A 57406-nucleotide genomic window follows, 5' to 3' on the forward strand; every position below is an offset into this window, starting at 1 on the left:
GAAGTCGCAAACGCCATCGTTGTCGCTGTCGGAGCAGACTTCAGCTGCTGCTGGAACTGGAGCAGCAGCAGCCTTGGAGCCGCCACCGAAGATCACACCGATACCGACGCTTGGAGCCCACTCGGTGTCGCCCTGGTCGATGTTGTACTGAGCTTCAACGCCGGCACGGGCGTAGAAGTTCTCGGTGAAGTACAGCTTGGCACCGCCGCCAACGTTGGCGAAGGTGGAGCGGTTACGACCGGATTCGTTCTGACCGATGCTCTGATCGGAGAAACCAGCCGAAACGTACGGACGCAGCATGTCGCCCGGGTTGTTGAAGTGGTACAGAGCGTCCAGAGCGGTGTTGGCGCCCTTGATGTTACGGCCGTTGTCTGCACGTACGTTGTGCACTTCGTCGTAGCCCAGACGCAGTTCAACGTCGTCGGTCAGGAAGTAACCAACCGAACCACCGAACAGGTTGCCGTTGTTCTTGAAGTTACGAGCGCTGTCGAATTGTTCTTTCTTAGCGAAGCCTTCGATTTCAACTGCGCCTTGGCCTTGTGCCAGAGCGCCGAACGAAGTGGCAGCAATAAGAGAACCAATGGCAAAGCCCAAGGTGTTTTTCAGTTTCATCCGTTAAATCCCCATCTGGTGATTGTGAAGCAGTCCCGCAAACCGGGGGACAACTCGGCGGCAAGTCTATCAGAACTTGCCTACACGTAAGAGATATTTGCTCTGAACTAAGTTTCAGCAACGCCTGCAAATTTCTCACGCAATTTGTCTAGAGCACGTTTGTAACGCATTTTTGTTGCACTCAAACCCATGTGCATGATGTCTGCGATCTCCTGAAACTCCAGCTCTGCGACAAATCGTAGCACCAGAATTTCACGGTCAATCGGGTTCACATACACCAACCAGCGATCAAGTCCACCCTTATCCTCGGGTTTCGGCGTCTTTTCTTCTGACGCTTCCTCGAGGGGGTCCAGACTCAAAGCGTCCATCAAGCGACGCTTTCGCCGTTCTTTTCGATACTGCGTGATGCACTCGTTGTACGTGATGCTGTAGAGCCATGTCTTGAACTTCGATTTCCCCTCGAAGTTCTTCAACCCGTACAACACCTTCAACATCACTTCCTGACAGACATCGTCTGCGTCGCGATCGTTCCCAAGATATCGCGCACAAACGTTAAATAATGTTCGTTGGTAACGCCGCATCAGTTCTTCATAGGCGCGTGTTACGTGAAACAGCTCGGTATGCGAGCGCGCGACCAACTCCTCATCAGAGAGCTCGCGGGGGTCGTAGCGCGTGGAGAGCGATTGAGCTTTATTCAAAACAAGTCGGGCCGACAGTCAGGTCAATGTCCGCCGCAGTCCCTTCAGGGCAGTTTGCGGCGGCATACATTAGCAGGGTTTGCCGGATTAGCGGCTACTCACATGCTGCTCCAGGAGGATCCGATTGGAGAGAGAGACTAGCTCACCCTCGTCGGTCAGCAATGTGGTTTTAACCGTGCCGATCTCTTCGATCTGACCTTCGACCTCGCCAACACGCACTTGTTGCCCAACCTGATACAACTCACGCACATAGATTCCCGCAAGAATCTGACCGGCAATTTCCCGGCTTCCCAACCCCATGGCCAGCGCAACTGCCAGACCAACGGTAATCAATACGATCACAATCACATGGTTAAGCAGGTCAGTTTTGACCTCCAACTGGCTGATCGCGACCGACAAACTGATAATAATCACCAAGCCTTGGGCTATCCGCCCCAGGCCAGAGGCGTAATCCAGCCCTACGCCTTCTGCCGCCCCGCGCACCAGCCCATTGGCCAATTGCGCCAGCAACACACCTACCAACAACACCAGCGCGGCGCCAAATACTTTCGGCAAATACAGCGCAAGCATATCAAGCGTAGCTGAAACTCTTTCAAGTCCAAGGGATTCTGCTGCCGACACGAGAAAAATCAGCAAAACAAACCAGTAGACGATCTTGCCGATCAAGGTCGAGATAGGCACCTGAAGGCCGGCACGGGACAACAATTTGGTCAGGCCGGTGCCGCCCATCAGGCGATCAAGGCCCAATTTGGCGAGCAGCTTGGACAACAAGGTGTCCAGAAGCTTGGCTACGACAAATCCCAGGAGTAGGACAACCAACGCACCGAAGAGGTTCGGAATAAAATTCGCAACCTTGGTCCACAACGCAGTCATTGCAGTGACGAGGCTCTGAGTCCAGAGATCAAGTTCCATATTCAATCAGCCTTATCAGCAGTGCGAACGGTAGGTTTACGGTGACGGGAAACCGGCGCGACGTGGGCCGATCCATTGTTCAACGCGATCATCAGCGCGGGCAGCCAACGGCCCAGCAGGCTGAACAGATCGCCAGCGCCGACCTGGCGGTTAGCGGTTTTCAGGACACGGCCAAGGCACGCATCGTCGTCCCGGGTGGACGGAGATGCCTTGAGCATGTCACGCAAAGACTGTTCAAACGGATCGTGCATACGCACCTCTCGTAATGTCAGTGAAAGACGCGATCAAATTTGCCCGGGTCACATGGCTCATCATCACACCCAGCGCAAACGTCGGAATAACCACCACTGCCCGAGGGCCACCGACACCATCATCATGCAGGCGATCAGGAAGCCATACGGGCTCGCCGAGAACGGAATGCCGCCGACATTAATGCCCAGCAGACCGGTCAGAAAACTCATCGGCAAAAAGATCCCGGTGATGATCCCGAAGCGGTACATCGTGCGGTTCATGCGCACGCTCAAACGCCGGTCTTCGGCCTCAAGGACCAGCCCCACCCGCTCCCGGGTCAATTCCAGCTCCTCAAGATAACGGGTCAGGCTGTTGTTCAATTCGTTCCAGTAATCGCCATCATCTTCGACAAACCAAGGCAGTTTTATCCGCGTCAGTTGTCCGAAAATATCTCGCTGCGGAGCCAGGAAACGTTTCAGCCCGGCCGCCCTGCGACGGATCTGCAAAATGGAGCCATGCTCGGGCGTATACCGTTCGTCGGCATCCAGTTTTTCTTCTTCCTCATCGACCACTTCCGAGAGGCAAGTAACCAGATCCTGCACCTTGTTGGTGAGGTACTGAGCCATATAAAGGATGAGTTCGGAGGCGGTTTTCGGCCCTTTGCCTTCGGCGAGCTGCACCAGCAACTCATCGGTGGCGCGCAACGGACGCAAACGCAGGGAAATCACCCGCGGGGCCGAAGCGAAGATACGCACGGAAACCATGTCCTCTGGCTCGGCGCCAGGGTTCAGGTTTACCCCACGCAAAAATAGCAGCAGTTCGCTGTCGGAAAGCTGTAAAAGCCGCGGACGGGTGTTTTCTTCGAGCAGCAAATCGCAGCTGAACTCACTCAGACCGCTGGATTTACGCAGCCAGGTCTGGGTTTGCGGGTGACTGCGATCCCAATGCAGCCACAGACTTTCATGGTCCTGCAGCTGCAAGTCATCGAGATCAGTCCGGGCTATCGAACGCGCACCGCCTTTACCGTCCAGCACCAGGGCATGCACAAGCCCCCACTGCGCGTTTTCTTCCTCGAACATCCTCACCCCATGGCTACTGCGAAAATTTGCATCGACGCTTTATTCAGGCATCGTCAGCGGGCTTGGCGAGATGATCACGCCATTGTTGTCCGCATAAATGTAATGGCCTGGATGGAACGTCACGCCGGCGAAGGTCACCGGAACGTTAATGTCGCCAAGCCCGCGCCTGTCGGACTTTCTCGGGTGGCTCGCGAGGGCCTGCACGCCCAGATCGGTCTGCGCGAGGATATCCACGTCGCGGATGCACCCGTAGATCACCAGCCCTGCCCAACCGTTTTTCGAGGCTTTCTCGGCCAGCATGTCACCCAGCAACGCATGACGCAGGGAACCGCCGCCGTCGACCACCAGCACCTTGCCGTCACCCTGGAGTTCAACTTGCTCTTTAACCCGCGAGTTGTCTTCGAAACACTTGATGGTCACGATTTCGCCGCCGAAGGAATCACGGCCGCCGAAATTGCTGAACATCGGCTCCAGCACCTGCACCAGCTCCGGGTAGGCGTCGCACAGGTCAGGCGTAACGTAATGGTTCATCGAGAAACTCCTGTAAAGAGGAAGACAATCGAGGATGTCGCAAAGTGACCAGAAAAGCTCAATGCGTCATATCTTAGCCGCAAGCCGACGGGAGCGAAATGCCCTTGTTAGAGCAGCGCGCTCAGACGGCTGTGGCCAAATCCGGCTTTTCCCCCAGCAACGGCGTCTGTTGATCGACCAGCCAGCGCGCCACCAACGGCCAGACTTCGACCTGAGCGGCTTTGCTCACCAGCATTTCAACATGACCGAAATTGTCAGCGAAACCCTGCTCGCGCCCCAGGTTGATGAACTGCTTGTGCTCCGAGCCGAGTTGATCGAACAACTTGCGACAGGCCCACGCCGGATCCTGATGGTCACCCGCCGCGCTCACCGCCAGCACGGGCAGTTGAACCTCGGCCAAACCGGCCCACCAGTCCTTGTCCGCATCGCCAAAGCGCCCGAACAGGCCATACCAGCGCATGCTTTCCAGGGCCAGGCCAATCGGCTCGTCCTCTGGGCCGCGCTTGAGCCGTGAACCGGACAACTGGGCAAAACGCTTGAGAATGAAGCGACCGCTCCACTCCACCGGCGGAATCTTCAGCGGCCAGTAGGTGCGGCTGACCTGCGTACCGAAAAATGCCGCCGACGCCACCACTGGCTCACCGATGTACTGACCGCCCAACGCGGCCGCCAAGGTAATACCGCCCAGCGAATGACCGATCCAGTGCGGGACCTGGCCACTTTGCTCGCGCACGAACGCACCGATGGCCGGCAAATCGTAACGGGCGTAGTCGGAGACACGGTTCTTGCGATAGTTCTGGTTGCGCTGGGACAGACCGTGACCGCGCATTTCCGGGATCCACACATCGAAGCCCAGGCGCGTCAGGTAGGCGCCCAACCCCAGGCCCTTTGGGGAAAACCAGAACCGGCGATTGGAAAAACTGCCGTGCAGCAAAATCACCGGAACGCCACGGGCATCCGAGCCGTCCGCCATACCCAGGCGCGTTACCGCCAGCTCGACGGTGCCGTCGGGGCTGTTTCCGGGTTTCAATCGATACACGTCTTCGCTCAGATCGCCGCGCCGCTCGGCGCTGATCAGGGCGACAGGAAATAGGTTGCTGCTGCTTTGCATAATGCTCTTGCACAAAAAAGGGCGGCGTCCAGAGGAGCCCGCCCTACTTGAATCTCAAAAAACGGCTACCCCCTGTAGGAGCACAGCTTGCTGGCGATGGCGATTTTGAAGACGCCATCGCGGGCAAGCCTTGCTCCTACAGTGAGCGGTCGTTCTCACACCATCAGACCGCTGCCTGACCTTCAGCCAGGAAGAACCAGGTTTCCAGTACGGAATCGGGGTTCAGCGAAACGCTTTCAATGCCCTGCTCCATCAGCCATTTGGCCAGGTCCGGGTGATCCGAAGGACCCTGACCGCAGATGCCGATGTACTTGCCCGCCTTGTTGCAAGCCTGGATGGCATTGGCCAGCAGCTTCTTGACCGCCGGATTACGCTCGTCGAACAGGTGAGCGATGATCCCGGAGTCACGGTCCAGGCCCAGGGTCAACTGGGTCAGGTCGTTGGAGCCGATGGAGAAGCCGTCGAAGAACTCGAGGAACTCTTCAGCCAGGATCGCATTGGACGGCAGTTCGCACATCATGATGATGCGCAGACCGTTCTCGCCACGAGCCAGGCCATTTTCGGCCAGCAGGTCGATAACCTGGCTGGCTTCGCCCAGGGTACGGACGAACGGCACCATGATCTCAACGTTGGTCAGGCCCATCTCGTTACGCACACGCTTGAGGGCGCGGCATTCGAGTTCGAAGCAATCGCGGAACGATTCGCTGATGTAACGCGAAGCACCACGAAAGCCCAGCATCGGGTTTTCTTCTTCCGGCTCGTAGAGCTTGCCGCCGATCAGGTTCGCGTATTCGTTGGACTTGAAGTCCGACAGACGCACGATGACTTTTTTCGGGGTGAACGCTGCAGCCAGGGTGCTGATGCCTTCGACCAGTTTGTCGACGTAGAAGCCGACCGGATCGTCGTAACCGGCGATGCGCTTGTCGACGCTGTCCTTGATGTCCTGCGGCAGACCGTCGTAGTTCAACAGCGCTTTGGGGTGGACACCGATCATGCGGTTGATGATGAATTCCAGGCGGGCCAGGCCCACACCGGCGTTCGGCAGTTGCGCGAAGTCGAAGGCGCGGTCCGGGTTGCCGACGTTCATCATGATCTTGAACGGCAGATCAGGCATGGCGTCCACGGAGTTCTTCTTGATGTCGAAGCCCAGTTCGCCTTCGAAGATGTAACCGGTGTCGCCTTCAGCGCAGGAAACGGTCACGCCCTGGCCGTCTTTCAACAGCTGGGTGGCGTTGCCGCAACCGACCACGGCCGGGATGCCCAGCTCGCGAGCGATGATCGCCGCGTGGCAGGTACGGCCGCCACGGTTGGTGACGATGGCGCTGGCGCGCTTCATGACCGGTTCCCAGTCCGGGTCAGTCATGTCGGACACCAGTACGTCGCCTGGCTGGACTTTGTCCATCTCGGACACGTCCTTGATGATGCGGACCTTGCCGGCGCCGATGCGCTGGCCGATGGCGCGACCTTCAACCAGCACGGTGCCGGTTTCTTTCAGCAGGTAGCGTTCCATGACGTTGGCCTGGGTGCGGCTCTTCACGGTTTCAGGACGGGCCTGCACGATGTAGAGCTTGCCGTCGTCGCCGTCTTTGGCCCATTCGATGTCCATCGGGCACTTGTAGTGCTTCTCGATGATCATCGCTTGCTTGGCCAGCTCGCTGACTTCGGCGTCGGTCAGGCAGAAACGTGCGCGATCGGCCTTGTCCACGTCGATGGTCTTGACCGACTTGCCGGCCGTGGCCACTTCGCCGTAGATCATCTTGATGGCTTTGCTGCCCAGGTTACGGCGCAGGATCGCCGGCCGACCGGCTTCAAGCGTTTGTTTGTGGACGTAGAATTCGTCCGGGTTCACCGCGCCTTGTACGACGGTCTCGCCGAGGCCGTAAGCGCCGGTGATGAACACCACGTCACGGAAGCCCGATTCGGTATCGAGGGTGAACATCACGCCGGCAGTGCCGGTTTCGGAGCGGACCATGCGCTGCACACCGGCCGACAGAGCCACCAACTTGTGGTCGAAGCCCTGGTGGACGCGGTAGGAAATGGCGCGGTCGTTGAACAGTGAAGCGAACACCTCTTTGGCGGCGCGAATGACGTTTTCGACACCACGGATGTTCAGGAAGGTTTCCTGCTGACCGGCGAAGGAAGCGTCCGGCAAGTCTTCGGCGGTAGCGGAAGAGCGCACGGCCACGGCCATGTCAGGGTTGCCGGCCGACAGCGTGGCGAACGCGGTGCGGATCTCGGCGTTGAGCTTCTCAGGGAATTCGGCTTCCATGATCCACTTGCGGATCTGGGCGCCGGTCTTGGCCAGGGCGTTGACGTCGTCGACGTCCAGGGCGTCGAGGGCCGCATGGATCTGATCGTTCAGGCCGCTCAGTTCCAGAAAATCACGATAAGCCTGAGCTGTCGTGGCGAAGCCACCGGGCACCGATACACCGGCACCTGCAAGGTTACTGATCATCTCGCCCAGGGATGCGTTCTTGCCCCCTACGTGCTCTACATCATGGACGCCGAGCTTATCGAGGGAAACTACGTACTCTACCAAGGTGATCTCTCCACTAACTGTGTTGGAAAAGCTCAGAAGCCGGCGGCTCGGGGGAGCCTTTGCCGACTGTATGGCCTGGACCTGGAAAATAAGTGAGAATGCGGGCCAACTGGCGGCCTACAAATCGCGTCTATCATATCCAGAAATCTTCACTAGCTTAAGGCCCAAGGTGCAAATGAAACGATCTGCTTTCTTCATCTCCGATGGCACGGGTATTACCGCCGAGACCCTCGGGCAAAGCCTGTTGGCGCAGTTCGAAAACATTACCTTCAGCAAATTCACGCGGCCCTACATCGACAACGTCGATAAAGCGCGGGCCATGGTACAACAAATCAACAAGGCCGCCGAAACCGACGGCTTCCGGCCGATCATCTTCGACACCATCGTCAATCAGGACATTCGTGAGATCCTCGCTACGTCCAATGGTTTCATGATCGACATTTTCTCGACCTTCCTGGCACCGCTTGAACAGGAACTGACCGAGCATTCTTCCTACACCGTCGGCAAGTCCCACTCCATCGGCACCAACTCCAATTACATGGAGCGGATCGAGGCGGTGAACTTCGCCCTGGACAACGACGACGGTGCCCGCACGCATTATTACGACAAGGCCGACCTGATCCTAGTGGGCGTGTCGCGGTGTGGTAAGACGCCGACGTGCCTGTACATGGCCATGCAATTCGGCATCCGCGCCGCCAACTATCCGCTGACCGAAGACGACATGGAGCGCCTGACCCTGCCGGCCGCCCTGCGCGCCCACCAGCACAAGCTGTTCGGCCTGACCATCGACCCGGACCGCCTCACCGCGATCCGCAACGAGCGCAAGCCTAACAGCCGCTATTCGAGCTACGCCCAGTGCGAATTCGAAGTGCGTGAGGTGGAGAATCTGTTTCGCCGGGAGAACATTGCGCACATCAACTCCACGCATTTTTCCGTGGAAGAGATTTCGGCGAAGATTCTGGTGGAGAAAGGGGTTGAGCGGCGGTTCAAGTAGATCGTTGTTGCCTGACACAACGCCTTCGCGAGCAAGCCCGCTCCCACATTGGATATGCGGCGTGCACAAATCCCCTGTGGGAGCGGGCTTGCTCGCGAAGAACGATCACACGGTCTCTGCCAATGCCCCCACCAGCGCTTCAAAGCCCTGCAATAACAACCGATCATCCCCCACCGAATTACACACACTCGCCCGAATAAACTGCGGCACCGCCCCATGCCCCACCGCAAACGCCTCGGCGGTCGCCACCCAATAATTTTTCTCCTTGAGCTCCGCCGCAATCTGCGAAGCGCGCCACGGCTCGGGTACTTCGATCCAGAAGTGTGGGCTATGGGGATGCGTCTTGTAGCCGACTTCTTCTAACACGGCGCTGACCAACCGCTTGCGGCGGCTGATTTCGGCGATCTGCTGCCCCAGCAACTGTTCGGCAATACCGTTTTCGATCCACGCAGTCGCCAGCGCCATGGAGAGCGGACTGGCCATCCAGCAAGTCCCGCGCACTGCCGCGCTCAAGCGTCCGATCAACGGTAGCGGCGCATGCAGATAACCCACGCGCAAACCCGCCGACACCGCTTTGCTCAGGCTGCCGATCAACACCGAGCGCTCCGGGGCAAAGTGGCTCAAGGGCAACGGACGCTGCTGCGCCAGCACGGCATGGGCTTCGTCTTCGATGATCAGCAGGTTGTGTTGACGACAGACCTCGGCGATTGCTTCACGACGTGGGACAGACATCACCGCCGCCGTAGGATTCTGGATCGTCGGCGTGCAGTACAACGCCGATACCCGATGCTGCTGGCAAACGTCCGATAGCGCATCGGGCAGCAATCCTTCGTCATCCATCCCGACGCCGATCAGTTTTATCCCGAGCATGCGTGCGACGCTGATCAAACCGGGGTAGGTCAAATGCTCGGTCACCAGCGTGTCGCCCGGTTTAAGCAGCGCCATCAAGACGCAAAGCAAGCCGTGCTGGCCGCCGTTGACGCAAATCACTTGCTCGGCGTTCGGCACAAATGTCTGGTGTCGCAGCCAATGGGCGCCCGCCGCACGGTGGCGCGGCAACCCACCATCGGCCGTGTAGCCGCTGAGCAACTGCAAGGTCTGCGGATCATTGGCCAAGGCTTGCAGACTTTGGCCGAGGAAGGCTGCTTCCTGCCCCGGAATCGGCTGATTCCGACTCATGTCGAAGAATGCCCGGGGCTCGTCGCTGACATTGCGAAAGCCAACGTCCCGCGTACGTTCCATCCCCCTCTGACGCACATAAGTGCCATCTCCTACACGGGCCACCACCAACCCGACCCGCTCCAGTTCGCCGTAAGCGCGGCTAATAGTCCCGATGGTCACGCCGAGGCTGTCTGCCAACAGTCGATGGGGCGGTAATTTGCTGCCGGGTTCGATCAAGCCTTCGCCGATACTTTTTTCCAGGGCCTCGGCCAGGCGTTTGTACTTCACGCCGCGCCCATTGGCCAAGCCTTCGCGCAGAATTGACACCGTGGCAATACTTACTTTGACAGTCATTTCCATCCCGAATAGCGTGCTGAAAACAGGTTCAATCAGGGATAGACCCTTTCCGTTATCAGGTCAATTCCGACGACGTATACAGGAGCTCGAACATGTCGATTGCCATCAGCACGCCGTCCATCACGGGAAAACCCTGGCTGGCTGGATTGATCACCAGCACCTTGTTCCTGATCGTTTGCCTGAGTTGGGGCACCACATGGCTGGGGATCAAGATCGCCGTCGAAAGCGTGCCGCCCCTGACCGCCGCCGGCCTGCGCTTTCTGATCGCCTTTCCGCTGTTCTTGAGCTTCGCCCTGCTGCGTCGCGAGCCGCTGCTGTTTCCACGGCAAAGTCGCTGGTTTTTCGTGTTCGTCACGCTGTCGTACTTCAGCCTGCCGTATTACTTGCTCAACTACGGCGAGATGCACGTCTCGTCTGGCCTGACCGCGTTGCTGTTCAGCTGCATGCCGGTGTTTATCCTGATTTTTTCTGCGGTGTTTTTGCGGGAGAAAATCTATCCCTCCCAGGTGATTGGCATCGCCATCGGATTTGGCAGTTTGTTCATGATTATCCGCGGCCAGGGCCTGCACCTGGACCACGCCGAGTTCTTCGGTGTACTGGCGATTCTGGCGGCGGCGCTGATGCATGCGCTGTGTTACGTGATCACCAAGAAACAAGGCAGTGCGATCAGCGTGATTACCTACAACACGTTGCCCATTGGCTTGGCGGGGTTGATGCTGTTTGTCGCGGGATTGAGTTTTGAGGCGCCGGTGTTCGATGAAATCAGCGTGCGGTCGTGGGGCGCCCTGCTCTACCTGGGGCTGGTGGCGTCGGTGGGCGGGTTTATCGTTTACTTTTTGCTGCTCAAACGGCTGAGCCCGATCATTTTGTCGTTCGTGTTTATTATTTTTCCGGTGTTTGCGGTGGTGATTGGGGCCTGGTACGAGGGAAAGAATCTGAGCCGGGAGTTGATGATTTACTCGGCGGTGTTGCTGGCGGGGTTTGCCATCACCAAATTGCCGGTCGAGAAATGGCTCAAGACCTGAACACGCCCCCTGTAGGAGCCAGGCTTGCCGGCGAAGGCGCCCTCACGTACGCCTTCGCCGGCAAGCCTGGCTCCTACAGGATCGGGGTCAGATCACGAACAGGTCGACAAACCGGTTAACCGGCGTCGCTTCCAACGCAGCCTGATCCTTACACAACGCAAAAATCTCGGCGCTGCGCTGACCGGTGAAGCGCGTCGCCAGGTTGGCCTTGAACTTGTCTTCCAGCAGCGGAATGCCATCGGCACGGCGACGGCGATGGCCGATCGGGTACTCGACCACTACGTTTTCGGTGCTGGAGCCATCCTTGAAAAACACCTGGATCGCGTTGGCGATAGAACGCTTGTCGGCTTCCAGATACTCGCGGGTGAAGCGCGGCTCCTCGACGATGACCATTTTCTCCCGCAGCACATCGATGATCGGATGCGCGGCGTGGAAGTCATCTTCGTATTGCTCGGCCACCAGATTGCCGAAGGCCAGCGGCACGGCGGTCATGTACTGAATGCAGTGGTCGCGGTCGGCGGCATTCGCCAAGGGTCCGACTTTGGAAATGATGCGGATCGCCGATTCGTGGGTGGTGATGACGATTTTGTCGATTTCGTGCAGGCGATTGCGGACCTGTGGATGCAGGGTCACGGCGGCTTCGCACGCGGTCTGCGCGTGGAACTCGGCGGGGAAGCTGATTTTGAACAGCACGTTTTCCATCACGTAGCTGCCGTACTGGCGAGAGAAGCTGAACGCGCGCTTGTCGTCGGGCTTGAGCGCCAGATCGTTATTGGTGTGGCTGAACAACACGTCGTAGAAGCCCCACTGCTTGGCGGTCAGGACGCCGGGGATGCCCATCTCGCCGCGCATGGCAATGTCCGCCAGACGCACGCCTCGGCTGGAAGCATCGCCGGCAGCCCAGGATTTGCGCGACCCGGCGTTCGGCGCATGACGATAAGTACGCAGCGCCTGGCCATCGGCAAAGGCATGGGACAGCGCCGACAGCAACTGCTCGCGATTGGCGCCCATGAGTTTGGCAGTGACGGCGGTCGAGGCGACTTTCACCAGCAGCACGTGATCGAGCCCTACACGGTTGAAGGAGTTTTCCAGCGCGATCACGCCCTGAATCTCGTGGGCCATGATCATCGCTTCGAGCACCGCACGGATCGTCAGCGGCGCATCGCCATTGGCCAGGTGTTTTTGCGACAGGTGATCCGCTACCGCGAGAATCCCGCCGAGGTTATCCGACGGATGGCCCCACTCGGCGGCGAGCCAGGTGTCGTTGTAATCGAGCCAGCGCACGATGCAGCCGATGTCCCACGCGGCTTTGACCGGGTCGAGACGAAAAGAGGTGCCGGGCACCCGGGCGCCGAACGGGACGACGGTGCCTTCGACAATCGGGCCCAGGTGTTTGGTGCATTCGGGAAAGCGCAGGGCCAGCAGGCCACAGCCGAGGGTGTCCATCAGGCAGTTGCGGGCGGTGTCGAGTGCTTCGGTGGACTCGATTTTGAAGTTGAGGACGTAGTCAGCGATGTCCTGCAGGACCGTGTCGTAGTCGGGGCGGTTGTTCAGGTCGACGTTGGCGCTCATGTTCGATTCACTCGGTTAGTGCTTCGTTGATGGGACCTCGGTTCAGGGCAATCTCATTCGGTTACAGCGATCTTGTTTTGGTAATGCGGTCCTGTAGGAGCCAGGCTTGCCGGCGAAGGCGATCTTAAGCACGCCTTCGCCGGCAAGCCTGGCTCCTACAGGGAATAGGTGTTGGTTAGAACGAATCACCCGGCACGCGAACGACCCCTTCCATCAACACCCGCGCACTGCGGCTCATGATGGCCTTGTTCACAGTCCATTCACCGTTCACCTGACTGGCCTCGGCACCCACACGCAACGTGCCGGACGGATGCCCGAAACGCACCGCATTACGCTCGATACCGCCCGCCGCAAGATTCACCAACGTGCCGGAAATCGCCGCCGCCGTGCCAATCGCCACTGCCGCCGTGCCCATCATCGCGTGGTGCAATTTGCCCATCGACAGGGCACGCACCAGCAGGTCGACATCCCCCACCGCTATCGGCTTGCCGCTGGACGCCACGTAATCCGCGGGCTTGGCCACGAACGCCACTTTCGGCGTGTGCTGCCGCTTGGCCGCTTCGTCCAGGTCTTTGATCAAACCCATGCGCAACGCGCCGTAGGCACGGATGGTTTCGAACATCGCCAGGGCTTTCGGGTCGCTGTTGATCGCGCCCTGCAACTCGGTGCCTGTGTAGCCGATGTCTTCAGCGTTGATAAAAATCGTCGGGATGCCGGCATTGATCATGGTCGCCTTGAAGGTCCCGACGCCGGGCACTTCCAGATCATCCACCAAGTTGCCGGTGGGAAACATCGAGCCACCGCCGCCCTCTTCTTCCGCCGCCGGGTCCATGAATTCGACCTGCACTTCGGCGGCCGGAAAGGTCACGCCGTCGAGTTCGAAATCACCGGTTTCCTGCACTTCACCATTGGTGATCGGCACGTGGGCGATGATGGTCTTGCCGATGTTCGCTTGCCACACGCGCACCACGGCAACGCCGTTGTGCGGAATACGGCTGGCGTCCACCAAACCATTGCTGATGGCGAACGAACCGACCGCTGCCGACAGGTTGCCGCAGTTGCCGCTCCAATCGACGAAAGGCTTGTCGATGGACACCTGACCAAACAGGTAATCCACATCGTGATCAGCTTTGATGCTTTTCGACAGGATCACGGTTTTGCTGGTGCTGGAGGTGGCGCCGCCCATGCCGTCGATTTGTTTGTCGTACGGGTCGGGGCTGCCGATGACGCGCAGCAACAAGGCATCGCGCGCCGGGCCGGGAATCTGTGCTGCTTCGGGCAAGTCTTTCAGGCTGAAGAACACGCCTTTGCTGGTGCCGCCGCGCATGTAGGTGGCGGGGATTTTGATTTGAGGTACGTGAGCCATGTCATTCCTCTATTGGCCGACAGGGGACGTGAAATCCCCTGCGGCCCTGGATGTTTAAACGGCGACGGCCGATTCAAGGAAGTCTTGGGCAAAGCGCTGCAACACGCCGCCCGCTTCGTAAATCGAGACTTCTTCAGCGGTGTCGAGACGGCAAGTCACCGGCACTTCAATGCGCTCGCCATTCAGACGATTGATCACCAACGTCAACTGCGCACGCGGTGTACGGTCGCCGATCACGTCATAAGTTTCGCTGCCATCGATGCCCAACGTGTGACGGTCGGTGCCCGGCAAAAACTCCAGTGGCAACACGCCCATGCCCACCAGGTTGGTGCGGTGAATGCGCTCGAAACCTTCGGCGGCAATCGCTTCCACACCGGCCAGGCGCACGCCTTTCGCTGCCCAGTCACGCGACGAACCTTGACCGTAGTCGGCGCCGGCGATGATGATCAGCGGCTGCTTGCGTTCCATGTAGGTTTCGATGGCCTCCCACATGCGCATGACCTGGCCTTCCGGCTCGACGCGGGCCAAAGAACCCTGCTTGACCTTGCCGTTTTCCCGGACCATTTCGTTGAACAGTTTCGGGTTGGCAAAGGTCGCGCGCTGCGCGGTCAAGTGGTCGCCACGGTGCGTTGCGTAAGAGTTGAAGTCCTCTTCCGGCAAGCCCATTTTCGCCAGGTATTCACCTGCCGCGCTGTCGAGCATGATCGCGTTCGACGGCGACAGGTGATCGGTGGTGATGTTGTCCGGCAGCACCGCCAGCGGGCGCATGCCCTTGAGCGGACGTGCGCCGGCCAGCGCGCCTTCCCAGTACGGCGGACGGCGGATGTAGGTGCTCATTTCGCGCCAGTCATACAGCGGCGTGACTTTCGGGCCGGTGTCTTCGTGGATGGCGAACATCGGAATGTAGACCTGACGGAACTGCTCCGGCTTCACCGAGGCTTTCACCACGGCGTCGATTTCTTCGTCGCTCGGCCAGATGTCTTTCAGGCGAATTTCCTTGCCGTCGACCACGCCCAGCACATCTTTTTCGATGTCGAAACGGATGGTCCCGGCGATGGCGTAAGCGACCACCAGCGGCGGCGAAGCAAGGAACGCGTTCTTGGCGTACGGGTGAATCCGTCCGTCGAAGTTGCGGTTGCCGGAGAGCACAGCGGTCGCATACAAATCGCGGTCGATGATCTCTTGCTGGATCACCGGATCGAGTGCGCCGGACATCCCGTTACAGGTGGTGCAGGCGAACGCGACGATGCCGAAACCGAGTTGCTCCAGCTCACTGGTCAGCCCGGCTTCGTCGAGGTACAGCGCGACGGTTTTCGAGCCCGGTGCCAGGGACGATTTGACCCACGGCTTGCGGGTCAGACCGAGCTTGTTGGCATTGCGCGCCAGCAGGCCGGCGGCGATGACGTTGCGCGGGTTGCTGGTGTTGGTGCAACTGGTGATGGCCGCGATGATCACTGCGCCGTCCGGCATCTGGCCGGGCACTTCGGTCCACTGGCCGGAGATGCCTTGGGCCGCAAGGTCCGACGTCGCAACGCGAGCGTGCGGGTTGCTCGGGCCGGCCATGTTGCGCACCACCGAGGACAGGTCGAAGCTCAAGCCGCGCTCGTATTGCGCGCCCTTCAGGCTGTCAGCCCACAGGCCGGTGGTCTTGGCGTAGTTCTCGACAAGCGCTACCTGCTCGTCTTCACGGCCGGTGAGTTTGAGGTAGTCGATGGTCTGCTGATCGATGTAGAACATCGCGGCAGTGGCGCCGTATTCCGGGGCCATGTTGGAAATGGTTGCGCGGTCGCCGAGGGTCAGCGCCGAAGCACCTTCGCCGAAGAATTCCAGCCACGCGCCAACGACTTTTTGTTTGCGCAGGAACTCGGTCAGCGCCAGCACCATATCGGTGGCGGTGATGCCTGGTTGCAGCTTGCCGGTCAGTTCAACACCGACGCTTTCTGGCAGGCGCATCCACGACGCGCGACCGAGCATCACGCTCTCGGCTTCCAGACCACCGACGCCGATGGCGATCACGCCCAACGCATCAACGTGCGGGGTGTGGCTGTCGGTGCCGACGCAGGTGTCGGGGAACGCAACGCCGTCACGCACCTGGATCACCGGAGACATTTTCTCCAGGTTGATCTGGTGCATGATCCCGTTGCCCGGCGGAATCACATCAACGTTCTTGAAGGCTTTTTTGGTCCAGTTGATGAAGTGGAAACGGTCTTCGTTGCGACGGTCTTCGATGGCGCGGTTCTTCTCGAACGCCTCTGGATCAAAGCCACCGCGCTCGACGGCCAGGGAGTGATCGACGATCAATTGCGTCGGCACCACCGGGTTCACTTGCGCAGGGTCGCCACCTTGCAGGGCGATGGCGTCGCGCAGGCCGGCGAGGTCGACCAGGGCGGTCTGGCCGAGGATGTCGTGGCAGACCACACGGGCCGGGAACCACGGAAAGTCGAGGTCGCGCTTGCGTTCGATGAACTGCTTCAGGGAATCGGTGAGCGTGGCCGGGTCGCAGCGGCGCACCAGGTTTTCCGCGAGCACGCGGGAGGTGTACGGCAGGGTGTCATAGGCGCCAGGCTGGATGGCTTCGACCGCCGCACGGACGTCGAAATAATCCAGATGGCTGCCGGGCAGCGGTTTGCGGAATTCTGTGTTCATCGGTCAGGACTCGGTCACGGTAATTGCAAAAGGGTGGGGCCGAACCGAATCCGATCCTGTAGGAGCGAAGCTTGCTCGCGAAAGCGGTCTATCTGTCGACACCAATGTTGGATGTCAGTCCGTCTTCGCGAGCAAGCTTCGCTCCTACAGGGGGCTCGATTTCAGTTCAGGCCCTCCCCCAATCAGCGTTGTTCGATTGGCACGAACTTGCGCTGTTCGACGCCGACGTATTCGGCGCTAGGGCGGATGATGCGGTTGTTGGCACGTTGTTCGAACACATGCGCCGCCCAGCCGGTCAGGCGCGAGCAGACGAAGATCGGGGTGAACAATTTGGTCGGGATGCCCATGAAGTGGTACGTCGACGCATGGTAGAAGTCAGCGTTCGGGAACAGCTTCTTCTGTTCCCACATGGTCTTGTCGATGGCTTCCGAAACCGGGAACAACACAGTGTCGCCCACTTCGTCCGCGAGTTTTTTCGACCAGCCCTTGATCACCTCGTTGCGCGGATCGTTGTCCTTATAGATCGCGTGACCGAAGCCCATGATCTTGTCCTTGCGCTCGAGCATGCCGAGGGTGCCTTTGATCGCCTCTTCCGGCGACTTGAAGCGCTCGATCATTTCCATCGCCGCTTCGTTGGCGCCGCCGTGCAGCGGGCCGCGCAGGGAGCCGATGGCGGCGGTGATGCAGGAGAACATGTCCGACAAGGTCGACGCGCAGACACGGGCGGTGAAGGTCGAAGCGTTGAACTCGTGTTCCGCATAAAGGATCAGCGACACGTTCATCACTTTGACGTGCAGGTCGCTCGGCTTCTTGTCGTGCAGCAAGTGCAGGAAGTGGCCGCCAATCGTCTGTTCGTCGGTCACGCAATTGATGCGTTTGCCGTCGTGACTGAAGCGATACCAGTAGCACATGATCGCCGGGAATGCGGCCAACAGGCGGTCGGTGACGTCGTGCTGTGCGCCGAAGTCTTTCTCCGGCTCGATGTTGCCCAGGAACGAGCAACCGGTGCGCATCACGTCCATCGGGTGGGCGTCGGCGGGGATGCGTTCCAGCACTTCTTTCAACGCTTGCGGCAGGTCGCGCAGCTTGCTCAGTTTGTCGATGTAACCTGCCAGTTGCGCTTTGGTCGGCAGTTCGCCGTACAGCAGCAGGTAGGCGACTTCTTCAAACTGCGCATCAGCCGCCAGTTCGCGAACGTCATAGCCACGATAGGTCAGGCCTGCGCCGGACTGGCCCACGGTGGACAGTGCGGTTTGCCCGGCAACCTGGCCACGGAGCCCGGCGCCACTGAGTACTTTTGCTTCGGCCATTGCTGTCTCCAATCTTGAAATTTTTAGGGAATCTGCAATTTCTTTCGGTTTACATCGCCCTCTGTAGCAGCTGTCGAGCACCGCGAGGCAGCGTCCGGCGGCGCAGCCGTCGTAAACACGGCATACGCGGTATAACCGGAAAAACTCAATCGCCTGGTTCGGCGAGTCCTTCGGCCTCGTACGCAGCCTCGCAGGCTCGGCAGCTGCTACAAAAGCGCGCGCTTCGTCATTTTTTCGCGGCAAACAACGCATCGAGCTTCTGCTCGAAGGTGTGATAGTCGATGCGATCGTAAAGCTCCATGCGGGTTTGCATGGTGTCGATCACGTTCTGTTGCGTGCCGTCGCGGCGGATCGCGGTGTAGACGTTTTCCGCCGCCTTGTTCATCGCGCGGAACGCCGACAATGGGTATAGCACCAGCGACACGTCGGCCGCGGCGAGCTGCTCGGTGGTGAACAGCGGCGTCGCACCGAATTCGGTGATGTTGGCCAGGATCGGCGCTTTCACGCGGTTGGCGAACAGCTTGTACATGTCCAGTTCGGTGATGGCTTCCGGGAAGACCATGTCGGCGCCGGCCTCGATGCACGCCGCAGCGCGATCCAGGGCAGATTCCAGACCTTCAACGGCCAGCGCATCGGTGCGTGCCATGATCACGAAGCTGTCATCGGTGCGTGCATCGACGGCGGCTTTAATGCGGTCGACCATCTCCTGCAGCGACACGATCTCTTTATTAGGACGGTGGCCGCAGCGCTTGGCGCCGACCTGGTCTTCGATGTGAATCGCCGCCGCGCCGAACTTGCTCATCGACTTGACGGTACGCGCGACGTTGAACGCCGAGGAACCGAAACCGGTGTCCACGTCCACCAGCAGCGGCAGGTCGCAGACGTCGGTGATGCGGCGCACGTCGGTCAGCACGTCATCCAGGCCGGTGATGCCCAGGTCCGGCACACCGAGGGAGCCGGCAGCCACCCCGCCACCCGACAGGTAGATCGCCTTGAAACCGGCGCGCTTGGCCAGCAGCGCATGGTTGGCGTTGATCGCGCCGACCACTTGCAAAGGATGCTCGCTGGCGACCGCATCGCGGAAACGCTGGCCTGGAGTGCTCTTGTTGGAACTCATGACTCACCTCGTTCAGTGGCTGTCTTAGTGGCGCCGTCCTGGTAGTGACGGGCGATATTGCGTTTGGAGGCGCCGATGTGACGGCGCATCAACAACTCGGCCAGCTCACCGTCACGGTCAGCGATGGCGTCGAGAATCCGGTGGTGCTCGGCAAAGGCCTGGCGCGGGCGATTAGGCGTGGTGGAAAACTGGATGCGGTACATGCGCACCAGTTGATAGAGCTCGCCGCAGAGCATCTGGGTCAGGGTGCGGTTACCACTGCCCTGGATGATCCGGTAGTGAAAGTCGAAATCGCCTTCCTGCTGGTAATAGCCGACGCCGGCCTGGAACGCCGCATCGCGCTCATGGGTTTCGAGGACCCGGCGCAGTTCGTCGATTTCTTCGAGGGTCATGCGCTCGGCAGCCAGGCGGCAAGCCATGCCTTCCAGGGATTCGCGGATTTCGTAGAGTTCCAGCAACTCGGCGTGGCTCAGGGAAACGACGCGTGCCCCGACGTGCGGTATGCGCACCAGCAGGCGCTGGCCTTCGAGACGGTGGATCGCTTCGCGCAACGGTCCGCGGCTGATGCCATAGGTGCGGGCCAGCTCCGGCTCGGAGATCTTGCTGCCCGGGGCGATCTCGCCCTTGACGATGGCCGCCTGGATGCGCCGGAAGACGTTCTCGGAAAGTGTTTCAGAATCGTCCTGCGCAATGACCGGGGGATCGAGTTGATCCAGCATATTGTCGACACCTTGTTAGCCAATGCGGCAAAAACTAGCGAATACAGGCCGTAGAGTCAAAGGATAAATAGGTATTGTCGACAATCGTCTAATAACCACCTGCACCATAACGACGCAGCAAAATGGTTTATAGCCCCCTGCCAGCGGTGGCGCCATAAAACCACCGTGCTAGAATGCCGCCCGCATTTGTTTGTCATTTGCATCTGCACGGCTTGTCATAAATAGCTGATAGGCATACGAGGGAGCTTGCGCAGCGATGCCAGGGCCTTGAATCGAAGTACGGACCGCTGCGCACCCAGGATTTATGAGACTCAAGCCCTTCCCCACCTTTCTTTATTTCTTGTTCCTGCCCGGTGTCGCCGCCGCGGGGGAAAAAACCGTGTACGGCCTCAACGAGTACGCCTCGCTGAACGGAATCGACCTGGAAGTTGCCGCAAAACTCGACACCGGGGCAAAAACCGCGTCCTTGAGTGCTCGCGACATCAAACGCTTCAAACGCAATGGCGAATCCTGGGTGCGCTTTTATCTGGCGATCGATGCCGCGCACTCGCACCCGATCGAACGGCCACTGGCCCGGGTCAGCAAAATCAAGCGCCGGGCCGGTGACTACGACCCGGAAGAAGGCAAAAAGTACACGGCCCGCCCGGTGATCGAGCTGGATATCTGCATGGGTTCGGCGTTGCGCAGCATCGAAGTGAACCTGACCGACCGCAGCGCCTTCCAATACCCGCTCCTGATCGGCTCCGAAGCCCTCAAACGCTTCGATGCGCTGGTCGACCCCAGTCTTAAATACGCTGCTGGCAAACCCGCCTGCGCCACCGACGCTCATACCGCAGAGTAATTCCAATGCGCTCTATTAACCTCCACCTGAAAATCCTGATCGCCATTCTGGTGGTGCTGGGCATTTCAGTTACGGCCTACCAGATCTTCGTGCTCGGGATTCCCGTCACCGAAGACGCCACGGACGACTTGTGGAACATCGACGCCAAGGTCGAGTTCGTCGCCAGTGCCAAGGACCCGGTCAAGATCCAGATGTTCGTGCCGCCCCTGAGCCGCGACTATGTGAGCCTGAACGAAAGCTTCATCTCCAATAACTACGGCGTGGCCGTGAACCGGGTCGATGGCAACCGCAAGGTCACCTGGTCGGCGCGTCGGGCCAAAGGTAACCAGACGCTTTATTACCGTTTGGTGCTGACCAAGCGTTACAGCGGCGAAAAATCCAAGATCAAAGGCCCGACGTTCCGCGACAGCATCGCCGTCGAAGGCGCGGAAAAAGTGGCTGCCGAAGCCCTGCTCGCGCCGATCCGCCAACACTCGGCCGACGTCGAAACCTTCGTCGGCGAAGCGATCAAGCGTGTCAACAATCTCAACGACGACAATGTGAAGCTGTTGCTCGGCGGCGATCCCTCCACCGCGAACAAAGCCCGGATCGTCGAGCTGGTCCTGTCCATCGCCCACGTGCCGGTGGAGAAGGTCCACACCGTGCGTCTGGTGGCCGACCAACCGCAGACCCCTGAACTGTGGCTGCGCAGTTTCAATGGCACCGACTGGCTGTACTTCAACCCGGAAACCGGCGAACAGGGCATGCCGACCGACCGCCTGCTGTGGTGGACCGGCGACGAAAACCTGATCACCGTCGATGGCGGCAAGAAAGCCAACGTCACCTTCAGCCTGAACAACAGCGAAATGAACGCCATTCGCCTGGCCAAGCTGACCGACGAAAACACCGACGCCAACTTCCTCGAATACTCGCTGTACGGCCTGCCGCTGCAAACCCAGCAGACCTTCATGATCATGGTGATGATCCCGATTGGCGTGCTGGTGATCCTGATCCTGCGCAACCTGATCGGCCTGCAGACCCTCGGCACCTTCACCCCGGTGCTGATCGCCCTGGCCTTCCGCGAGACGCAACTGGGCTTCGGGATTGTGCTGTTTACCATCATCACCGCGTTGGGGCTGTCGCTGCGCTCCTACCTTGAGCACCTGAAGCTGCAAATGCTGCCTAGGCTGTCGGTGGTGCTGACCTTTGTCGTGGTGCTGATCGCGGCGATCAGCCTGTTCAGCCACAAACTCGGCCTGGAGCGCGGGTTGTCGGTGGCGCTGTTCCCGATGGTGATTCTGACAATGACCATCGAACGTCTGTCGATCACCTGGGAAGAACGCGGTGCCGGGCATGCCCTGAAAGTGGCGATCGGTACGCTGTTCGCCGCCTCCCTGGCGCACCTGATCATGAGCGTGCCGGAACTGGTCTACTTCGTGTTCACCTTCCCGGCGATCCTGTTGATCCTGGTGGGTTTCATGCTGGCCATGGGTCGCTATCGCGGCTACCGCCTGACCGAGCTGGTCCGCTTCAAAGCGTTCCTCAAGGCTGACTCGTAATGTTCGGTTTCTGGAAGACCTGGAAGGCCCTGGAAGCCCGGGGCATCATGGGGATCAATCGGCGCAACGCGGACTACGTGCTCAAGTACAACAAGCGCAGCCTGTACCCGATTGTCGATGACAAGATCATCACCAAGGAACGCGCGATTGCCGCCGGCATCAACGTGCCGGAGTTGTACGGAATCATTTCCACCGAGAAAGAAATCGACAACCTCGACAAGATCATTGGCGGGCGCAGCGACTTCGTGATCAAACCGGCCCAGGGCGCGGGCGGCGACGGCATTATTGTGGTGGCCGACCGTTTCGAGGGGCGTTATCGCACGGTGTCCGGCAAGATCATCAGCCATGAGGAAATCGAGCACCATGTCTCCAGTATCCTCACGGGCCTGTATTCCCTGGGCGGCCACCGGGATCGCGCGCTGATCGAATACCGCGTGACGCCGGACCAGATCTTCAAGAGCATCAGCTACGAAGGCGTGCCGGACATCCGCATCATCGTGTTGATGGGTTATCCGGTGATGGCCATGTTGCGCCTGCCGACCCGCCAGTCCGGCGGCAAGGCCAACCTGCACCAGGGCGCGATTGGCGTCGGTGTGGACCTGGCGACTGGTTTGACCCTGCGCGGCACCTGGCTGAACAACATCATCACCAAACACCCGGACACCACCAACGCGGTGGATGGCGTGCAACTGCCCTATTGGGACGGTTTCATGAAACTCGCCGCCGGTTGCTATGAGCTGTGCGGGTTGGGTTACATCGGCGTGGACATGGTGCTCGACCAGGAAAAGGGCCCGCTGATTCTTGAGCTGAACGCCCGGCCTGGGTTGAACATCCAGATTGCCAATGATTGTGGGCTGACGTTGCGTACCCATGCGGTCGAGGCGCGGCTGGAAGAGTTGAAGGCTCGCGGGATTGTCGAGACCGTGCAGGAGCGGGTGGAGTTTGTTCAGGAGATGTTTGGGCATATTCCGCCGGTTGAGGGTTGATCCGGGATTGAGGCGCGGCCTTCGCTTGTAGGAGCGAGGCTTGCCCGCGAAGACTGACTAACATTCAGCAAATCGCTCAACCCTGCCCCCAATCTGCCAATCCCCGACATCCCCTCTAGGAGCAATTCCTGCAGAGGACTACAATCGCCACCCCGCCTCGATGGCTGATCCGCAACGCTCATGTTGACCTGTTCTGTACACCCGCTCCCCTATCGCACCAACCCTGCCGACTACTTCGCGGCGATTCGTCATGCCCCCGGTGCCGTGCTGCTCGACAGTGGCCGGCCAAGTGCCGATCGCGGGCGCTTTGACTTGCTCAGCGCTTGGCCGCTGGCGCAGTTGGCCGTGCTCGCGGAGGAAAGCGGTGCCGATTTCCTGCAACGCCTTCGGGATAATCTGACACAGCTGGGCGAAGCGTCCGTCCCCGATGAGTTGCCCTTTGCCGGTGGCCTGATCGGTTACCTGAGCTACGACTTCGGCCGTCATCTGGAAAACCTGCCGAGCCAGGCCCGGGACGACCTGCACTTGCCGGATGCGCGTTTCGGTTTGTATGGCTGGGCGTTGATCAGCGATCACCAGCGGATGAGCAGTCAGTTGGTGTTCCACCCGACGCTGGCCGATGACGAACGGCAACGCTTGATCACGCTGTTCTCTCAGATTGAGGTTGACCCGGTGCCGCCGTTCAAACTGAACAGCCCAATGCATGCCGACCTCAGCGCCGACCAATATCGCCAGGCCCTTGAGCGGATCCAGCAGTACATCCAGGCTGGTGACTGCTATCAGGTCAACTTCGCCCAACGCTTTCGCGCGCCATGCGAGGGTGATCCATGGGCCGCCTATTGCGCGCTGCGTGCGGCTTGCCCGACGCCATTTTCCGGGTTCCAGAGCCTGCCCGATGGTGGCGCGGTGCTGAGCCTGTCGCCGGAACGCTTCGTCAAAGTCAGCCAGCGTCAGGTGGAAACCCGCCCGATCAAAGGCACGCGCCCTCGTGGCCTGACCCCGGCCGAAGACGCTGCGAATGCCGCCGAACTGCTGGCCAGTCCCAAGGATCGCGCGGAAAACCTGATGATCGTCGACCTGCTGCGCAACGACCTCGGTCGTACCTGCCGCATCGGTTCGGTGCGGGTGCCGGAGTTGTTCAGCCTGGAAAGTTATCCGAACGTGCATCACCTGGTGAGCAGCGTCACCGGGGAATTGGCGGACGATAAGGACGCGCTGGACCTGATCGCCGGCAGCTTCCCGGGCGGCTCGATTACCGGTGCGCCGAAGATCCGCGCGATGCAGATCATTGATGAACTGGAACCGACCCGTCGTGGCTTGTACTGCGGCTCGTTGGTGTACCTGGACGTGCGCGGCGAGATGGACAGCTCCATCGCGATTCGCAGTCTGCTGGTCAAGGATGGGCAGGTGTGTTGCTGGGGCGGCGGTGGGATTGTCGCGGACTCGGAATGGCAGGCCGAGTATCAGGAGTCTATTACCAAGGTGAAGGTGTTGCTGGATACGTTGCAAGGCCTTTAAGAGCTTCGCGGGCAAGCCTCGCTCCTACAGGGTTATGTTTATCGCGCCATCATGGTTCGACACAAAACCTGTAGGAGCGAGGCTTGCCCGCGAAGGCGCCTTCGAAAACGCCTACAAACTCAAAGCCCGATTCGAAGCCTTGATAAATTCCTGCTTCAAATCCGCAAAGCTGTGCACCGCCGGGAACTGCGGGAATTCGCGAATCACATTGTCCGGCGCATGGAACAGAATCCCCGCGTCCGCCTCGCCCAGCATCGTCGTGTCGTTGTAGGAATCCCCCGCCGCAATCACCCGGTAGTAGAGGCTCTTGAAGGCCAAAACCGACTGACGTTTGGGATCTTTCTGACGCAATTGATAGCTGGTCACCCGCCCGGCATCGTCGGTAATCAGGCGATGGCACAGCAAGGTCGGGAAGCCGAGTTGACGCATCAGCGGCTGGGAAAACTCATAGAACGTGTCCGACAGGATCACCACCTGGAAGCGCTCGCGCAGCCAGTTGACGAACTCGATGGCGCCGTCCAGCGGTTGCAGCGTGGCGATCACTTCCTGAATGTCCGAGAGCTTCAAGCCATGCTCATCAAGGATCCGCAGGCGCTGCTTCATCAGCACGTCGTAGTCGGGAATGTCCCGGGTGGTGGCCCTGAGGGATTCGATCCCGGTTTTTTCGGCGAAGGCGATCCAGATTTCCGGGACCAGCACACCTTCAAGATCCAGACAGGCAATTTCCACAAGACACTCCCATTTGTATTGATTATTGAGTCGAGCGAGCAAAAGGACTGCCGAACTCTAGCGACTCGGGCGAGCCTGCGCAACGCAGAGGGCGCGCCAGCAGCCGTGGGATTTTGTTACCATCGGCCCCATATAGAGCGCCCAGCGCCACCGACCTGTAGGAAGCCGCCCTGATGAGCCCATCGTTCGATGTCGTGGAACTCGCCACGACCTATGCCAACAAATCCGCCCAGGACATCCTGAAACTCGCGTTCGCCGAGTTTGGCGATGACCTGTGGATATCTTTCAGCGGCGCCGAGGACGTGGTGCTGGTGGACATGGCCTGGAAGCTGAACAAGAACGTCAAGGTGTTCAGCCTCGACACCGGCCGCTTGCACCCTGAGACCTACCGTTTCATCGATCAGGTTCGCGAGCACTACAAGATCGACATCGAACTGGTGTCGCCGGACTACACGAAACTTGAACCGTTCGTGAAGGAAAAAGGCCTGTTCAGTTTCTACAAGGACGGCCATGGCGAATGCTGTGGCATCCGCAAGATCGAGCCACTGCGGCGCAAACTGTCCGGCGTCACCGCCTGGGCCACCGGCCAGCGCCGGGACCAGAGCCCGGGCACCCGCAGCGCCGTCGCCGTGCTGGAAATCGACACCGCGTTCTCGACCCCGGAGCGCACGCTGTACAAGTTCAACCCGCTGGCGCAGATGACCAGCGAAGAGATCTGGGGTTACATCCGCATGCTGGAGCTGCCTTATAACAGCCTGCATGAACGTGGCTTCATCAGCATCGGCTGCGAGCCGTGCACCCGTCCTGTGCTGCCGAACCAACATGAGCGTGAAGGCCGCTGGTGGTGGGAAGAAGCGACGCAGAAAGAATGCGGGCTGCATGCGGGCAATATCATCAGCAAATCCAAGGCATAACCTCCCTCCTTGTGAAAATCCCTTGTGGGAGCGAGCTTGCTCGCGATTGCGGACTGACATCCAGTATCCATGTCGACTGATACACCGCTATCGCGAGCGAGCTCGCTCCCACAGGAGCACATCGCCAACTTCATAAATGTGTACACACGAATGTCACCATAAGTGCCATTTATGTGTGCACTTTTTGTTTCATCGCCCCAAAAAGTTACATCCCCCTTTCCTGACTTCCTCAGTCGACGTTTCCCACATACACCACTGAAAAATAAATACCTGTTCAATCGGTCAATTTATAGCGTTTTATTTTCAGTTACTTAACGCTCACCAATAACAAAACGAAATTAATGCCGAATTACATAGATCCAGAGATGGCATAGATCTGGCTTAAGTGCATATATGTTTTGTATACAATCCTATTCAAAACATACACACACTTTCGATCCGCAAGCCTGAAGCGCCCTATCCCGTACAGGCTGCAGATGCCCCGTAACCAGTGATTCTCGCCACCCCGCGACGAAGATTTGTCGAGCCAATGCTCATGCACAGTCATCGCGCCGTCCGAGGATCAGGAGCCTGCCGGAATGCGTACTAGCCTATCCAATAACAACATCGCGCTGGATCTGCCCTCCTCTCAACCTGCCCTCAATGTTCACGATCAGCCCCTTCAAACGCCGGTGGTACTCAGCTCGCGCCTGCACAACAAAGACCTGGCGCCGACCAAGGCTGAAGGCCGACGCTGGGGGCGCTACAGCATCTTTGCCCTGTGGACCAACGACGTTCACAACATCGCCAACTACTCGTTCGCCATCGGCCTGTATGCCTTGGGCCTCGGTGGTTGGCAGATTTTGTTGTCGCTGGGAATCGGCGCGGCGCTGGTGTATTGCTTCATGAACCTCTCCGGCTACATGGGTCAGAAAACCGGGGTGCCGTTCCCGGTGATCAGCCGGATCAGTTTCGGCATTCACGGGGCGCAAATTCCTGCACTGATCCGCGCGGTTATCGCCATCGCCTGGTTCGGAATTCAGACATATCTGGCTTCGGTGGTCTTTCGCGTACTGCTGACGGCGGTGCACCCCGGCTTCGCCGATTACGACCACAACTCGATCCTCGGCCTGTCGACCTTGGGCTGGATCTGTTTCGTGGTGATCTGGTTCGTGCAGCTGGCGATCCTCGCGTATGGCATGGAGATGGTGCGGCGCTACGAGGCATTTGCCGGGCCGGTGATCCTGCTGACCGTCGCCTCCCTCGCCGGATGGATGTACTTCCAGGCCGATGCGACCATCGCCTGGTCGATCCGCGAACCGCTGACCGGTGGTGAGATGTGGCGCAATATCTTTGCCGGCGGCGCGCTGTGGCTGTCGATCTACGGCACGCTGATCCTCAACTTCTGCGACTTCGCCCGTTCCTCGCCGTGCCGCAAGACCATCAAGGTCGGCAATTTCTGGGGCCTGCCGGTGAATATTCTGGTGTTCGCCAGCATCACCGTCCTGCTTTGCGGTGCGCAATTTCAGATCAATGGCCGGATCATCGAAAGCCCGACCGAAATCATCGCCTCGATCCCCAACACCTTCTTCCTGGTGCTCGGTTGCCTGGCCTTCCTGATCGTCACCGTCGCGGTGAACATCATGGCCAACTTCGTCGCCCCGGCCTTCGTGCTCAGCAACCTGGCGCCGAAATATCTGACCTTCCGCCGCGCCGGATTGATCAGCGCGGCCATCGCCGTACTGATCCTGCCGTGGAACCTCTACAACAGCCCGTTGGTGATCGTGTATTTCCTGTCCGGCCTCGGCGCCCTGCTCGGCCCGTTGTACGGAGTGATCATGGTCGACTATTGGCTTGTACGAAAAGGTCAGATCAACGTGCCGCAGTTGTACAGCGAAGACCCCAACGGCGCTTATTACTACAGCCGTGGCGTCAATCTCCGCGCCGTGGCGGCGTTCATTCCTGCAGCCTTGATCGCCATCGTCCTGGCGCTGATGCCGGGTTTCCATCTTGTATCGCCGTTCTCCTGGCTGATTGGCGCCGGGATTGCAGGGATGCTCTACCTGATCATCGCCAAACGGCAGCCGCATTACGACGATGTCAGCGGCGAATGCATCGCGGTCGATAACGTCAGCCATTAATCCCCTGGCGGCCCGGCAGCGTCGGGCCGCAGAACCACCCCGCTATAAGGACTTCCCATGCGAATTCTCGTGGTCAACGTCAACACCACCGAATCCATCACCCAGGCCATCGCCCGCCAGGCCCAGTCCGTGGCTGCGCCCGGCACTGAAATCGTCGGCCTGACGCCGTATTTTGGTGCCGATTCCATCGAAGGCAATTTCGAAAGTTACTTGGCGGCCATCGCGGTGATGGACCGGGTCATGTCCTACGACCAGCCATTCGACGCGGTGATCCAGGCCGGTTATGGCGAACACGGTCGCGAAGGTTTGCAGGAATTGCTCAACGTGCCCGTGGTGGATATCACCGATGCCGGCGCCAGCACCGCGATGTTCCTCGGCCATGCCTACTCGGTCGTCACCACTCTGGACCGCACCGTGCCGCTGATCGAGGATCGCCTCAAGTTGTCGGGGTTGTGGGATCGTTGTGCGTCAGTGCGCGCCAGTGGTTTAGCGGTGCTGGAGTTGGAGTCCGATCCGCAGCGCGCGCTGGAGGCGATTGTTCGCCAGGCGGAATTGGCAGTGCTGGAAGATAAAGCCGAGGTGATTTGCCTGGGTTGCGGCGGCATGGCCGGGCTCGATGAGCAGATCCGCCAACGCACCGGTGTGCCAGTGGTGGATGGCGTGACGGCGGCGGTGACCATTGCTGAATCGCTGGTGCGGTTGGGGTTGTCGACGTCGAAGGTGCGGACTTATGCGACACCGCGGCCGAAGACGATTATTGGGTGGCCGGGGCGGTTTGGCCGGTAGACCGCGTCATCGTTCTTCGCGGGCAAGCCTCGCTCCTACAGGGATTTGCGCAGGTCCTGTAGGAGCGAGGCTCGCCCGCGAAGGCCTCACCTCGGTCCCAAACCGAACTCAAATCGCACTAAACCGCTCCCCCAACCCCCGCTCCGCAAACTGCTCAATAATGAAATCCACAAATGCCCGGGTCTTGCCCGGCAACAATTTGTGCTCCGCGTAATAGATCGAAATGTTGCCATCGTCGACGTACCAGTCCGGCAACACCCGTAGCAACGTCCCGGCCTCCAGATAACCCACAGCAAACGGCATGCTCACCAGCGCGATCCCCAAACCCTGAGCCGCCGTGGCACACGCCGCCTCCGAATCACTCATGGTCATCCGCGCCTTGAGCACCAACGGGCTGTGTTGCTGAGTGCGACTGGTCAGTTGCCAGGAGCGCACGCGACCGGTCTGCGGTGAGCGGATCAGAATCCCGTCGCACGATTTGAGGTCGTCAGGTTCGACGATCGCCTCTCTCCCTGCCAGATAGTCGGCCGACGCCACCAGCACCCGATGCGCTGGCGTCAACTTGCGCGCCACCACGCCCTGAGGCAGTTCGAATCCGCCGCCAATCGCCGCATCAAAACCCTGTGCAATCAGATCGACCTGGCGATTATCGAAATGCCAGTCCGGGTTGATCGCCGGAAAGCGTTTTAGAAACTCCCCCAGTAACGGCACGACATATAACCGCCCGAACACCGTGCCCATGCTGACTTTCAGCGTGCCTGCCGGGCGCCCTTCGGCACTTGCGAGGTTGGCCACGGCGTTTTGAATGGTGTGCAGGCTGGCGCTGACTTCGCTCAAAAACAACTGACCGGCTTCGGTTAACGTCAGGCTGCGGGTGCTGCGTTGAAACAACCGCACACCCAGTCTTGCTTCCAGTTTGGCGACGCTCTTGCCCACGGCGGCTGGGGTCAGGCTCAGGCGCCGCGCGGCTTCGGCGAAGCTGCCAACTTCGGCGCTGCGCACGAAGCATTCGATACTGCTGAAGGTTTCCATGATCGCCACTATAAACTTTTGGTTTACACAGACTATCGCAATTACCCTCTACACAGCAGGTAATCCGGAATCGATACTAGGCTCCATCAACCGAGACATCTCGCCTCGGGACTTTGGAGATCGATATGACTACTCAGAACCTCAGCGGCAAAGTGGCTTTGATTCAAGGCGGGTCCCGCGGTATCGGCGCAGCCATTGTCAAACGTCTGGCTGCTGAAGGCGCCGCGGTTGCCTTCACCTACGTCAGCTCCACCGCCAAAGCTGAAGAATTGCAGAACAGCATCACCGGCAACGGCGGCAAAGCCCTCGCCATCAAGGCCGACAGCGCCGATGCAGACGCCATTCGCAACGCGGTGACCGCCACCGTAGAAGCCTTCGGTCGCCTGGATATCCTCGTCAACAACGCCGGCGTACTGGCCGTCGCGCCACTGGAAGATTTCAAACTCGAAGACTTCGACCAGACCCTGGCTATCAACGTGCGCAGCGTGTTCATCGCCACCCAGGCCGCGGCCAAACACATGACCGAAGGCGGTCGCATCATCAACATCGGCAGCACCAACGCCGACCGCATGCCCTTCGCCGGTGGCGGCCCATACGCCATGAGCAAAGCGGCGCTGGTCGGCCTGACCAAAGGCCTGTCCCGCGACCTCGGTCCGCGCGGCATCACCATCAACAACGTGCAACCGGGCCCGGTCGACACTGACATGAACCCGGCCAGCGGTGACTTCGCCGAGAGCCTGATCCCGTTGATGGCGGTAGGTCGTTATGGCAAAGCAGAAGAAATCGCCAGCTTCGTCGCTTACCTGGTCGGCCCGGAAGCGGGTTACATCACCGGTGCGAGCCTGACGATCGATGGTGGTTTCGGCGCCTGATACAGGTCTGCCAACGCCAATCAAATGTGGGAGCGGGCTTGCTCGCGAAAGCGGACTAACAGTCAACATTGTTGTTGAATGTTAAGCCCTCTTCGCGAGCAGGCTCGCTCCCACATTTTCTACATTACGCCCATTCAAGTGCCGGCAAGCCGCATTCACTCGGCGTGAACGCCTTCAACGTACGAAGAATCCCATCCGCGTGAGCGTATTTTTCGTCCGCCATCGCTACATCCGGAATCGCAATCGCGGTCATCCCCGCCGCTTTCGCTGCCGTGACGCCAAACGGCGAATCTTCGAATACCAGGCAATCCTCAGGCGCGACACCCAGGCGCCGCGCAGCGGTCAGGAAGATATCCGGCGCCGGTTTGGCTGCGCCCACTTCCGGATCATCCGCAGTAACAACAAAATCAAACAGCGCAAACCAGTCACGGTGCAACGTGGTTTTCTGGCCGAACGATTGGCGGGAGGAGCTGGTGCCCACCGCAATCGGAATGTTGTTGGCCTTCAAGTGCCGAACCAGCTCCTCGGCCCCCGGCATCGCCAGTGCCTTGGGAAAACGCTCGCGCATCAGCGGCTCGCGGATCACCAGGAACTCTTCGGCGGTGATCGGTAATTCCAGCGCCTCGACCACATAACGCGCCAGGTCGCCCGCGCCACGGCCGATGATGTTCTGTTTGATGCTCCAGTCGAAGGTCCGGCCATAACGTTCGACAATCATCGACGTGACCTCGGTGTAAATGCCTTCGGTGTCCAACAGCAAGCCATCCATGTCGAAAATCACGGCCTTGATCGGGCCGAACGCTTTCAGTGGTGCATTCATCGCATCTGATCCGTTCTTAAAGACATCCCAGGCGGCTCAGGTACGGCCAGTACTCGGATCGATTAAAGGGTTCAGCAGCATAACGAGCGCGGCTGGCTGAGGGCAACGTGCAATGACCGACGGGTGAAAAAACCTGTATTCCTGTGCTGTCGCTGATTTAGCGACTATCCCTACAGCAAACACCTCCTTTCCTGACTTCTTTCCTCGACGATCCCCCGCAAAGTCTCGCGTCCTTTATTGAAGCGCGCGAGTGACTGCGAATGTTCGACCCCAATGGACTCCTGGCCCTGAACAACACCATCGGCCTGATGGTGGTCGCCGCCATGAACCCGGAGCAACCCGATGTCGAAGCGGTACTCGGTGAGTTTCGCCTCTGTCTGAACGACTACGAGCGTTGGGCAGAAAACTTCTGGAGCGGTTGGGCACTGGATGTCGAGCAGGTGTTCAAGGTCGGCAACGATGTTCGCCTTCGCGCTCCGCTGAATACCAGCACGCCAGTCAGCTCCGTGATAACCCAATGCCCCGCCGAAGGCCCGTTGACCCTGGTGCATATGTTCGAGGCGGCGCGTTTCGTGCCGATCGGCAACACACCGGTGACACTCGAACCGGTGATCGCGGATCACAACGGTGAGCTGACATTCGGTGAACCCGTCCACAAGACCATCGGCCCCAGCGGCATTCTCGAAGTTTCCGACTGCAGTCGGGGCCAGCGTTATCGCATCACCTTCTTTCCCGATGTTTCAGCCGAGCACGTCAAGGTGCTCTACGCCTCGTATCAAGGCCTGATCGGCGAACTCGAGGGCTGGCTGCGCGCGGAATGGACCAACGAGTTCGAGCCGCTGTGGACAGAATTCGCCAGCGCCGGCTTTCGTGAGCGCTACGGCCTGCTGCAAGAAGCGGACTGGCTGGGTGTCAGAAATTCGTTGCAGGGTGTTTGGGATGACGTGAAACAGGTCTACGCCCTGCTCGCCGACCTGCAAGCCAATAGCGAAAAGTTGCTGGAGTACCTGACCCAGGCCGAGCTGGAAGCGCTGCTCGCGGCCTCCGCTGATGCCATCGCCAATGGCTTGTTGCTGCTGAGTGATGAGCCGCTGCTATTTATTCACCTCGCCGCGTTTACCAGTTGGCTGAGGATGCTGCCGCCGCAATTCGTCGCCGAGGTGGTGGCGGAAATTCGTACAGAACTGCTGATCGCTTTCCTACTGATGGCGGTGACCCGCGGACAAGGCGTGAAGATCGCTTTAAGTGCCAAGGTGCTGGGTAAAGTCAAATCACCACGGGCACGGCAATGGCTGGCGGCCGCCACATTACGCCTGAGCGAGTTGACCGCCGAATCCAGGCTGACTACCCACGCAGATGCGTTCAAACCGCTGGCGGTCAATGCGCGCCATGCGCCGGTGAGGCCAGCGCCAACAGTGCCATTGGAGATTCGTAACGGCGAGTCACCGGTTCTGGTGGTGAAGAACCCGGTGCCCATCGCTCGGGACAAAACCGACGCACAAACGCGATTGGTCCCACACGAACCTCAGCATGACGCACCGGACCAGGCGACAAATCCTAACGGCGACAGCGCTGATTGCGGGCCATTGACCTGCACCAATGGCTGCCCGGTATCGATGGTCACTGGCGAAGAGCTGTTGACCCTGACCGACGGTTCACTGGACGGAATCCTGCCGTTCGAGTTCACCCGGCTGTATCGCACCAGCGCCGTGGAACTCGACTGTGGCTTGGGCTGGGGCTGGACTCATTCCCTCGCCCACCGTCTGGAGCGGGATGGTCAGCGTGTCATCTGGATCGACCATGAAAACCGCCGTACGACGTTTCCGCTGCCTAGCGTCGAGCGCCCGGCGATTCATAACAGCCTGTCGCGGTCGGCGATTTACTTAGGGGATGAGCCGCAGGAACTGATTGTTGCGTTGGCGGGCGAGACGCCGAGGTTCTACCACTTCCGCAACGGGAAGTTGACGGCGATCAGCGATGCCTATGGCAACCGGCTACATATCACCCGCGATCGCGAGGATCGCATTCAGCGCCTCGACAACGGGGCCGGGCGTTCGCTGCTGTTGTGTTACGAGCGCCGACACCTCATCGCTATCGAGTATCAGACGTTTCATCCTGCCGACTCCCTGAGTGACGCCTGGCGTACAGAACAGACGCTGGTTTCCTACCGCTACGACGCCCGTCATCACCTGATCGAAGCGACCAATGCCGCGGGCGAAAGCGAACGGTACGACTACGACGATCAGCACGTGATCCTGCAGCGGCAACTGGCCGGTGGGGCAAGTTTCTTCTGGGAGTGGGAAAAGTCCGGCAAGGCTGCGCGATGCATCCGCCACCGGGCGAGTTTTTCGCAGATGGACACCGCTTACACCTGGGATGACCAGGGCGGGGTTGTGGTTAAGAACGTCGATGGCAGCGAAGAAGCTTACGTCCATGACGATAAGGCGCGCTTGGTACGCCGGGTTGAACCGAATGGCGGTGAGCATCGCAAGGGCTATGACAACAAGGGCCGATTGATTGCCGAGCAGGACCCGCTCGGGGCGGTGACGGAATACCGCTATGACGAAGTCGGACGTCTCGTGGCGCAAATTCCACCAGAAGGCGAGCCGACTTCCTACGAGTATCGCAACGGTTTCCTGCATGCCCGGCGTCGCGGCAAAGCGGTCTGGATGTATCGGCGTGACGCTCGGGGGGATGTCACCGAATCTATCGACCCGGAAGGACAGGTCACTCATTACCACTACGGCGCGCAGGGGCAGTTGCTGTCGATCCGTTATCCCGACACCAGTCGGCACATGTTCGTCAGGAACGGTCTGGGGCAATTGGTCGAAGAGACGTTGCCAGACGGCGGGCAACGGCGGTTTTCCTACGATGCACTGGGGCGACGGATCACCCGCCAGGACGAACACGGTGCCGTCACCCATTACCAATGGGATGCCGTCGGCCGACTGGTCCAGACGACTTTACCGACAGGCGCCACCCGCGCTTTCAGCTACAACGCCTACGGCAAGATCACCGCCGAGCAGGACGAACTGGGCCGCGTCACTCGCTACGAATATGCCGACGACCTGCATCTGGCCAGTCGCCGCATCAACCCTGACGGCACTCAGCTGAAGTATCGCTACGACAATGCGCAGCTGCTTCTGACCGAGATCGAAAACGAATCCGGCGAAAAATATCAGCTGGACTACACGCCCAATGGATTGATCCGACAGGAAACCGGATTCGACGGGCAGCGCACGGCGTATGCCTACGACCTCAATGGGCAACTGCTGGAGAAAACCGAGTTCGGCGATGACGGTTCGACGCTCATCACCGGTTACCAGCGGGACTCGGCCGGGCGCTTGCTGGTCAAGACGCTGCCCGACGGCATCAAGGTCGAATATCGCTATGACAGCCTCGGGCGCCTGGTCAGCGTTGATGATGGTCACGACCATCCATTGGAATTTGCCTACGACCTGCAAGACCGTCTCATCACCGAACACCAAGGCTGGGGCACCTTGCGTTATAGCTACAACGCCTGCGGCCAGCTCAATCACATTCGCCTGCCGGACAACAGCAAACTCGATTACCACCATGCCAAAGGCGGCGCACTGACGGCCATCGACCTTAATGGCGCGCGACTGACGTCCCACACTTTCGCCACGGGTCGCGAACAGCACCGCCAGCAAGGCTTGTTGCTCAGCGATTACCAGTACGACGACCAAGGTCGCCTGAAAGCCCACTCCGTCAGCCAACAGCGACGACCTCTGTACCGCCGCGATTATGCCTATAGCGCCAACGGCAATCTCGACAGCATCGCCGACACCCGACACGGTCAGCGCAGCTATGTTTACGACGCTCTGAATCGCCTGATCCGCGCCCGCCATTCCCGCGATCACCTGCCGGAAAGCTTCGCCCACGACCCGGCGGGCAATTTGCTGATGCAGGATCGTCCCGGTTTGGCGAGCGTTGAGGGCAATCGCCTGTTGATGCAGGGTGATCGTCATTACGACTACGACGCCTTCGGCAACCTCATCCGCGAACGCCGCGGCACGGCGCAAAAACTCGTCACCGAATATCGCTACGACTGCCAGCACCGGTTAATTAGCGTCACGTTACCGAATGGAAGTTGTGCGAATTATCGCTACGACGCCTTCGGCCGCCGCATCGCCAAAACCGTCGATAACAAGACCACCGAGTTCTTCTGGCAAGGCGATCAAGTTGTCGCCGAAAGCAGCTCCGAGCATTACCGCAGCTACATCTACGAACCCGGCACCTTCCGCCCACTGGCGATGCTCGACGGCAAAGGCCCGCTACAGGCCTGCCCGTTCTACTACCAACTCGACCACCTAGGCACACCGCAGGAACTGACCGACTACAGCGGCGAAATTGTCTGGGCCGCGCAATACACCGCCTACGGCCGACTGACCCGCCTGAACCGCGATACACATCAAGTATTGGACCAGCCGTTGCGGTTTCAAGGGCAGTACTTCGATGCGGAGACGGGACTGCACTACAACCGGCACCGGTATTACAACCCGGATGTTGGACGGTACCTGACGCCGGATCCGGTTAAGTTGGCGGGTGGGTTGAACCCGTACCAGTACACGCCAAATCCGACGGGGTGGGTTGATCCGTTGGGGTTGAACGCCAACTGCCCGCCGAAGGTTCAGGAGTCAGCCGGTTGTTTAAATCCAAGTGAGCCAGAAGTACCAGATGTTTCACGACGAGGAGCTTTCAGACAAGCTAAGAGCGACGCCGGAATTCCTAGAAGCCAGCAACCTGACGCGCTACACGACGAAGCGAGTGGAAGATCCACTCAGTTCATTTATGTCAAAATGACTGACATAAACGAGAAAAATATACTTAACATTTCTGGGTTACCGATAAGGACTAGGCAGTACCAGTTCACTCGAGAAGACGGCTCTATAATTCTTCTTCAAGATCACTCTGCGGGCCATAAATTCGGCGAAGTGAAAACCAAGGGTGATCAGGGAGCTCATTTTAATATCAGACCTCTTGACGACCCTAGAAATGGAAAAGTCGAAAACACCAAAGAACACTACCCTTTTAAGAGATAACATATGAAACATTGGAACGATCTTGACGGCAGCATTTTTTTTAACATGGTATTCAGCAAGCCCATATCAATCAAAAGTATAAAATTATTCACACTTAAAATAGACAACAACCAACCGTCATTAACCATGGGCTTCGACATACAGGATATCCCGGACAAACCACCAAAAAAATGGGCAAACTCAACGTTCAACGCGTGTCGTATCGGATTAGATTGCAGCGAATTGAGCGATTTGATTATAAAAAACATTCCAACTCGTGAAATATTAAATATCACAATAACTAGACACGATGACGTATTTAAAATATGTGCGCGATCAGAGAATTCCCTAATAGAGTTCTCGACTAAATTCCCCCGTCTTTGCGGTCCTTCTGTCTATCTTACTGAAACCGCTATGTGATTTATTTTATTGAAGCTACAGATCACTTAAATCGAAAAACCCAACAACTTTGCTGGGTTTTAATCTCAAAACTTCTCAACTCGGCTCCCCCGACCCATCCTCACCGGCAATATCCGGATCATCGGGACTCGCCTCCACATCCCCTCGCTTCACATCACCCTCCGGAACATGCTCCACACCTGCGTCATCCTCATCATCAGGCGGACGCTGGTCACGGCTCAGTGAATCTGTGGGTGAAGGCAGCGGATATTCAGGGGTTTCGTCGACGTCAGCGACTTTCGGATCAGCGTTCATAAGCACCTCTCGAAGGACCTGAAGGGCAGGCCCTGACATTTCGAGGATGGGGCTATGCAGGCGTTCGATCCGAGGGACGATCGGTCAGTCCTCGTCCGAGTCTTCCTCTTCATACTCGGTGTTGCCCACATCCCCTGCATCATCAGAGTCGTTGAGCGGGACGGTTGCATCGTCCATTAACGAACCTGGATCTTCATTTCCAGGATCGTTCAAATACGGCACGCCGCTGGAGTCCTCTTGCTTATCTTTGTCTTCGGTTTCAAGGGTCATGGCGCGCCTCACAGTTTCAGCGAGTTGATGAAGTTCGGGGCGTCTTACAACCAAGCATTGCAGAGCCCTACTCACAGAAGTGCTGTCGCTAGACAGTCAAACTAGCGATGTTTGTTTCTGTGTTTGTTCTTGTGCTTGTGGCCGCCACCAGAATGGGAGCTGCCGCTGTCGCTACCCAGGTTGTTGCCGACAGCGCCACCCGCCGCGCCACCCAAGCCTGCGCCAATGGTCGAACCGGTGGAGCCGCCCAGACTATGGCCGACCACCGAGCCGCCCGCCGCCCCGATACCGCCGCCGACGGCCGCTTCTGTGCGGCTGCCTTTGCGCGCGCCGACCGCGCTGCCTGCGGCGCCGCCCACACCCGCGCCGATCGCTGCGCCGGTGCTGCCGCCCATTTGCTGGCCGACCACATTACCCAGCGCACCGCCAAGACCACCGCCAACCGCTGCGGTACCATCGCCGGCCGCCATGGCGCCCTGAGCGACCAAAAGACCAAGAACCAACGTGGACAATGTCAAACGCATGATATGAACCTCAATTCCGTATTGGAGGAGCGCAAGTGTCTCAACCTGCTCCCACAGTACTCTGCTAGTCGAGAGGGTTGTAAGAGTTTGGAGGCTCGCTGGAAAAAAACGTTCAGAAACGAAAAAGCCCGGCATTACGCCGGGCTTCTTGAGCTGACCTTCAGGATCAGTGGCGCTTGTGGCCTTTCGACAGGTTGGTACCTACCGCGCCGCCAGCAGCACCGCCCAGGCCGGCGCCGATGGTTGCACCGGTCTTGCCGCCCAGGCTGTGGCCAATCACCGAACCGCCCGCCGCGCCGACACCGCCGCCGATAGCCGCTTTGGTACGACTGCCTTTCGGAGCGGCAATCGCACTGCCTGCCGCGCCCGCTACGCCAGCACCGATCGCTGCGCCGGTGCTGCCGCCCATGTTCTGGCCGACGACATTACCCAGCGCGCCACCCAGACCACCACCGAGCGCGGCAGTGCCTTGACCGGCAGCCATCGCACCTTGAGTAACCAAAAGGCCCAGAACCAGAGCAGGCAGTGTTAAACGCATGACGAAAACCTCAAAAAAGGGGGAAACGAAAAGGCGGAGATTGAATGCTTTAGTGACGGCAAAGTCCAGACACAAACCGGCTCAACCTCGCTATAGGCGACGGTTGGACAGCGTTTATGGAAAAGGTTTTATGACAGGCAAAAAAAAGCCCGCTGGGGAGACGGGCTGGAGTACTGCTTTCTAACGGATGAGCTGAGACTACGTAGGTCCTTGTGAAAAGTTTGTGAAAGAAAACCAGCAAATGTCTGCTGGGAAACTCTCGAGTACTCCGCACACCACAAATGAAAAACCCCGCTCAATGGCGGGGTCGTTTTTGCTGACGATTATTTCCTGGAAGGTGCTGCAACCTTGGGCAGAAATTTTGACTTCGGCCCTCGAGGCGCCATCGATTTGATCTTGCCAGTCTTGACCTGATCCTCGCCAAAGCCAGCCACATATTCAGTCTGGCCGCACTGCACGCAATTGTTGATTGGAAACTCAGCCCCGTCGTCTTCGATATACGGATCAGCCATCTCTTCGCCCCTTTCAAAAATGGGCCGATACCGGCAAGCCTGTTTTGCCTGAAAAATATCGACCACCAAGGCTTTTGAGACTAGCCGGTCATTACTGGACTTGTGATTCAGATCACCCTGTGCCCGACGAATGGCCGATGCCCGCGTCCTACAAATCGATCACGTAACAAACAGAAACATGTCGTACGTCCGTTCCGCCCTCAAGATTTCCAGCGACAAGCCGTTGCCCTTATTCCTACGCAAAAAACTCAGGGAGAGAACATGGAAATCAAGGGAATGCCGTCACTGATCAACACCACGCCTATCACGCTCACCCCCGAGCAGATCGCGGCGGGTAAAGCAGGTGGCGAAAAAATAAAGGAGATGATCGACTCCGGCGCGATCGACATGAAAAACCCGACGGGCACGCAGCTGACCCCGGGCGTCATCTATCACCCGAGCAATCCGTCGCCCTCCCAGCCGTCCGACCCGGGAACGCCCATGGTCGCCATCGATGTCTACGTTGGCCGCACCGAGCCCACCAAAGATTTTCCCGCCGCTCATGACCGCTTGATGGCAGCCCATGAATACCTCAAGACTTCGTACATGCAGTTTCTGGACGATTTGAAAAACATCGACCCGACACTTGAGGAAAAAGACTTCGGCTTTACCGTCGATCCGCAAGGGCAACTCAAGGCCACATCCCCTACCGGCTCGGTCAGCGCCGAAGACCTCGCTCGTCTTACCGAGTACATGAATCAATCCGACGCCTTGAAAGACGCCGCCAACGAATATGCGAGCAGCTCGTTCGAGTATGTGAAGGAAGATCGGGAATACCTGGGCACCGGCGGTTTTATTCTGAACAAGGACAACTTCGAAAAAACCATCGACCTTGGCCAATTGTTTACGTATCAAAAGTCGGGCAACACCAAAATGAGCAACTATTTTTTCATGCAGGTCTTCACCAAGGGCGAACGCGCTACGCTCACCGCCTGATCAACCTGACGACGCCCGTGCGCTGACCGCCACGGGCCGCCTCATCTCAACTTGACCGCCGTCCCGGTCACAAACACCACCACCATTCCGCCCTTGCCGGCCGGCATGCTGATCTCGAAATCAAGTCCCACCACCGCATCCGCCTGCAACGCCCGCGCCCGCTCCTTGATCTCGTCCGTCGCCTGAATGCGCGCCTCCTTCAGCGCTCGCTCGAGCGTCTGCGAACGCCCACCAAAAAAATCCCGCATCCCTGCAAACATGTCGCGAATCACGTTAACGCCCTGCACCGACTCGGCGCTGACAATGTCCAGGTAGGCTGTGATTTGCCGGCCTTCGATGGTGTGGGTTGTGGTGGTGATCATGGGGGTTCCGTGTTTGTCCTGGCGCACGTTAGCGTCAGGTAACTGGTAAATAAAAAAACAGTACGTGGCTGGGCTTGGGGATTGAAGAGACGCCCCAGCCTTCGATACTAAACCTTCATACACTCCTCGACGGGCTGGTGGTTTCCAGACTATTGAGGAAGCGCGAAGCGCCGTAGAGGCTGGTACCGGAAGGACCAAGGTTGAGGATTAGAGAAACTTGATCAAAACCGCCGTAACCGTCGCCACCGACCCTATGAGCCCCGTCGCAACCGCCACCGGATACCAAAAAGTCTCACGGGTCATCTTCCCCGCTTCAGCATTCAGCTTGCGCTGCTCCGCCATCAGCTTGACGATTTCCACGTGAATCTTTTCCAGTTCGGCTTGTTCCATGGTGAGTTCCTGCATAGCGCGCGTCTTTCCATCCGTCCGGGTAGAGGGGCAATCCGTGTGCGTTGCCGCTTCATTCATTCTGTACCCGATCGGTGCAAAACGAACAGCCTCACCCGCAGACAGCTAATTTAAGGTGCCGACCTCATCAAAGCCCCGCAGCAGCTGGCTTTCGAATACCACGTCCTACGCCACCTACGTTTTTCCTACACCAGTTTCAGAAGCGTCTTTAAGCGCCCTACCCAAAACCCAGACGCCAGAAACCACAAAACCCCTGATTTCTCTCGAAATCAGGGGTTCTGGTTACATCGAATTTGGCGGTGAAGGAGAGATTCGAACTCTCGATACAATTTCTTGTATACACACTTTCCAGGCGTGCTCCTTAAGCCACTCGGACACTTCACCGTATCTCTTCAAACATGTTCTGTCTGTCGAGGCGCGCTAATGTAGTCGAAAGCTTTTCCGATGGCAAATATTTTTTTCAGAATTTTCATGCGCTTAGCGATTCAGGCGCTGCGGCGGGTTCGCGACCATGGCAAACCGGCCAATCTCCGGCTTCGTCCCCTCTTCTATATAGAGGGGAATGCACGGCTGGTGCGGCCGGCTACGCTTGCCGGACCGGTAAAGCATGACCGGCGGGTCAGTCACGGCGCTTTACCTGGCCTGCGGCGGTGGGTAACGTCTGCCCCAACTTTCATACAAGGAATAGCGTCATGAGTGAGTTGATTTCCTACCACCTCGAAGACGGTATCGCGACCCTGACGTTGAGCAATGGCAAGGTCAACGCCATTTCGCCGGATGTGATTGCGGCGTTTAATGCTGCGCTGGATCAGGCGGTGACTGATCGTGCGGTGGTGATCATTACCGGTCAGCCGGGGATTCTGTCCGGTGGTTATGACTTGAAGGTGATGACGGCCGGTCCAAAGGAAGCAGTTGCGCTGGTGACCGCGGGTTCGACGCTGGCTCGCCGTCTGTTGTCGCACCCGTTCCCGGTGATCGTTGCGTGCCCTGGGCATGCCGTGGCCAAGGGGGCGTTCCTGTTGTTGTCGGCGGATTACCGCATTGGTGTCGATGGCCCGTTCAGCATTGGCCTGAATGAAGTGCAGATCGGCATGACCATGCACCACGCCGGGATCGAGCTGGCCCGGGATCGCCTGAGCAACTCGGCGCTGCACCGTTCGGTGATCAATGGTGAGATGTTCAACCCGCAAAGCGCAATCGCGGCCGGCTTCCTGGATGTGGTGGTGTCGGCCGAGGAGCTGCAAGGTGCAGCGCTGGCAGCGGCGCGTCAGTTGAAGAAGATCAACATGACCGCGCACAAGGCGACCAAGCTGAAAGTGCGCAAGGCGCTGCTGGAGACGCTGGACAACGCGATCATCCAGGATCAGGAGCACTTGGGTTAAGCCCACGCCTGCTGCAACGAAAAGCCCGACCGTCGTGTCGGGCTTTTTCGTACGTGCCCTGTTGAAAATCCTGCAACCGCTCTAGGCCGCGTCTGACCCACAAGTCGGAAACATGCGCTTAAACATCGTCTATCTCCCACCTCTATAGCGGCAATTGCCGAAAACAGTGCACATCCGTACACTGCGCCACCTTTTGTCCCGGTGGGGCCTGTAAATGCTCTTCGTGTTTCGTATGTTATTGATGGGCCTGCACTTTATTCTGGCCGGTGTGCTGGGGGTGATGCTGGGTCTGTGCCGGCCGTTCAACCCGGACAACAGCCGTTTATGCGCCCGCCTGTATGCCTGGCCGGCGATGTGTATTTTGCGTTTGCGGGTGAAGACCGAGGTCGGTCCATTGATGGACAAACCAGAGAGCTGCGTGATCATTGCCAACCATCAGTCCAACTACGATCTGTTTGTGTTTGGCAACGTGGTGCCGCGCCGCACCGTGTGCATTGGCAAGAAGAGCCTGAAGTGGGTGCCGCTGTTCGGCCAGTTGTTCTGGCTGGCCGGCAATGTGTTGATCGATCGGGGCAACGCGCACAAGGCGCGCCAGTCGATGCTCACCACCACCCACACCTTGCAGCATGAAGACACGTCGATCTGGGTGTTCCCGGAAGGCACGCGCAACCTCGGCGAAGACCTGCTGCCGTTCAAGAAAGGCGCGTTCCAGATGGCCATCGCTGCCGGTGTGCCGATCGTCCCGGTGTGTGTCAGCAGTTACGTCAAACACATGCGATTGAACCGCTGGCGCAGTGGGAAAATTCTGATTCGTTCGCTGCCGGCAATTCCTACCGCCGGATTGAGCATGGACGACATGCCCCTGCTGATCGCCCAGTGCCGCGAGCAGATGCGCGAGTGCATCGCTTCGATGGATCGGCAACTGCAAGCCGCCTGAACCAATTTACGCAAACACGCTCCCTGTAGCAGCTGCCGAGCCTGCGAGGCTGCGTTCGGCTGCGAAGCAGTCGTAAAAACAGCCAGCGCGGTGTTACAGGAAGACCGAATGCTCAGGTTTGACGACTGCTTCGCAGCCGAACGCAGCCTCGCAGGCTCGGCAGCTGCTACAGGGACTGACACAATTGCGCCCTGTCGGTGAACTCTGCAGATTTCACTGAATCTCTACAAGCAGAAGGCTAAGCTGGTCACTGCCTTGCCACTGCCAATAAGAAGCGAACCACCATCATGGGTAGAGTTGTTGCTGCTGCGGTTTACAGCGCCGGTAAAAAAATCACCAATATCACCCTCGATGAAGGCGCAGCCTGGGCGGCCAAGACCGGCCACTTTGTGTGGATCGGCCTCGAAGAGCCCAACGCCCAGGAGCTGACCAACCTGCAACGCCAGTTCAACCTGCACGAACTGGCCATCGAAGACGCCCTGGAAAAACACAGCCGACCGAAGCTGGAAACCTTCGGCGATGCGCTGTTTATCGTCACGTACTCGCCAATCCGCCACGAAGGCAAACTGGAGTTCATCGAGACTCACATTTTTGCCGGCAAGGGCTACATCATCACCGCGCGCAACGGTCACTCGGCGTCCTACGCCCATGTCCGCCAACGCTGTGAGGCGCGTCCGTTGTTATTGGAGCACGGGGAAGATTTCGTACTCTATGCCATCCTCGATTTCGTGATCGAAAACTACCAGCCAGTGGGCGAAGCGATCCACGCCGAGATCGATGAACTGGAACGCAACGTGCTGTGCAGCGCGTTGAATGAACGCGACATTCAGAACCTCCACAGCCTGCGCCGAGACGTGCTGCGCTTGCGTCGCTACGCCGCGCCGATGGTGGAGATCGGTGAAGAACTGCAGAAGCTGAGCTTCCCGTTTATCGACAAGAACATGCGCCCGTACTTCCGTGATGTGCAGATCCACGTGACGCGGCAGATGGAAGACCTGACGACCCTGGCGGACATTGCCAGCCAGACCATCGAGGTCGGGGTGTTGCTGGAGGCTTCACGCCAAAGCGTGGTGCAGCGCAAGTTTGCTGCGTGGGCGGCGATTCTGGCGTTCCCGACGGCGGTGGCCGGGATTTACGGGATGAACTTCCAGAACATGCCGGAGTTGAGTTGGCACTACGGGTATTTCGCGGTGCTGGGGTTTATAGCGGTGGGGTGTGTGGGGTTGTGGGCGAGTTTCAAGCGGTCTGGGTGGTTGTAGAAAATCATTGTGGCGAGGGGGCTTGCCCCCGTTGGGTTGCGTAGCGGCCCCCGACATTTTCGGCGGACCACATCGACGACTGCTGCGCAGCCGAACGGGGGCAAGCTCCCTCGCCACAGGTTTGTGTCAGACCGCCGCTGGCTTATGCGCCACAAACCGCATCATCCACTCCGCAACCGTAGCGCCGTGATGCTCATGCTCAAGGCTGGCCACGCCTTTTGAATAAACCTGTTCGCCCAACGCTTCCTGACGAATGTCCAGCAGCGCCCGTGAGTAGTCGTGAATGAATTCCGGGTGCCCCTGGAAGCACAGCACCTGGTCGTTGATGTGGTACGCGGCGAACGGGCAGAAATCGCTCGAAGCGATCACAGTGGCGTTTTCCGGCAGTGCGGTCACTTGGTCCTGGTGACTGATCAACAACGTCAGCTCTTCCCGCACCGGGCTCATCCACGGCGCTTTGGCGGCGAGTTTGTAGTTGTGGATGCCCACGCCCCAGCCCTGGGTCGCCCGCTCGCTCTTGCCGCCCAGCAGCAGCGCCAGCAGTTGGTGACCGAAGCACACGCCCAACAGCTTATCGCCGCGTTCGTAGCGGTTCAGCAGGTAGGCTCTGAGGGTTTCGATCCAGGGGTCGGTGCCGAAGGAATCGGCTTTGCTGCCGGTGATCAGGTAAGCGTCGAACGTCAGCTCATCGCTGGGATATTCGCCCTGCATCACGTTGTAGACGGTGAACTCGGCAGCGATGGGTTGCTGCGAAAACAGACGCTGGAACATCTGCCCGTAACCCTGATATTGATCGACCAGTTCCGGACGCAGGATGTCGGTTTCCAGAATGCAGATGCGTAACGACATAAAAAATACCTGACACGTGATGGGAATAATGCACACCCCAGAGCCTGCCTTGAAACACGGTGGCAAGGCAAGCCCCGAAATGCGTCATCGGTCCCTTAGAACGCCTGCCCTTTTGCGGCTTTTTCCAACAGCAACGCAGGCGGAGTGAAGCGCTCGCCGTACTGCTCGGCCAGGTACTGGGCGCGGGCGACAAAGTCTTTCACGCCATATTGGTTGATGAATTGAAGCGCGCCGCCGGTCCAGGCCGCGAAGCCGATGCCGAAGATCGAGCCGACGTTGGCGTCCGCTGTCGAGGTCAGCACACCCTCCTCCACGCAGCGTACAGTTTCGATGGCTTGCACGAACAACAGGCGATCACGCACGTCCTTCGGCGAAATCTGCCCGTCAGCCTTTTCGAAACGGGTTTTCAGCTTTGGCCATAGATGTTTCTGCCCTCCGGCCGGGTAATCGTAAAAACCACCGCCAGCAGCCTTGCCCGGACGCTTGTATTCGTTGAGCAGCAAGTCAATCACGGCGAACGCCGGGTGTTCTATCAGCGGTTTCCCTTCCGCTTGCAGGTCTTTGGCCGTTTGTTGACGGATATGGCTCATCAGGCTGAGGGAAACTTCGTCGGAGATCGCCAGAGGCCCGACGGGCATGCCGGCCTTACGCGCTTCGGTCTCAATCATCGGCGCGCTCACGCCTTCGCCGAGCATGGCGATGCCTTCATTGGTGAAGGTGCCGAACACGCGCGAGGTAAAGAAGCCGCGACTGTCGTTGACCACAATCGGGGTTTTCTTGATTTGCAGGACGAAATCGAAACCACGGGCCAGGGTTTCGTCGCTGGTGTTCGTGCCTTTGATGATTTCCACCAACGGCATTTTCTCCACTGGACTGAAGAAATGCAGGCCGATGAACTTGCTCTGGTCCGGCACGGCAGTCGCCAGGCCGCTGATCGGCAGGGTCGAAGTGTTGGAAGCGATCACCGCGTCCGCGCCGACGACTTTCTGCGCCGCCGCCGAGACTTTGGCTTTCAGATCGCGATCTTCGAACACCGCTTCAATGATCAGATCGCAACCGGCCAGGTCCGCATCGTTTTCGGTGGTGTGAATCCGCGCCAGCACGGCATCGCGCTGCTCGACGCTCAATTGCCCACGGGAGACTTTCTTGTCCAGCAGCGCCGCCGAATGCGCCTTGCCCTTCTCAGCCGCAGCTATATTGATGTCCTTGAGCACGACATCGATGCCCGCCGAGGCGCTGACGAAAGCGATCCCGGCGCCCATCATCCCCGCTCCCAACACACCGACTTTTTTCGTGACGTAAGGCGCAAAACCCTGCGGTCGCGAACCGCCAGCATTGATTTCGTTGAGCTGGAACCAGAACGTACCGATCAGGTTTTTCGAGACCTGGCCGGTGGTCAATTCAGTGAAGTATCGGGTCTCGATCAGGTGCGCCGTGTCGAAATCCACCTGGGCGCCTTCCACCGCCGCGCAGAGGATTTTCTCTGGCGCCGGCAGCGTGCCCTGGGTTTTTGTGCGCAGGATCGATGGCGCGATAGCCAACATCTGCGCGACTTTCGGGTTCGATGGCGTGCCGCCCGGGATCTGATAACCCTTCACGTCCCAACGCTGCACAGCCGCAGGATTGGCGAGAATCCACGCCCGCGACTTGGCCAACAGTTCATCGTGATCCGCCGCCAGTTCATCGATCAAACCAGCCTGCAACGCCTGTTGCGGCCGGACCTTCTTGCCTTCGAGCAAGTATGGCAAGGCTTTCTCAATCCCCAACATGCGCACCATGCGCACCACTCCACCGCCGCCCGGCAACAGGCCGAGGGTCACTTCCGGCAGGCCGAGTTGCACCGACGAACTGTCCAGCGCCACGCGGTGATGGCAGGCCAGACAGATTTCCCAACCGCCGCCCAATGCCGCGCCGTTGATTGCGGCGACCACCGGTTTGCCGAGAGTTTCCAGGGTGCGCAGTTGCGCCTTCAGCGTCAGTACCATGTCGTAGAAGACTTTGGCTTCAGGCTTGCCGACCTTGATCAGTTCATTGAGGTCACCGCCGGCAAAAAAGGTCTTCTTGGCCGAGGTGATGATGACGCCGGCGATGCTGTCCTTTTCCGCGACCAATTGAGTGACGCGGGCGGCCATGGCCTCGCGGTACACCGCGTTCATGGTGTTGGCGCTCTGGCCCGGCATGTCGATGGTCAGGACGACGATCTGGTCCTGGCCCTTTTCGTAACGAATCGCTTCAGTCATGTCACAGTTCCTTGAAATCGGGGCTCAGAGGCGTTCGATGATGGTGGCAATGCCCATGCCGCCGCCGACACACAGGGTCGCGAGGCCATAGCGCAGGCGCCGGGTTTCCAATTCATCGAGCAAGGTGCCGAGGATCGCGCAACCGGTGGCGCCCAGCGGGTGGCCCATGGCGATCGAGCCGCCGTTGACGTTGACCTTGTCCGGGTCGATGGCCATGTCCTTGATGAATTTCAACACCACCGAGGCGAACGCTTCGTTGACCTCGAACAGATCGATGTCTTCAACCCGCAACCCGGCCTTGGCCAAAGCCTTGCGGGTAGCCGGCGCGGGGCCGGTGAGCATGATGGTCGGGTCGGTGCTGGTGACCGCCGTCGCCACGATGCGCGCCCGCGGCTGCAAGCCCAGCGCCCGGCCCTTGGCTTCGGAGCCGATCAGCATCAGTGCCGCGCCATCGACGATCCCGGAACTGTTGCCCGGCGTGTGTACGTGATTGATCCGCTCGATGTGGCTGTAGACCCGCAACGCTGTGGCGTCGAAACCCATTTGCCCCATCATTTCGAAACTCGGCTTGAGCTTGCCCAAGCCTTCCAGGGTCGATTCGGCGCGGATGAATTCATCGTGATCGAGCAGGATGATGCCGTTCTGGTCCTGCACCGGCACCAGGGATTTGTTGAACGAACCGTCCGCCCGAGCCCGCGCAGCCTTTTGCTGGGAATGCAGCGCGTAGGCATCGACGTCCTGGCGGCTGAAGCCTTCAATCGTGGCGATCAGGTCAGCGCCCACGCCTTGTGGGGTGAAGTGGCTGTGCAGGTTGGTTTCCGGGTCCAGTGCCCAGGCGCCACCGTCGCTGCCCATGGGTACGCGAGACATGGACTCGACGCCGCCCACAACGACGAGGTCTTCGAAACCGGAACGGACTTTCATCGCGCCAAGGTTTACCGCCTCCAGCCCCGAGGCGCAGAAGCGGTTGATCTGCAGGCCGGCCACGCTGACATCCCAATCCGCGACCTGCGCCGCCGTCTTGGCGATGTCGGAGCCTTGATCGCCGATGGGCGTGACGCAACCGAGCACCACATCATCGACCTGGCTGGTGTCCAGGGACGTGCGTTGTTGCAACGCCGTCAGCAACCCGGCCACCAGGTTCACCGGTTTGACGCTGTGCAGCGCGCCATCGGCCTTGCCTTTGCCGCGTGGCGTGCGCAGCGCGTCGAAAATCAGAGCTTCGGTCATGTGGTCCTCGAACCTGTGCGGGGAATAAATGCTGAGTTCTCACCTTAAGCCGAGCAGCGCCGGATTCAATGACCGCAATGCTCACGGACGTTGACGGTCACGCTCAGACGGACGGTAGTCAGCTATCGGATTAACCGATTCAGGTGACGAAGCTGTCTAGCAAACGGGCGCCCAAGAAGCTGGCAATAGGCCTCATGCCTTTTTAAGAGCTTTTAACGTCAGGACCATACTAAATGGATCTAAACCAAGTGTGACGCGGGCTCTAAGGTGAAGATGTACGAAGTTGTCGTCGGGTTTTGCCGAGGCACTCGTCCTACAGGAAGTGCAGCGCTTTGCCGTCATGGAGATATGCAGGCAGGCATCAGGAAATAACAAAAAAGGCGGTCAGCCATGTTCAAACATTCGAAAGTACGTCAAGCCGGACTCATCCTATTCGCCACTACGCTGTTGTTGATTTTGCCGAACCTGACCAAGGTGATCGGCTAGTCGCTGGTAAAAAAACAGCGTCAGGATTTGCTATCGCCTCATAAAAATGTGATTGGCTCGCTACCCGGGCCAGCGTGGCTGTGCCAACCTTCACGGCACTTCCACGACATGGACGGCGATCACTTGAAAGCACTTTTTCTATTGGGGGCCATGCTGGTCGGCTCGCCCCTGTATGCCGCACAGCTGAACCTGGAGCTGGGCGCGAGCAGTCGCACCTGGCAGACCGAGGAATTGCTCAAGCATCCTCAGGCCCAGACCATCAGCATCAGCAACGACGTTTCCTACAAGCGCGACATGAGTTATCGCGCCGTGCCGTTGGCCGCGTTGTTGACCGGCATCAAGCCTGACGACCACTTGCAAGCCGTGGCGCTGGACGGTTTTGCCGCTGAACTGGCGGCGGCGCCGTTGCTCAATACGAAAGGCGCGCAGGCCTGGCTGGCGATTGAAGACCCGGCCAGGCCGTGGCCGCCACTCTCCGAAGGCAAACACAGCGCCGGACCGTTTTATCTGGTCTGGACCAATCCGCAGGCCGGCAATATCAGCCCGGAGCAATGGCCGTTTGAAGTCGCCAGCATCAAGCGCATAGCGCCAGTGGCCCAACGCTTTCCTGCCCTGCTGCCTGATCCTGCGTTGAAGGCGGACGATCCGGTGAATCAAGGCTTTGCCTTGTTCCAGAAGAATTGCCTGGCCTGCCATCGACTCAACGGTGCGGGCGATGCGCAATTCGGGCCGGACTTGAATATTCCGTTCAACCCCACCGAGTACTTCGGCGCGGATTTCCTCAAGCGCTACATTCGTGATCCGCAGAGTTTGAGGCAGTGGCCGCAAGCAAAGATGCCGGCGTTTTCAGAGCAGGTATTGCCGGCGGGGGATCTGGATTTGTTGGTGGGGTATTTGAAGCATATGGCGGGGCGTAAGGTTAAGCCTTAGCTTTTCGTTGCTCGGGCTGGCCTCTTCGCGGGCAAGCCTCGCTCCTACAGGGGATTTGTGCGGTTCACAGATCCCCTGTAGGAGCGAAGCTTGCTCGCGAAGCGGTATCCCCGATTACTGCTGCTGGACGGAGATCACCGGCGCGAAAACCGGCGTCGGCGACACAAACACTTTCGCATGCATCTGCTCGCAGCCACCGCCCCGGCGCATCCCGCGTACCGGGCAGGCATCCAGGTAATCCAGGCCCACCGCCAGTTTCAGATGGCGCTCCGGTCGGGCCAACTGGTTAGTCACGTCGAAGCTGTACCACGCGTCATCCAGCCAGGCTTCGGCCCAGGCGTGACTGGCCAGGTGTTCGCTGTTTTCGCTGTACAAATACCCCGACACATAACGCGCCGGAATCCCCAGGCTGCGGGCACAGGCGAGGAACGCATGGGTGTGGTCCTGGCAAACACCGGAACGCCCGGCGAAGGCCTGGGCAGCACTGGTGTCGACTTCGGTGGAGCCCGGCGTGTAGGTCATGTGCTGGTTCAGGCCCTGCATCAAGTCGATCAGCGCGGTGCGATCCCGACGCTTCTTGCATTCCTTTTCCGCGAACGCCCGCAAGGCTTCGTCGGCTTCGGTCAATCGAGTGAAACGCAAGAACGGCAGCGCCGATTGGCTCTCGTGTTCGGCTTCGCGCAGTTCATCGATATCGACCTGGCCGCGAGCGCCAATGATGATCGCCTCGTGGGGCTCGTCCATGGTCAGCACGTGCAGGATGTTGCCGAACGGATCGAGCTGCGCGCGCACCGGGCGTGGCAGGTCGAGTTGCCAGCTGAGTACGTGCTGGCGCTCGCTGTCGTGGGGTGTCAGCCGCAGGTACTGGATGCTCGCCCGCACCTGATCTTCGTAGTGATAGGTGGTTTCGTGGCTAATGGAAAGTCTCATGCAGCCTCCAGGTAGGAACTGTGAATGGCGTTGCCCAACTGGCGCACCAGCGGGATGAACTCGGTCAGCCAGGCGTGCAGGCCTTCGTCGAGAATTTCGGAGATGCCGGTGTAGCGCAGCCGCGCGTCCATTTCCGCCGCCAGACGTTGCGCGGGACGGCCGTTGGCCCCCGGCAACTGGGCGAGGATCTGGTCGATTTCTTCGGTGCAGGCGCGCAAGGAACGCGGGACGTCGGCGCGCAGCAACAGCAATTCGGCGACATGCCGGGCGCCCGGTGCATCGCGGTAGATCTCGGTGTAGGCCTCGAACGAGGACAGCGCCCGCAGCAACGCACTCCACTGGTAATAGGCGTGTGCCGTGCCGTCGCTGACCGCTTCGGCCTGATCACCGGCCATTTCGTAACGCGCGTCGAGCAGACGCAGCGTGTTGTCGGCCCTTTCGATAAACGTGCCCAGACGAATAAAGCGAAATGCATCGTTACGCATGATCGTGCCGTAGGACGCGCCGCGAAACAGGTGCGAACGTTCCTTGATCCACTCGCAGAAACGGCTCATGCCGTAGCGACTCAAGCCCTGCTCCGCGATCCCGCGAATTTCCAGCCAGGTGGCGTTGATGTTTTCCCACATGTCGGCGGTGATTCGCCCACGCACCGCATGGGCACTGGCCCGCGCCGAACCGAGGCAGCTATAGATGCTCGCTGGGTTGGCCGCGTCCAGGGCGAAGAAATGCAGCAGCCGTTCGGCATGCAGCTCGCCGTGGCGCTCCAGGTAATCGTCCAGCGTGCCGGTGATCAGCAGCGGCATGGCGAGTTCGTGCAGACCGTCACCGCGGCCGTCCTGCGGCATCAGCGACAGCGAATAACTGATGTCGAGCATCCGTGCGAGGTTTTCCGCCCGCTCCAGGTAACGCGACATCCAATACAAATCCGAGGCAGTTCTACTTAACATGGCAAGCTTCCTTCAATCCTCGACCACCCAGGTGTCCTTGGTTCCGCCGCCCTGGGAGGAATTCACCACCAGGGAGCCTTCACGCAGGGCAACACGGGTCAAACCGCCGGGTACGACCCGGGTTTCGCGGCCAGACAATACAAACGGACGCAGGTCGATGTGGCGTGGCGCGATGCCGTTTTCGACAAAGGTCGGACAGGTCGACAGGGACAACGTCGGTTGCGCGATGTACGCGTGGGGCTTGGCTTTGATCCGTGCGCGGAACGACTCGATTTCCGCCGCCGTTGCCGCCGGCCCCACCAGCATTCCGTAACCGCCGGAGCCTTGGGTTTCCTTGACCACCAGGTCGGGAAGATTGGCCAGGACGTGGGACAGTTCTGAAGGGTTGCGGCATTGGAACGTCGGCACGTTCTTCAGGATCGGTTCTTCATCCAGGTAGAAACGGATCATGTCGGTCACGAACGGATACACCGACTTGTCATCCGCCACCCCGGTGCCGATGGCATTCGCCAGCACCACGTTGCCGGAGCGATAAGACGACAGCAGCCCCGGCACGCCGAGCATCGAATCCGGGTTGAACGCCAGTGGATCGAGGAACGCATCGTCGAGACGACGATAGATCACGTCGACGGCTTTCGGTCCGTCCGTGGTGCGCATGAACACCTTGTCGTCACGCACGAACAGGTCCGCGCCTTCCACCAGTTCCACACCCATTTCCCGCGCCAGAAAGGCGTGTTCGAAAAACGCGCTGTTGAAGCGCCCAGGAGTCAGCACTACCACGCTCGGATTATCGATCGGGCTGGAGCTTTTCAGGGTGTCGAGCAACAGGTTCGGGTAGTGGTCGATGGGAGCAATGCGCTGCGCCGCGAACAACTCGGGGAACAGGCGCATCATCATCTTGCGGTCTTCGAGCATGTAGCTCACGCCGCTCGGTGTACGCAGGTTGTCTTCGAGCACGTAGTACGTGCCGTCGCCATCGCGCACCAGATCGACGCCGGAAATGTGGGAATAGATATCCCGGTGCAAATCCAGGCCTTGCATCGCCAACTGGTATTGCTCGTTGGCCAGCACTTGCTCGGCCGGGATGATGCCGGCCTTGATGATGCGCTGCTCGTGATAGAGGTCGGCGAGGAACATGTTCAACGCCTTGACCCGCTGGATGCAGCCGCGCTCGACGATCCGCCATTCGCTGGCGGGGATACTGCGAGGAATGGTGTCGAAGGGAATCAGGCGCTCTGTCCCCTGCTCATCACCGTAGAGCGTGAAGGTTATGCCGGCACGATGAAACAACAGATCGGCCTCGCGTCGCCGTTGTGCCAGAAGCTCGTCAGGCGTCTCGGCCAGCCAACGGGCAAACTCTCGATAATGCGGGCGGACCAGGCCGCCGGCATCGTACATCTCATCAAAATAGGTGCGGATCATGCCGTACTCCTTGTCACCCGGACATCTAGGCTTCGCAAGGCCCGTGCCATCGGCATAAACGCTTTGATTTCAATCAGTTGGATAATCGCCCCAAAAGCACCGCACCAATCCTGTGCGGCAAACGCCCCAACCTGATCGCCCCCGCTTCATTGCGAAGCAATGTTGTCGCCTATCACCAGCATAGTCAGAGTTGATTTCACTGCCCGGGAGTTGGTGCGGATAATCGGCGCATTCGTTTCAAAACCTCTCGAACTTCCCTTTTGGCCGCCTGTTCAGGCGGCTTTTTTTTGGGCTTTTGAAATGTTGAGGATTAAAAGATCGCAGCCTCGTTTCACTCTGTAGCAGCTGTCGAGTGAAACGAGGCTGCGTTCTTTTGATCTTCCAATCCGACAAACAAAAACGGCCAACCCGAAGGTCAGCCGTTGCTGGATGTTGTCGCTGTTCATAGTGTTATGCGAGTAGCCCTCGTACCTCTTGCTTGACGCCCCATCCTTCGATGATCCCGCCCAGAGGTTCAACCACGGCCTCGAAGTCCTGCTCAAAGTCGCCGATGCCATCGTAGGTGGCGTACATCACTTTGCTCAGTTCCAGATGCCACGCGCCGTCGTCGCGCACGCTGATCTGGGCATTCAAGGATTCACCACAAAAATGACCTGCCGCCCTGCGTGCCCGCTCCTCGTCCGGGAAAATCGCGTAGAACTCGATGGGATGGAATCTTGAAAAATCGAACCCGCCTTCCTTCATGCGGCGCAGTACGCTGGTACTGATGTCTTCTTGATAGGCTGTGCTCATGAATCGTCCTCCTAAAACCATATGGATAGACTTTCCGTACTCCCGACGCCCGCAACCGATTGGTGGAGACGATACGGCAACCAGGTTGCCGCCGGGGTTTAAGCATGTAGCTGACAAGACCAGACCTTAGCGATCCGTTCGCTGATCTCGCTTGCAGAGTAGCCCCAAGTCGGAGCCGCTGCCAAGGTCTGGATGTGAATGAGACAGGTGAGGTTCAGACAGGAGTAATGCCGAGGATTTGAATGCTGTTCTGGGTCTTGAGACTTTTTACGCTGGCGTCAGCGGTTCGCCCTTCCAGATCGTTCAGATCCAGTTCGGCAGCGACGGGAAGGAGCCGGGCCTTGATGAGTTTGGCCGCGTGCTCGTTATCCGGGCACTCGTCGCACTCAAAGACTTCATCGACAGTTTCGCCGTGATCATCCACGAAAGTGATTTTCCACTTTTGCATCAGTGCCTCCTCGATCAAACCCGCAAATGGGCTTACAACTATCTGGACTTTTGGCCTGACTGATCGTTCAAACGAATTGCGCTGCACAATCATGAAAAACCCACCGCCCCCTGTAGGAGCGAAGCTTGCTCGCGAAGACGGCGTATCAGTCGACATGTGTATTGACTGATACACCGCTTTCGCGAGCAAGCTTCGCTCCTACAGGAGTTATGCGTGCAGGGGGTTATGCACAGTTCTTAATCGTTACTTGGCTTGTTGATCGCGTTCAGCACGTATTGCGGCATGGCGAAGGCGCCGATGTGGATTTCCGGGTTGTAGTAGCGGGTGATGATGCCGCTGCCGGCGAAGCGCTGTTGCAGGGTTTCGCGGGACAGTTTGCGATACGCGGTGTTGGTCGCGCCCCAGGCGAAGGTCATCGCGCCGCCGATGTAGGTCGGCACGGCGGCCTGGTAGAAGTGCCAGTCCGGGAACAGGCTGCGCAGGCGGCCAGCGGTGGTCTGCACTTCGCCCAGTTGCATGAACGGCGTGCCGTTCTGGGTCACCAGGATGCCGCCTTCGTTCAGGCAGCGGTGGCAAGCCTGGTAGAAGTTTTCCGAGAACAGCACTTCACCCGGACCGATCGGGTCGGTGGAGTCGGAAATGATCACGTCGAATTTTTCGGTGGTGGTGGCGACGAAACGCATGCCGTCGTCGATCACCAGGTTCAGCCGTGGGTCGTCGTACGCGCCCTTGGAGTGGTTCGGCAGGAACTCTTTGCACATGTCGACCACAGTGCCGTCGATCTCGACCATGGTGATGTGCTCGACGCTGCCGTGCTTGGCCACTTCACGCAACATGCCGCCGTCGCCACCGCCGATGATCAGCACGCGCTTGGCGGAGCCATGGGCGAGGATCGGCACGTGGGTGAGCATTTCGTGGTAGATGAATTCGTCGGCTTCGGTGGTCTGGATCACACCGTCCAGCGCCATGACCCGGCCCATGCGCGGGTTTTCGAAGATCACCAGGTGCTGGTGTTCGGTGCGCACTTCGTGCAGCAGTTTTTCCATGCGAAAACGCTGGCCGTAGCCTTCGTACAGGGTTTCCAGGTATTCGCTGGTCTTGATGGTGCTCATGGGAAGTGCTCCGATGAATGCGGCGGCAACGGACGGTTACCCGCCCATGATGGCCAATCGAAAGGCTCGATTGCCCGGGAAAGGCGCGCATTCTACGTTGCGGAACATGACAGGTCGAACCTTCTGACGCACAGGCCTTTGTAGGAGCGAGGCTTGCCCGCGAAGGCGGCGTGTCAGTCAACGTGGATGTTGAATGTGCTGACGCCTTCGCGGGCAAGCCTCGCTCCTACAGGGGACCGTGTTGCCTTTCAGATGCGCACGTTACCCCGTGGCCCGGCGATGGCCCAGATGATCAGGCCCAGTACCGGCAGCAGCAGGATCAGCAGCACCCAGATGATTTTCATCCCGGTTTCGGCGCCACTTTTCAGCACGTTGATGATGGCCCAGATGTCCAGGGCAAGAATGATCAGGCCAACCAGACCGTTGAACGTGGAACCCATGGTGTCGCTCCCAAGATAGTGGCATGCAGTCTTAGGATAGTCGGCCCTTGCAAGGGTTCCGTTTTATTCCATTAAACGTGGATCGCCACTTTCAGGGCTTCCAGGGAAGGCGCGGCGGCGATGCCGACCTGTGCGCACAGTTCGAGCACACGCGGTACGTCGTTACCGTAGACCAGCACTACTTGCAGTTCATCGTCGAGCAACTGGCTGAAGTTCATCAGCGTGTAACCGCCGTTGTCCTTGTTCATGCTGCCCATCTGCACCTGGATGCGGTTGAGCGCGGTCAGGGCTTCGGTCTTCGCCAGTTGCTTGGGCTTGATGTTGAAGTCGACGCCGGGGCCGAACGAGGCAACGATTTGCGCGAACAGGTCCACGTAGGTGTCGGCCTGGAACAGCACGGTTTCCGGCAGGCTGCCCACCACGACCCATTCGCCCAACGGCATCGGGAAGGTGTCGTCGTAGTTGATGTCCGGATTGGCTGTCAGAAAAGCCTGCGGATCGGCGTAGGCCTGGGCCGCTTC

53 protein-coding genes and 1 tRNA gene (1 of these 54 cut by a window edge) are annotated in these 57406 nt (G+C 59.0%); 17 read left to right on the plus strand and 37 right to left on the minus strand.

Annotated elements, in window-relative coordinates; all coding sequences use genetic code 11:
• The 8 genes from ACIOYV_RS18120 to ppsA all read right to left on the minus strand — a co-directional run.
• Window positions 1-612, minus strand: a 612-nt coding sequence (locus ACIOYV_RS18120) for an OmpA family protein (RefSeq protein WP_401325711.1), incomplete at its 3' end; no start/stop codon positions are given.
• A gap of 107 nt (window positions 613-719) precedes the next feature.
• Complete coding sequence (sigX, locus tag ACIOYV_RS18125; protein WP_163909195.1) at window positions 720-1310, minus strand: RNA polymerase sigma factor SigX; 591 nt, start codon at window positions 1308-1310, stop codon at window positions 720-722.
• Between the two features lie 87 nt (window positions 1311-1397).
• Entirely contained in the window at window positions 1398-2222 is an 825-nt protein-coding gene (locus tag ACIOYV_RS18130) for a mechanosensitive ion channel family protein (protein WP_054054005.1), read from the minus strand.
• A gap of 2 nt (window positions 2223-2224) precedes the next feature.
• A complete protein-coding gene (locus tag ACIOYV_RS18135) occupies window positions 2225-2473 on the minus strand; it encodes a hypothetical protein (protein WP_008146303.1) in 249 nt (82 codons plus the stop codon).
• Between the two features lie 63 nt (window positions 2474-2536).
• Window positions 2537-3532, minus strand: coding sequence for a zinc transporter ZntB (locus tag ACIOYV_RS18140; protein WP_163909194.1), 996 nt, complete (start codon window positions 3530-3532; stop codon window positions 2537-2539).
• 39 nt (window positions 3533-3571) lie between these two features.
• Window positions 3572-4063 carry a ribonuclease E activity regulator RraA gene (gene rraA / locus ACIOYV_RS18145; RefSeq protein ID WP_163909193.1) on the minus strand — a complete coding sequence of 164 codons (492 nt, stop codon included), beginning with the start codon at window positions 4061-4063 and terminating at the stop codon, window positions 3572-3574.
• 121 nt (window positions 4064-4184) lie between these two features.
• A complete protein-coding gene (locus ACIOYV_RS18150; RefSeq protein ID WP_054053999.1) occupies window positions 4185-5174 on the minus strand; it encodes an alpha/beta fold hydrolase in 990 nt (329 codons plus the stop codon).
• A gap of 163 nt (window positions 5175-5337) precedes the next feature.
• Window positions 5338-7713, minus strand: a complete 2376-nt coding sequence (gene ppsA, locus ACIOYV_RS18155; protein ID WP_054053998.1) for a phosphoenolpyruvate synthase — start codon at window positions 7711-7713, stop codon at window positions 5338-5340.
• A gap of 175 nt (window positions 7714-7888) precedes the next feature.
• Here ppsA and ACIOYV_RS18160 point away from each other — a divergent pair, with 175 nt between their 5' ends.
• Window positions 7889-8707: a pyruvate, water dikinase regulatory protein gene (locus tag ACIOYV_RS18160; protein WP_054053996.1), complete on the plus strand. Its 819-nt coding sequence runs from the start codon at window positions 7889-7891 to the stop codon at window positions 8705-8707.
• Between the two features lie 105 nt (window positions 8708-8812).
• Here the strand turns inward: ACIOYV_RS18160 and ACIOYV_RS18165 are convergent, their stop codons facing one another.
• Complete coding sequence (locus ACIOYV_RS18165; RefSeq protein WP_401325720.1) at window positions 8813-10222, minus strand: PLP-dependent aminotransferase family protein; 1410 nt, start codon at window positions 10220-10222, stop codon at window positions 8813-8815.
• A 140-nt stretch (window positions 10223-10362) separates the two neighbouring features.
• Here ACIOYV_RS18165 and ACIOYV_RS18170 point away from each other — a divergent pair, with 140 nt between their 5' ends.
• Window positions 10363-11250 (plus strand): DMT family transporter, encoded by an 888-nt coding sequence (locus ACIOYV_RS18170; protein ID WP_401325965.1) that lies wholly within the window; start codon window positions 10363-10365, stop codon window positions 11248-11250.
• Between the two features lie 87 nt (window positions 11251-11337).
• Here the strand turns inward: ACIOYV_RS18170 and prpD are convergent, their stop codons facing one another.
• From prpD to ACIOYV_RS18200, 6 genes are all read right to left on the minus strand, one after another.
• Window positions 11338-12822 carry a 2-methylcitrate dehydratase gene (prpD, locus tag ACIOYV_RS18175; RefSeq protein WP_401325722.1) on the minus strand — a complete coding sequence of 495 codons (1485 nt, stop codon included), beginning with the start codon at window positions 12820-12822 and terminating at the stop codon, window positions 11338-11340.
• A 175-nt stretch (window positions 12823-12997) separates the two neighbouring features.
• Entirely contained in the window at window positions 12998-14188 is a 1191-nt protein-coding gene (prpF, locus tag ACIOYV_RS18180; protein ID WP_401325725.1) for a 2-methylaconitate cis-trans isomerase PrpF, read from the minus strand.
• Between the two features lie 54 nt (window positions 14189-14242).
• A complete protein-coding gene (gene acnD, locus ACIOYV_RS18185) occupies window positions 14243-16834 on the minus strand; it encodes a Fe/S-dependent 2-methylisocitrate dehydratase AcnD (RefSeq protein ID WP_054053988.1) in 2592 nt (863 codons plus the stop codon).
• A 182-nt stretch (window positions 16835-17016) separates the two neighbouring features.
• Entirely contained in the window at window positions 17017-18144 is a 1128-nt protein-coding gene (gene prpC / locus ACIOYV_RS18190) for a 2-methylcitrate synthase (RefSeq protein WP_290025277.1), read from the minus strand.
• A gap of 226 nt (window positions 18145-18370) precedes the next feature.
• Window positions 18371-19261, minus strand: coding sequence for a methylisocitrate lyase (gene prpB / locus ACIOYV_RS18195; RefSeq protein WP_054615654.1), 891 nt, complete (start codon window positions 19259-19261; stop codon window positions 18371-18373).
• Window positions 19258-19977: a GntR family transcriptional regulator gene (locus ACIOYV_RS18200; protein ID WP_177331461.1), complete on the minus strand. Its 720-nt coding sequence runs from the start codon at window positions 19975-19977 to the stop codon at window positions 19258-19260. The genes prpB and ACIOYV_RS18200 overlap by 4 nt, the downstream gene beginning before the upstream one ends.
• A gap of 307 nt (window positions 19978-20284) precedes the next feature.
• Here ACIOYV_RS18200 and ACIOYV_RS18205 point away from each other — a divergent pair, with 307 nt between their 5' ends.
• The 4 genes from ACIOYV_RS18205 to pabB all read left to right on the plus strand — a co-directional run bounded on the left by ACIOYV_RS18205 (window position 20285) and on the right by pabB (window position 24863).
• Window positions 20285-20821, plus strand: coding sequence for an ATP-dependent zinc protease (locus ACIOYV_RS18205; RefSeq protein ID WP_054053979.1), 537 nt, complete (start codon window positions 20285-20287; stop codon window positions 20819-20821).
• 5 nt (window positions 20822-20826) lie between these two features.
• Window positions 20827-22359 carry an inactive transglutaminase family protein gene (locus ACIOYV_RS18210; protein WP_163909186.1) on the plus strand — a complete coding sequence of 511 codons (1533 nt, stop codon included), beginning with the start codon at window positions 20827-20829 and terminating at the stop codon, window positions 22357-22359.
• Window positions 22359-23345, plus strand: a complete 987-nt coding sequence (locus ACIOYV_RS18215; protein WP_163909185.1) for an alpha-L-glutamate ligase-like protein — start codon at window positions 22359-22361, stop codon at window positions 23343-23345. The genes ACIOYV_RS18210 and ACIOYV_RS18215 overlap by 1 nt, the downstream gene beginning before the upstream one ends.
• A gap of 180 nt (window positions 23346-23525) precedes the next feature.
• Window positions 23526-24863 (plus strand): aminodeoxychorismate synthase component I, encoded by a 1338-nt coding sequence (pabB, locus tag ACIOYV_RS18220; RefSeq protein WP_401325730.1) that lies wholly within the window; start codon window positions 23526-23528, stop codon window positions 24861-24863.
• Window positions 24864-24974: 111 nt separating this feature from the next.
• On the opposite strand, the gene thrH is transcribed toward pabB, so the two are convergent.
• Window positions 24975-25592 carry a bifunctional phosphoserine phosphatase/homoserine phosphotransferase ThrH gene (gene thrH, locus ACIOYV_RS18225; RefSeq protein WP_054053971.1) on the minus strand — a complete coding sequence of 206 codons (618 nt, stop codon included), beginning with the start codon at window positions 25590-25592 and terminating at the stop codon, window positions 24975-24977.
• A gap of 173 nt (window positions 25593-25765) precedes the next feature.
• On the opposite strand from thrH, the gene ACIOYV_RS18230 reads away from it, so the two are divergent.
• The 3 genes from ACIOYV_RS18230 (at window position 25766) to ACIOYV_RS18240 (ending at window position 29412) form a co-directional block, all read left to right on the plus strand.
• Window positions 25766-26506 (plus strand): phosphoadenylyl-sulfate reductase, encoded by a 741-nt coding sequence (locus ACIOYV_RS18230; protein ID WP_008042297.1) that lies wholly within the window; start codon window positions 25766-25768, stop codon window positions 26504-26506.
• Window positions 26507-27084: 578 nt separating this feature from the next.
• Window positions 27085-28626 (plus strand): NCS1 family nucleobase:cation symporter-1, encoded by a 1542-nt coding sequence (locus ACIOYV_RS18235; protein ID WP_401325735.1) that lies wholly within the window; start codon window positions 27085-27087, stop codon window positions 28624-28626.
• A 57-nt stretch (window positions 28627-28683) separates the two neighbouring features.
• On the plus strand, window positions 28684-29412 hold the full coding sequence (locus ACIOYV_RS18240) for an aspartate/glutamate racemase family protein (RefSeq protein ID WP_054053967.1): 729 nt from the start codon (window positions 28684-28686) through the stop codon (window positions 29410-29412).
• 108 nt (window positions 29413-29520) lie between these two features.
• Here the strand turns inward: ACIOYV_RS18240 and ACIOYV_RS18245 are convergent, their stop codons facing one another.
• The gene (locus ACIOYV_RS18245; RefSeq protein WP_401325737.1) at window positions 29521-30444 is read right to left on the minus strand and encodes a LysR family transcriptional regulator; all 924 of its coding nucleotides are present in this window, start codon (window positions 30442-30444) and stop codon (window positions 29521-29523) included.
• A gap of 125 nt (window positions 30445-30569) precedes the next feature.
• Between ACIOYV_RS18245 and ACIOYV_RS18250 the strand changes: the two genes are divergently transcribed.
• Window positions 30570-31316 (plus strand): 3-oxoacyl-ACP reductase family protein, encoded by a 747-nt coding sequence (locus ACIOYV_RS18250; RefSeq protein WP_054053963.1) that lies wholly within the window; start codon window positions 30570-30572, stop codon window positions 31314-31316.
• 124 nt (window positions 31317-31440) lie between these two features.
• Here the strand turns inward: ACIOYV_RS18250 and ACIOYV_RS18255 are convergent, their stop codons facing one another.
• Window positions 31441-32136: an HAD-IA family hydrolase gene (locus tag ACIOYV_RS18255; RefSeq protein ID WP_401325740.1), complete on the minus strand. Its 696-nt coding sequence runs from the start codon at window positions 32134-32136 to the stop codon at window positions 31441-31443.
• A gap of 260 nt (window positions 32137-32396) precedes the next feature.
• Here ACIOYV_RS18255 and ACIOYV_RS18260 point away from each other — a divergent pair, with 260 nt between their 5' ends.
• Together ACIOYV_RS18260 and ACIOYV_RS18265 are read left to right on the plus strand one after the other, a co-directional pair.
• Window positions 32397-37199, plus strand: a complete 4803-nt coding sequence (locus tag ACIOYV_RS18260) for an RHS repeat-associated core domain-containing protein (protein ID WP_401325742.1) — start codon at window positions 32397-32399, stop codon at window positions 37197-37199.
• Between the two features lie 45 nt (window positions 37200-37244).
• On the plus strand, window positions 37245-37598 hold the full coding sequence (locus ACIOYV_RS18265) for an Imm50 family immunity protein (protein ID WP_401325968.1): 354 nt from the start codon (window positions 37245-37247) through the stop codon (window positions 37596-37598).
• A 75-nt stretch (window positions 37599-37673) separates the two neighbouring features.
• Here ACIOYV_RS18265 and ACIOYV_RS18270 read toward each other — a convergent pair whose 3' ends face one another.
• From ACIOYV_RS18270 to ACIOYV_RS18290, 5 genes are all read right to left on the minus strand, one after another.
• Window positions 37674-37892 carry a hypothetical protein gene (locus tag ACIOYV_RS18270; protein WP_401325745.1) on the minus strand — a complete coding sequence of 73 codons (219 nt, stop codon included), beginning with the start codon at window positions 37890-37892 and terminating at the stop codon, window positions 37674-37676.
• A gap of 84 nt (window positions 37893-37976) precedes the next feature.
• Window positions 37977-38162 carry a hypothetical protein gene (locus ACIOYV_RS18275; protein WP_054053957.1) on the minus strand — a complete coding sequence of 62 codons (186 nt, stop codon included), beginning with the start codon at window positions 38160-38162 and terminating at the stop codon, window positions 37977-37979.
• Window positions 38163-38263: 101 nt separating this feature from the next.
• Entirely contained in the window at window positions 38264-38686 is a 423-nt protein-coding gene (locus ACIOYV_RS18280; RefSeq protein WP_054053956.1) for a hypothetical protein, read from the minus strand.
• Between the two features lie 166 nt (window positions 38687-38852).
• Window positions 38853-39224 carry a hypothetical protein gene (locus ACIOYV_RS18285; RefSeq protein WP_054053953.1) on the minus strand — a complete coding sequence of 124 codons (372 nt, stop codon included), beginning with the start codon at window positions 39222-39224 and terminating at the stop codon, window positions 38853-38855.
• Window positions 39225-39547: 323 nt separating this feature from the next.
• Window positions 39548-39736: a hypothetical protein gene (locus ACIOYV_RS18290; RefSeq protein ID WP_054053951.1), complete on the minus strand. Its 189-nt coding sequence runs from the start codon at window positions 39734-39736 to the stop codon at window positions 39548-39550.
• A 261-nt stretch (window positions 39737-39997) separates the two neighbouring features.
• On the opposite strand from ACIOYV_RS18290, the gene ACIOYV_RS18295 reads away from it, so the two are divergent.
• Entirely contained in the window at window positions 39998-40711 is a 714-nt protein-coding gene (locus ACIOYV_RS18295) for a hypothetical protein (RefSeq protein ID WP_401325750.1), read from the plus strand.
• A gap of 41 nt (window positions 40712-40752) precedes the next feature.
• Here the strand turns inward: ACIOYV_RS18295 and ACIOYV_RS18300 are convergent, their stop codons facing one another.
• The 3 genes from ACIOYV_RS18300 to ACIOYV_RS18310 form a co-directional block, all read right to left on the minus strand.
• Window positions 40753-41073 carry a YbjQ family protein gene (locus tag ACIOYV_RS18300; protein ID WP_054054102.1) on the minus strand — a complete coding sequence of 107 codons (321 nt, stop codon included), beginning with the start codon at window positions 41071-41073 and terminating at the stop codon, window positions 40753-40755.
• Between the two features lie 207 nt (window positions 41074-41280).
• Window positions 41281-41463, minus strand: a complete 183-nt coding sequence (locus ACIOYV_RS18305; RefSeq protein ID WP_163910402.1) for a hypothetical protein — start codon at window positions 41461-41463, stop codon at window positions 41281-41283.
• A 312-nt stretch (window positions 41464-41775) separates the two neighbouring features.
• Window positions 41776-41865 (minus strand) — tRNA-Ser (locus ACIOYV_RS18310).
• A 308-nt stretch (window positions 41866-42173) separates the two neighbouring features.
• Between ACIOYV_RS18310 and ACIOYV_RS18315 the strand changes: the two genes are divergently transcribed.
• The 3 genes from ACIOYV_RS18315 to ACIOYV_RS18325 all read left to right on the plus strand — a co-directional run bounded on the left by ACIOYV_RS18315 (window position 42174) and on the right by ACIOYV_RS18325 (window position 45059).
• Window positions 42174-42863, plus strand: coding sequence for a crotonase/enoyl-CoA hydratase family protein (locus ACIOYV_RS18315; protein ID WP_054053945.1), 690 nt, complete (start codon window positions 42174-42176; stop codon window positions 42861-42863).
• A 214-nt stretch (window positions 42864-43077) separates the two neighbouring features.
• Window positions 43078-43800, plus strand: coding sequence for a 1-acylglycerol-3-phosphate O-acyltransferase (locus ACIOYV_RS18320; protein ID WP_401325754.1), 723 nt, complete (start codon window positions 43078-43080; stop codon window positions 43798-43800).
• Window positions 43801-44087: 287 nt separating this feature from the next.
• A complete protein-coding gene (locus ACIOYV_RS18325) occupies window positions 44088-45059 on the plus strand; it encodes a magnesium and cobalt transport protein CorA (RefSeq protein WP_054048547.1) in 972 nt (323 codons plus the stop codon).
• A 126-nt stretch (window positions 45060-45185) separates the two neighbouring features.
• On the opposite strand, the gene ACIOYV_RS18330 is transcribed toward ACIOYV_RS18325, so the two are convergent.
• The 3 genes from ACIOYV_RS18330 to ACIOYV_RS18340 all read right to left on the minus strand — a co-directional run bounded on the left by ACIOYV_RS18330 (window position 45186) and on the right by ACIOYV_RS18340 (window position 49378).
• Window positions 45186-45908, minus strand: a complete 723-nt coding sequence (locus ACIOYV_RS18330; RefSeq protein ID WP_401325758.1) for an amidotransferase — start codon at window positions 45906-45908, stop codon at window positions 45186-45188.
• 95 nt (window positions 45909-46003) lie between these two features.
• Window positions 46004-48148: a 3-hydroxyacyl-CoA dehydrogenase NAD-binding domain-containing protein gene (locus ACIOYV_RS18335; RefSeq protein ID WP_401325760.1), complete on the minus strand. Its 2145-nt coding sequence runs from the start codon at window positions 48146-48148 to the stop codon at window positions 46004-46006.
• Between the two features lie 24 nt (window positions 48149-48172).
• Window positions 48173-49378, minus strand: coding sequence for an acetyl-CoA C-acetyltransferase (locus ACIOYV_RS18340; protein ID WP_163909173.1), 1206 nt, complete (start codon window positions 49376-49378; stop codon window positions 48173-48175).
• Window positions 49379-49972: 594 nt separating this feature from the next.
• Between ACIOYV_RS18340 and ACIOYV_RS18345 the strand changes: the two genes are divergently transcribed.
• Window positions 49973-50794 (plus strand): c-type cytochrome, encoded by an 822-nt coding sequence (locus ACIOYV_RS18345; RefSeq protein WP_401325763.1) that lies wholly within the window; start codon window positions 49973-49975, stop codon window positions 50792-50794.
• 114 nt (window positions 50795-50908) lie between these two features.
• On the opposite strand, the gene ACIOYV_RS18350 is transcribed toward ACIOYV_RS18345, so the two are convergent.
• The 8 genes from ACIOYV_RS18350 to ACIOYV_RS18385 all read right to left on the minus strand — a co-directional run.
• Entirely contained in the window at window positions 50909-51724 is an 816-nt protein-coding gene (locus tag ACIOYV_RS18350; protein ID WP_054048557.1) for a transglutaminase family protein, read from the minus strand.
• The gene (locus ACIOYV_RS18355; RefSeq protein ID WP_133836635.1) at window positions 51721-52671 is read right to left on the minus strand and encodes an alpha-E domain-containing protein; all 951 of its coding nucleotides are present in this window, start codon (window positions 52669-52671) and stop codon (window positions 51721-51723) included. Before ACIOYV_RS18355 ends, ACIOYV_RS18350 begins: the two co-directional genes overlap by 4 nt.
• Before the next feature lie 12 nt (window positions 52672-52683).
• Window positions 52684-54093 (minus strand): circularly permuted type 2 ATP-grasp protein, encoded by a 1410-nt coding sequence (locus ACIOYV_RS18360; protein WP_054048561.1) that lies wholly within the window; start codon window positions 54091-54093, stop codon window positions 52684-52686.
• Between the two features lie 450 nt (window positions 54094-54543).
• Window positions 54544-54885: a ribonuclease E inhibitor RraB gene (locus tag ACIOYV_RS18365; RefSeq protein WP_054048564.1), complete on the minus strand. Its 342-nt coding sequence runs from the start codon at window positions 54883-54885 to the stop codon at window positions 54544-54546.
• Window positions 54886-55099: 214 nt separating this feature from the next.
• Window positions 55100-55333 carry a hypothetical protein gene (locus ACIOYV_RS18370; protein WP_128873369.1) on the minus strand — a complete coding sequence of 78 codons (234 nt, stop codon included), beginning with the start codon at window positions 55331-55333 and terminating at the stop codon, window positions 55100-55102.
• A gap of 236 nt (window positions 55334-55569) precedes the next feature.
• Window positions 55570-56445: a polyamine aminopropyltransferase gene (gene speE / locus ACIOYV_RS18375; RefSeq protein ID WP_163909170.1), complete on the minus strand. Its 876-nt coding sequence runs from the start codon at window positions 56443-56445 to the stop codon at window positions 55570-55572.
• A gap of 248 nt (window positions 56446-56693) precedes the next feature.
• Window positions 56694-56885: a PLDc N-terminal domain-containing protein gene (locus tag ACIOYV_RS18380; protein ID WP_054048570.1), complete on the minus strand. Its 192-nt coding sequence runs from the start codon at window positions 56883-56885 to the stop codon at window positions 56694-56696.
• A gap of 71 nt (window positions 56886-56956) precedes the next feature.
• A protein-coding gene (locus tag ACIOYV_RS18385; protein WP_265044260.1) for a hypothetical protein crosses the window boundary here: on the minus strand, window positions 56957-57406 show its 3' portion. It continues 81 nt past the right edge of the window; the window shows 450 of its 531 coding nt (coding positions 82-531); its start codon lies beyond the right edge, outside the window — the gene reads right to left on this strand; its stop codon occupies window positions 56957-56959.

This window comes from Pseudomonas sp. NPDC087342 (assembly GCF_044744265.1).
Classification (GTDB): domain Bacteria; phylum Pseudomonadota; class Gammaproteobacteria; order Pseudomonadales; family Pseudomonadaceae; genus Aquipseudomonas; species Aquipseudomonas nunensis.

Coding starts and splice junctions, on each gene's coding strand:
- ACIOYV_RS18140 (WP_163909194.1), bottom strand. CDS start 3,532: ATGTTCGAGGAAGAAAACGCGCAGTGGGGGCTTGTGCATGCCCTGGTG.
- ACIOYV_RS18300 (WP_054054102.1), bottom strand. CDS start 41,073: ATGATCACCACCACAACCCACACCATCGAAGGCCGGCAAATCACAGCC.
- ACIOYV_RS18350 (WP_054048557.1), bottom strand. CDS start 51,724: ATGAGACTTTCCATTAGCCACGAAACCACCTATCACTACGAAGATCAG.
- pabB (WP_401325730.1), top strand. CDS start 23,526: ATGTTGACCTGTTCTGTACACCCGCTCCCCTATCGCACCAACCCTGCC.
- ACIOYV_RS18315 (WP_054053945.1), top strand. CDS start 42,174: ATGAGTGAGTTGATTTCCTACCACCTCGAAGACGGTATCGCGACCCTG.
- ACIOYV_RS18355 (WP_133836635.1), bottom strand. CDS start 52,671: ATGTTAAGTAGAACTGCCTCGGATTTGTATTGGATGTCGCGTTACCTG.
- ACIOYV_RS18230 (WP_008042297.1), top strand. CDS start 25,766: ATGAGCCCATCGTTCGATGTCGTGGAACTCGCCACGACCTATGCCAAC.
- ACIOYV_RS18160 (WP_054053996.1), top strand. CDS start 7,889: ATGAAACGATCTGCTTTCTTCATCTCCGATGGCACGGGTATTACCGCC.
- ACIOYV_RS18215 (WP_163909185.1), top strand. CDS start 22,359: ATGTTCGGTTTCTGGAAGACCTGGAAGGCCCTGGAAGCCCGGGGCATC.
- ACIOYV_RS18340 (WP_163909173.1), bottom strand. CDS start 49,378: ATGACCGAAGCTCTGATTTTCGACGCGCTGCGCACGCCACGCGGCAAA.
- ACIOYV_RS18290 (WP_054053951.1), bottom strand. CDS start 39,736: ATGGCTGATCCGTATATCGAAGACGACGGGGCTGAGTTTCCAATCAAC.
- prpD (WP_401325722.1), bottom strand. CDS start 12,822: ATGAGCGCCAACGTCGACCTGAACAACCGCCCCGACTACGACACGGTC.
- ACIOYV_RS18250 (WP_054053963.1), top strand. CDS start 30,570: ATGACTACTCAGAACCTCAGCGGCAAAGTGGCTTTGATTCAAGGCGGG.
- ACIOYV_RS18320 (WP_401325754.1), top strand. CDS start 43,078: ATGCTCTTCGTGTTTCGTATGTTATTGATGGGCCTGCACTTTATTCTG.
- ACIOYV_RS18130 (WP_054054005.1), bottom strand. CDS start 2,222: ATGGAACTTGATCTCTGGACTCAGAGCCTCGTCACTGCAATGACTGCG.
- ACIOYV_RS18335 (WP_401325760.1), bottom strand. CDS start 48,148: ATGACTGAAGCGATTCGTTACGAAAAGGGCCAGGACCAGATCGTCGTC.
- prpC (WP_290025277.1), bottom strand. CDS start 18,144: ATGGCCGAAGCAAAAGTACTCAGTGGCGCCGGGCTCCGTGGCCAGGTT.
- ACIOYV_RS18360 (WP_054048561.1), bottom strand. CDS start 54,093: ATGATCCGCACCTATTTTGATGAGATGTACGATGCCGGCGGCCTGGTC.
- ACIOYV_RS18210 (WP_163909186.1), top strand. CDS start 20,827: ATGCGCTCTATTAACCTCCACCTGAAAATCCTGATCGCCATTCTGGTG.
- ACIOYV_RS18280 (WP_054053956.1), bottom strand. CDS start 38,686: ATGCGTTTGACATTGTCCACGTTGGTTCTTGGTCTTTTGGTCGCTCAG.
- ACIOYV_RS18295 (WP_401325750.1), top strand. CDS start 39,998: ATGGAAATCAAGGGAATGCCGTCACTGATCAACACCACGCCTATCACG.
- prpF (WP_401325725.1), bottom strand. CDS start 14,188: ATGGCTCACGTACCTCAAATCAAAATCCCCGCCACCTACATGCGCGGC.
- ACIOYV_RS18275 (WP_054053957.1), bottom strand. CDS start 38,162: ATGACCCTTGAAACCGAAGACAAAGATAAGCAAGAGGACTCCAGCGGC.
- ACIOYV_RS18205 (WP_054053979.1), top strand. CDS start 20,285: ATGAGACTCAAGCCCTTCCCCACCTTTCTTTATTTCTTGTTCCTGCCC.
- rraA (WP_163909193.1), bottom strand. CDS start 4,063: ATGAACCATTACGTTACGCCTGACCTGTGCGACGCCTACCCGGAGCTG.
- ACIOYV_RS18370 (WP_128873369.1), bottom strand. CDS start 55,333: ATGCAAAAGTGGAAAATCACTTTCGTGGATGATCACGGCGAAACTGTC.
- ACIOYV_RS18260 (WP_401325742.1), top strand. CDS start 32,397: ATGTTCGACCCCAATGGACTCCTGGCCCTGAACAACACCATCGGCCTG.
- ACIOYV_RS18330 (WP_401325758.1), bottom strand. CDS start 45,908: ATGTCGTTACGCATCTGCATTCTGGAAACCGACATCCTGCGTCCGGAA.
- ACIOYV_RS18150 (WP_054053999.1), bottom strand. CDS start 5,174: ATGCAAAGCAGCAGCAACCTATTTCCTGTCGCCCTGATCAGCGCCGAG.
- speE (WP_163909170.1), bottom strand. CDS start 56,445: ATGAGCACCATCAAGACCAGCGAATACCTGGAAACCCTGTACGAAGGC.
- ACIOYV_RS18270 (WP_401325745.1), bottom strand. CDS start 37,892: ATGAACGCTGATCCGAAAGTCGCTGACGTCGACGAAACCCCTGAATAT.
- ACIOYV_RS18240 (WP_054053967.1), top strand. CDS start 28,684: ATGCGAATTCTCGTGGTCAACGTCAACACCACCGAATCCATCACCCAG.
- ACIOYV_RS18285 (WP_054053953.1), bottom strand. CDS start 39,224: ATGCGTTTAACACTGCCTGCTCTGGTTCTGGGCCTTTTGGTTACTCAA.
- prpB (WP_054615654.1), bottom strand. CDS start 19,261: ATGAGTTCCAACAAGAGCACTCCAGGCCAGCGTTTCCGCGATGCGGTC.
- ACIOYV_RS18255 (WP_401325740.1), bottom strand. CDS start 32,136: ATGAATGCACCACTGAAAGCGTTCGGCCCGATCAAGGCCGTGATTTTC.
- ACIOYV_RS18365 (WP_054048564.1), bottom strand. CDS start 54,885: ATGAGCACAGCCTATCAAGAAGACATCAGTACCAGCGTACTGCGCCGC.
- ACIOYV_RS18245 (WP_401325737.1), bottom strand. CDS start 30,444: ATGGAAACCTTCAGCAGTATCGAATGCTTCGTGCGCAGCGCCGAAGTT.
- ACIOYV_RS18265 (WP_401325968.1), top strand. CDS start 37,245: ATGGTATTCAGCAAGCCCATATCAATCAAAAGTATAAAATTATTCACA.
- ACIOYV_RS18305 (WP_163910402.1), bottom strand. CDS start 41,463: ATGGAACAAGCCGAACTGGAAAAGATTCACGTGGAAATCGTCAAGCTG.
- ACIOYV_RS18165 (WP_401325720.1), bottom strand. CDS start 10,222: ATGACTGTCAAAGTAAGTATTGCCACGGTGTCAATTCTGCGCGAAGGC.
- ACIOYV_RS18380 (WP_054048570.1), bottom strand. CDS start 56,885: ATGGGTTCCACGTTCAACGGTCTGGTTGGCCTGATCATTCTTGCCCTG.
- ACIOYV_RS18325 (WP_054048547.1), top strand. CDS start 44,088: ATGGGTAGAGTTGTTGCTGCTGCGGTTTACAGCGCCGGTAAAAAAATC.
- ACIOYV_RS18135 (WP_008146303.1), bottom strand. CDS start 2,473: ATGCACGATCCGTTTGAACAGTCTTTGCGTGACATGCTCAAGGCATCT.
- ACIOYV_RS18235 (WP_401325735.1), top strand. CDS start 27,085: ATGCGTACTAGCCTATCCAATAACAACATCGCGCTGGATCTGCCCTCC.
- acnD (WP_054053988.1), bottom strand. CDS start 16,834: ATGAACACAGAATTCCGCAAACCGCTGCCCGGCAGCCATCTGGATTAT.
- ACIOYV_RS18345 (WP_401325763.1), top strand. CDS start 49,973: ATGGACGGCGATCACTTGAAAGCACTTTTTCTATTGGGGGCCATGCTG.